Origin of the sequence: Rhizobacter sp. Root1221, from assembly GCF_001425785.1 — a bacterium.
Lineage (GTDB): Bacteria > Pseudomonadota > Gammaproteobacteria > Burkholderiales > Burkholderiaceae_C > Rhizobacter.
On the sequence record NZ_LMDI01000015.1, the window covers coordinates 56,753 to 111,187 of the forward strand.

The 54,435-nt window shown below is 66.5% G+C and carries 45 protein-coding genes, 3 tRNA genes and 1 pseudogene; 23 read left to right on the forward strand and 26 right to left on the reverse strand.

Going from position 1 to position 54,435, the window contains the following annotated elements; translation table 11 throughout:
• Nucleotides 1–220: 220 nt before the first annotated feature.
• The 7 genes from ASC87_RS13225 to pbpG all read left to right on the forward strand — a co-directional run bounded on the left by ASC87_RS13225 (nt 221) and on the right by pbpG (nt 9,472).
• The gene (locus tag ASC87_RS13225; protein ID WP_056662245.1) at nt 221–2,011 is read left to right on the forward strand and encodes an acetolactate synthase 3 catalytic subunit; all 1,791 of its coding nucleotides are present in this window, start codon (nt 221–223) and stop codon (nt 2,009–2,011) included.
• A gap of 168 nt (nt 2,012–2,179) precedes the next feature.
• A complete protein-coding gene (ilvN, locus tag ASC87_RS13230; RefSeq protein ID WP_056662248.1) occupies nt 2,180–2,671 on the forward strand; it encodes an acetolactate synthase small subunit in 492 nt (163 codons plus the stop codon).
• Between the two features lie 48 nt (nt 2,672–2,719).
• Nucleotides 2,720–3,736 carry a ketol-acid reductoisomerase gene (gene ilvC, locus ASC87_RS13235; protein ID WP_056662251.1) on the forward strand — a complete coding sequence of 339 codons (1,017 nt, stop codon included), beginning with the start codon at nt 2,720–2,722 and terminating at the stop codon, nt 3,734–3,736.
• 121 nt (nt 3,737–3,857) lie between these two features.
• Nucleotides 3,858–4,697, forward strand: coding sequence for a CDP-diacylglycerol--serine O-phosphatidyltransferase (pssA, locus tag ASC87_RS13240; protein ID WP_056662256.1), 840 nt, complete (start codon nt 3,858–3,860; stop codon nt 4,695–4,697).
• 228 nt (nt 4,698–4,925) lie between these two features.
• Nucleotides 4,926–6,611, forward strand: a complete 1,686-nt coding sequence (gene leuA / locus ASC87_RS13245; protein WP_056662259.1) for a 2-isopropylmalate synthase — start codon at nt 4,926–4,928, stop codon at nt 6,609–6,611.
• Between the two features lie 52 nt (nt 6,612–6,663).
• Nucleotides 6,664–8,205 carry a 2-isopropylmalate synthase gene (locus ASC87_RS13250; RefSeq protein ID WP_056662261.1) on the forward strand — a complete coding sequence of 514 codons (1,542 nt, stop codon included), beginning with the start codon at nt 6,664–6,666 and terminating at the stop codon, nt 8,203–8,205.
• 169 nt (nt 8,206–8,374) lie between these two features.
• A complete protein-coding gene (gene pbpG, locus ASC87_RS13255; RefSeq protein ID WP_056662263.1) occupies nt 8,375–9,472 on the forward strand; it encodes a D-alanyl-D-alanine endopeptidase in 1,098 nt (365 codons plus the stop codon).
• Between the two features lie 145 nt (nt 9,473–9,617).
• Here the strand turns inward: pbpG and ASC87_RS13260 are convergent, their stop codons facing one another.
• The 4 genes from ASC87_RS13260 to hpnC are packed head-to-tail and all read right to left on the reverse strand — an operon-like array spanning nt 9,618 to nt 13,384.
• A complete protein-coding gene (locus ASC87_RS13260) occupies nt 9,618–10,382 on the reverse strand; it encodes an IclR family transcriptional regulator (protein WP_082568611.1) in 765 nt (254 codons plus the stop codon).
• A gap of 46 nt (nt 10,383–10,428) precedes the next feature.
• Nucleotides 10,429–11,694 (reverse strand): hydroxysqualene dehydroxylase HpnE, encoded by a 1,266-nt coding sequence (gene hpnE / locus ASC87_RS13265; RefSeq protein ID WP_056662269.1) that lies wholly within the window; start codon nt 11,692–11,694, stop codon nt 10,429–10,431.
• Complete coding sequence (gene hpnD, locus ASC87_RS13270; protein WP_056662272.1) at nt 11,694–12,530, reverse strand: presqualene diphosphate synthase HpnD; 837 nt, start codon at nt 12,528–12,530, stop codon at nt 11,694–11,696. The genes hpnE and hpnD overlap by 1 nt, the downstream gene beginning before the upstream one ends.
• Nucleotides 12,527–13,384: a squalene synthase HpnC gene (gene hpnC, locus ASC87_RS13275; protein ID WP_056662275.1), complete on the reverse strand. Its 858-nt coding sequence runs from the start codon at nt 13,382–13,384 to the stop codon at nt 12,527–12,529. Before hpnC ends, hpnD begins: the two co-directional genes overlap by 4 nt.
• A gap of 159 nt (nt 13,385–13,543) precedes the next feature.
• Between hpnC and ASC87_RS13280 the strand changes: the two genes are divergently transcribed.
• The 11 genes from ASC87_RS13280 to ASC87_RS13330 all read left to right on the forward strand — a co-directional run bounded on the left by ASC87_RS13280 (nt 13,544) and on the right by ASC87_RS13330 (nt 28,179).
• Nucleotides 13,544–14,677, forward strand: a complete 1,134-nt coding sequence (locus ASC87_RS13280; RefSeq protein ID WP_056662280.1) for an efflux RND transporter periplasmic adaptor subunit — start codon at nt 13,544–13,546, stop codon at nt 14,675–14,677.
• Nucleotides 14,674–17,844 (forward strand): efflux RND transporter permease subunit, encoded by a 3,171-nt coding sequence (locus ASC87_RS13285; protein ID WP_056662283.1) that lies wholly within the window; start codon nt 14,674–14,676, stop codon nt 17,842–17,844. Before ASC87_RS13280 ends, ASC87_RS13285 begins: the two co-directional genes overlap by 4 nt.
• Before the next feature lie 67 nt (nt 17,845–17,911).
• Nucleotides 17,912–17,998: transfer RNA gene (locus ASC87_RS13290), tRNA-Leu, on the forward strand.
• 29 nt (nt 17,999–18,027) lie between these two features.
• Nucleotides 18,028–19,335 (forward strand): trigger factor, encoded by a 1,308-nt coding sequence (tig, locus tag ASC87_RS13295; protein ID WP_056662286.1) that lies wholly within the window; start codon nt 18,028–18,030, stop codon nt 19,333–19,335.
• Nucleotides 19,336–19,472: 137 nt separating this feature from the next.
• Entirely contained in the window at nt 19,473–20,096 is a 624-nt protein-coding gene (clpP, locus tag ASC87_RS13300) for an ATP-dependent Clp endopeptidase proteolytic subunit ClpP (protein WP_056662289.1), read from the forward strand.
• A gap of 147 nt (nt 20,097–20,243) precedes the next feature.
• Nucleotides 20,244–21,509, forward strand: a complete 1,266-nt coding sequence (gene clpX, locus ASC87_RS13305) for an ATP-dependent Clp protease ATP-binding subunit ClpX (RefSeq protein WP_056662292.1) — start codon at nt 20,244–20,246, stop codon at nt 21,507–21,509.
• A 136-nt stretch (nt 21,510–21,645) separates the two neighbouring features.
• Nucleotides 21,646–24,060: an endopeptidase La gene (gene lon, locus ASC87_RS13310; RefSeq protein WP_056662296.1), complete on the forward strand. Its 2,415-nt coding sequence runs from the start codon at nt 21,646–21,648 to the stop codon at nt 24,058–24,060.
• 207 nt (nt 24,061–24,267) lie between these two features.
• Nucleotides 24,268–24,343, forward strand: a tRNA-Gly gene (locus ASC87_RS13315).
• Nucleotides 24,344–24,433: 90 nt separating this feature from the next.
• A tRNA-Cys gene (locus ASC87_RS13320) sits at nt 24,434–24,507 on the forward strand.
• 389 nt (nt 24,508–24,896) lie between these two features.
• Nucleotides 24,897–26,855 (forward strand): acyltransferase family protein, encoded by a 1,959-nt coding sequence (locus ASC87_RS13325; RefSeq protein ID WP_056662299.1) that lies wholly within the window; start codon nt 24,897–24,899, stop codon nt 26,853–26,855.
• A gap of 124 nt (nt 26,856–26,979) precedes the next feature.
• Nucleotides 26,980–28,179, forward strand: coding sequence for a hypothetical protein (locus ASC87_RS13330; RefSeq protein WP_056662302.1), 1,200 nt, complete (start codon nt 26,980–26,982; stop codon nt 28,177–28,179).
• Here the strand turns inward: ASC87_RS13330 and ASC87_RS13335 are convergent, their stop codons facing one another.
• From ASC87_RS13335 to ASC87_RS13375, 9 genes are all read right to left on the reverse strand, one after another.
• Nucleotides 28,180–29,232, reverse strand: coding sequence for an NAD(P)/FAD-dependent oxidoreductase (locus tag ASC87_RS13335; RefSeq protein WP_056662306.1), 1,053 nt, complete (start codon nt 29,230–29,232; stop codon nt 28,180–28,182).
• 70 nt (nt 29,233–29,302) lie between these two features.
• On the reverse strand, nt 29,303–29,626 hold the full coding sequence (fdxA, locus tag ASC87_RS13340; protein WP_056662309.1) for a ferredoxin FdxA: 324 nt from the start codon (nt 29,624–29,626) through the stop codon (nt 29,303–29,305).
• 59 nt (nt 29,627–29,685) lie between these two features.
• Nucleotides 29,686–30,429 carry a uroporphyrinogen-III C-methyltransferase gene (gene cobA / locus ASC87_RS13345; RefSeq protein ID WP_056662312.1) on the reverse strand — a complete coding sequence of 248 codons (744 nt, stop codon included), beginning with the start codon at nt 30,427–30,429 and terminating at the stop codon, nt 29,686–29,688.
• A 12-nt stretch (nt 30,430–30,441) separates the two neighbouring features.
• Complete coding sequence (locus ASC87_RS13350) at nt 30,442–31,737, reverse strand: sulfate adenylyltransferase subunit 1 (RefSeq protein WP_056662315.1); 1,296 nt, start codon at nt 31,735–31,737, stop codon at nt 30,442–30,444.
• The gene (gene cysD / locus ASC87_RS13355; RefSeq protein ID WP_056662318.1) at nt 31,737–32,696 is read right to left on the reverse strand and encodes a sulfate adenylyltransferase subunit CysD; all 960 of its coding nucleotides are present in this window, start codon (nt 32,694–32,696) and stop codon (nt 31,737–31,739) included. The genes ASC87_RS13350 and cysD overlap by 1 nt, the downstream gene beginning before the upstream one ends.
• Nucleotides 32,693–33,454, reverse strand: coding sequence for a phosphoadenylyl-sulfate reductase (locus ASC87_RS13360; protein WP_056662400.1), 762 nt, complete (start codon nt 33,452–33,454; stop codon nt 32,693–32,695). Before ASC87_RS13360 ends, cysD begins: the two co-directional genes overlap by 4 nt.
• Nucleotides 33,455–33,462: 8 nt before the next feature.
• Complete coding sequence (locus ASC87_RS13365; RefSeq protein ID WP_056662321.1) at nt 33,463–33,948, reverse strand: DUF934 domain-containing protein; 486 nt, start codon at nt 33,946–33,948, stop codon at nt 33,463–33,465.
• Nucleotides 33,949–33,950: 2 nt separating this feature from the next.
• A complete protein-coding gene (locus tag ASC87_RS13370; protein ID WP_056662323.1) occupies nt 33,951–35,645 on the reverse strand; it encodes a nitrite/sulfite reductase in 1,695 nt (564 codons plus the stop codon).
• Nucleotides 35,646–35,665: 20 nt separating this feature from the next.
• Nucleotides 35,666–36,433, reverse strand: coding sequence for a sulfite exporter TauE/SafE family protein (locus ASC87_RS13375; RefSeq protein WP_056662325.1), 768 nt, complete (start codon nt 36,431–36,433; stop codon nt 35,666–35,668).
• A 159-nt stretch (nt 36,434–36,592) separates the two neighbouring features.
• Between ASC87_RS13375 and ASC87_RS13380 the strand changes: the two genes are divergently transcribed.
• Nucleotides 36,593–37,540, forward strand: coding sequence for a patatin-like phospholipase family protein (locus ASC87_RS13380; protein ID WP_056662328.1), 948 nt, complete (start codon nt 36,593–36,595; stop codon nt 37,538–37,540).
• Nucleotides 37,541–37,701: 161 nt separating this feature from the next.
• Here ASC87_RS13380 and phaP read toward each other — a convergent pair whose 3' ends face one another.
• Nucleotides 37,702–38,256, reverse strand: coding sequence for a TIGR01841 family phasin (gene phaP, locus ASC87_RS13385; RefSeq protein WP_056662331.1), 555 nt, complete (start codon nt 38,254–38,256; stop codon nt 37,702–37,704).
• 170 nt (nt 38,257–38,426) lie between these two features.
• Here phaP and ASC87_RS13390 point away from each other — a divergent pair, with 170 nt between their 5' ends.
• Both ASC87_RS13390 and ASC87_RS13395 read left to right on the forward strand, forming a co-directional pair.
• Entirely contained in the window at nt 38,427–38,867 is a 441-nt protein-coding gene (locus tag ASC87_RS13390; RefSeq protein ID WP_056662334.1) for a thioesterase family protein, read from the forward strand.
• Nucleotides 38,864–39,868 (forward strand): D-glycerate dehydrogenase, encoded by a 1,005-nt coding sequence (locus ASC87_RS13395; protein ID WP_056662338.1) that lies wholly within the window; start codon nt 38,864–38,866, stop codon nt 39,866–39,868. The genes ASC87_RS13390 and ASC87_RS13395 overlap by 4 nt, the downstream gene beginning before the upstream one ends.
• A gap of 4 nt (nt 39,869–39,872) precedes the next feature.
• Here ASC87_RS13395 and ASC87_RS13400 read toward each other — a convergent pair whose 3' ends face one another.
• Nucleotides 39,873–40,754: a ZIP family metal transporter gene (locus ASC87_RS13400; protein ID WP_157604025.1), complete on the reverse strand. Its 882-nt coding sequence runs from the start codon at nt 40,752–40,754 to the stop codon at nt 39,873–39,875.
• A gap of 149 nt (nt 40,755–40,903) precedes the next feature.
• Here ASC87_RS13400 and ASC87_RS13405 point away from each other — a divergent pair, with 149 nt between their 5' ends.
• On the forward strand, nt 40,904–41,146 hold the full coding sequence (locus ASC87_RS13405) for a hypothetical protein (protein WP_056662343.1): 243 nt from the start codon (nt 40,904–40,906) through the stop codon (nt 41,144–41,146).
• Nucleotides 41,147–41,149: 3 nt separating this feature from the next.
• Here ASC87_RS13405 and yjfF read toward each other — a convergent pair whose 3' ends face one another.
• The 10 genes and pseudogenes from yjfF to araD1 form a co-directional block, all read right to left on the reverse strand.
• Nucleotides 41,150–42,172: a galactofuranose ABC transporter, permease protein YjfF gene (yjfF, locus tag ASC87_RS13410; protein WP_056662346.1), complete on the reverse strand. Its 1,023-nt coding sequence runs from the start codon at nt 42,170–42,172 to the stop codon at nt 41,150–41,152.
• Nucleotides 42,173–42,180: 8 nt separating this feature from the next.
• On the reverse strand, nt 42,181–43,224 hold the full coding sequence (locus ASC87_RS13415) for an ABC transporter permease (protein ID WP_157604026.1): 1,044 nt from the start codon (nt 43,222–43,224) through the stop codon (nt 42,181–42,183).
• Nucleotides 43,221–44,744, reverse strand: a complete 1,524-nt coding sequence (locus ASC87_RS13420) for a sugar ABC transporter ATP-binding protein (protein ID WP_056662348.1) — start codon at nt 44,742–44,744, stop codon at nt 43,221–43,223. The genes ASC87_RS13415 and ASC87_RS13420 overlap by 4 nt, the downstream gene beginning before the upstream one ends.
• Nucleotides 44,741–45,949, reverse strand: a complete 1,209-nt coding sequence (gene mmsB / locus ASC87_RS13425) for a multiple monosaccharide ABC transporter permease (protein ID WP_056662351.1) — start codon at nt 45,947–45,949, stop codon at nt 44,741–44,743. The genes ASC87_RS13420 and mmsB overlap by 4 nt, the downstream gene beginning before the upstream one ends.
• Nucleotides 45,950–45,953: 4 nt before the next feature.
• Nucleotides 45,954–47,483, reverse strand: a complete 1,530-nt coding sequence (gene mmsA / locus ASC87_RS13430) for a multiple monosaccharide ABC transporter ATP-binding protein (RefSeq protein WP_056662354.1) — start codon at nt 47,481–47,483, stop codon at nt 45,954–45,956.
• 69 nt (nt 47,484–47,552) lie between these two features.
• Nucleotides 47,553–48,575: a multiple monosaccharide ABC transporter substrate-binding protein gene (gene chvE, locus ASC87_RS13435; RefSeq protein ID WP_235582164.1), complete on the reverse strand. Its 1,023-nt coding sequence runs from the start codon at nt 48,573–48,575 to the stop codon at nt 47,553–47,555.
• Nucleotides 48,576–48,650: 75 nt separating this feature from the next.
• A partial coding sequence (locus ASC87_RS31845) for a substrate-binding domain-containing protein (protein ID WP_235582163.1) occupies nt 48,651–49,056 on the reverse strand: 406 nt, incomplete at its 5' end.
• A gap of 1 nt (nt 49,057) precedes the next feature.
• A pseudogene (locus ASC87_RS31850) lies at nt 49,058–49,716 on the reverse strand (ABC transporter substrate-binding protein); the annotation flags it as partial.
• Nucleotides 49,717–49,817: 101 nt separating this feature from the next.
• Nucleotides 49,818–51,257, reverse strand: coding sequence for an aldehyde dehydrogenase family protein (locus ASC87_RS13445; protein WP_056662360.1), 1,440 nt, complete (start codon nt 51,255–51,257; stop codon nt 49,818–49,820).
• 8 nt (nt 51,258–51,265) lie between these two features.
• On the reverse strand, nt 51,266–52,261 hold the full coding sequence (gene araD1, locus ASC87_RS13450) for an AraD1 family protein (RefSeq protein ID WP_056662363.1): 996 nt from the start codon (nt 52,259–52,261) through the stop codon (nt 51,266–51,268).
• 112 nt (nt 52,262–52,373) lie between these two features.
• Here araD1 and ASC87_RS13455 point away from each other — a divergent pair, with 112 nt between their 5' ends.
• Nucleotides 52,374–53,342 (forward strand): LysR substrate-binding domain-containing protein, encoded by a 969-nt coding sequence (locus ASC87_RS13455; protein WP_056662365.1) that lies wholly within the window; start codon nt 52,374–52,376, stop codon nt 53,340–53,342.
• Here ASC87_RS13455 and ASC87_RS13460 read toward each other — a convergent pair whose 3' ends face one another.
• The gene (locus tag ASC87_RS13460; protein WP_056662369.1) at nt 53,343–54,128 is read right to left on the reverse strand and encodes an SDR family NAD(P)-dependent oxidoreductase; all 786 of its coding nucleotides are present in this window, start codon (nt 54,126–54,128) and stop codon (nt 53,343–53,345) included.
• Nucleotides 54,129–54,435 lie beyond the last annotated feature (307 nt).

Consider the following 54,435-nt stretch of genomic DNA (forward strand, 5'->3'; position numbering starts at 1 on the left):
TGGGGCGGATTATCGCACCCTGGGTCGCCAATGCCCGACCGTGGCGCTTCGGATCCCCAAACCGATGCCATAATCCCATCCTTGCACAACAGCTAGATCTCGAATGAGCGACCCGACCCGGGCGCTCGGTTTTGGATTCCGCAGGCACCACACCCGCTCCACAAGAGCGAGGAGAGGTGCACCGATGGTTTTTCGTCAGAGAAAATCACAAAGGTTCGAAATGGACATGTCTGCCACAGAAAACAAGCGCGCGCCCCAAGCGCAGGCACCGGCCTCCACCGCCAACGCCACCCCCCCCACCGACCCGAACGGGTCCGAGATCCTCGTCAAGTGCCTCCAGGCCGAAGGTGTCAAGTACCTCTGGGGCTACCCCGGCGGTGCGGTCCTGTACATCTACGACGCCCTCTACAAGCAAGACACCATCCACCACGTGCTCGTGCGCCACGAGCAGGCGGCCGTCCACGCGGCCGACGGCTACGCCCGCGCCACGGGTGACGTCGGTGTGGCCCTGGTCACGTCCGGCCCCGGTGTCACCAATGCCATCACCGGCATCGCCACCGCGTACATGGACTCCATCCCGATGGTGATCATCACCGGGCAGGTTCCCACGCCGGCGATCGGCCTCGACGCCTTCCAGGAGTGCGACACCGTCGGCATCACGCGCCCGATCGTCAAGCACAACTTCCTCGTGAAGGACGTGCGTGACCTGGCCACCACGCTGAAAAAAGCCTTCCACATCGCCCGCACCGGCCGCCCCGGCCCTGTCGTGGTCGACATCCCGAAGGACGTCTCCCTCCACACCACGCCGTTCCATTACCCGGCCACGGTGGAAATGCGCTCGTACAACCCGGTGCGCAAGGGCCACGGCGGCCAGATCCGCAAGGCCGTCCAGCTGCTGCTCGCCGCGAAGCGCCCCTACATCTACACCGGCGGCGGTGTGGTGCTCGGCAACGCCTCGGCCGAACTGCGCGAGCTGGTGAACCTGCTGGGCTACCCCGTCACCAACACGCTGATGGGCCTCGGCGCCTTCCCGTCGTCCGACCCCAAGTTCCTCGGCATGCTGGGCATGCACGGCACGTACGAAGCCAACATGACGATGCAGAACTGCGACGTCCTGCTGGCCGTGGGCGCCCGGTTCGACGACCGCGTCATCGGCAATCCGAAGCACTTCGCCTCGGTCGAACGCAAGATCGTCCACATCGACATCGACCCGTCGTCCATCTCGAAGCGCGTCAAGGTCGACATCCCGATCGTCGGCGACGTGAAGGACGTGCTGCAGGAGCTGATCGCCCAGGTCAAGGAAGCCCAGGCCAAGCCCGATGCCAACGCGCTCAACGCCTGGTGGAACCAGATCACCGAATGGCGCAAGCGCGAGTGCCTGGTCTTCAAGAACAGCACCGAGGTCATCAAGCCGCAGAGCGTCATCGAAACGCTGTGGCGCCTCACGAAGGACGGCGACACCTACATCACGTCCGACGTGGGGCAGCACCAGATGTGGGCCGCCCAGTACTATCGCTTCGACGAGCCGCGCCGCTGGATCAACTCCGGTGGCCTGGGCACGATGGGCGTGGGCCTGCCGTACGCGATGGGCATCAAGATGGCCAAGCCCGATGCGGACGTGTTCTGCATCACCGGCGAAGGCTCCATCCAGATGTGCATCCAGGAGCTGTCCACCTGCTTCCAGTACAAGACGCCGGTCAAGATCATCTCGCTGAACAACCGCTACCTGGGCATGGTGCGGCAGTGGCAGGAGCTCGACTACGGCAAGCGCTACTCGCACAGCTACATGGAAGCGCTCCCCGACTTCGTCAAGCTCGCCGAGGCCTATGGCCACGTGGGCCTGAAGATCGAGAAGCCTTCCGACGTGGAGCCGGCACTCAAGGAGGCCATCCGCCTGAAGGACCGTACCGTGTTCCTCGACGTCCGCACCGACCCGACCGAAAACGTCTGGCCCATGGTGCAGGCGGGCAAGGGCATCTCCGAAATGCTGCTGGGGTCCGAAGACCTGTGAACCGTTGAACGCGCGCCAGGGGCGGGGTGGCACAACCCCCCGTCCGAACGCACGCGGAATGCGCCGAACCTCTTCCCATCCCTTTCCACACGACATCCTCTGGAGCGCCGTGCCCCAAGGGCCCCTGGCCACCGCCAGCGGTCCGAAGTGCCCGGTGACAAGACACCCATGAAACACATCATTGCCCTGCTGCTCGAGAACGAGCCCGGCGCGCTGTCGCGCGTCGTGGCACTCTTTTCCGCCCGCGGCTACAACATCGAGAGCCTGACCGTCGCGCCCACCGAGGACGCGTCGCTCTCGCGCATGACCATCGTGACCACCGGGTCCGACGACGTCATCGAACAGATCACCAAGCACCTGAACCGCCTCATCGAGGTGGTCAAGGTGGTGGACCTCACCGAAGGCAGCTTCACCGAGCGCGAACTGATGCTCATCAAGGTGCGTGCGGTGGGGAAAGAGCGCGAGGAGATGAAGCGCATGGCCGACATCTTCCGCGGCCGCATCATCGATGTGACCGAGAAGAGCTACACCATTGAACTCACCGGCGATTCCAGCAAGCTCGATGCCTTCCTCGAGGCCATCGACCGCACCGCCATTCTTGAAACCGTGCGTACCGGCGCCAGCGGGATCGGTCGCGGCGAGCGCATCCTGCGCGTTTGATCCAACCCCCGACCCGCTATTTACTGAACTGATCTGAAGGAGAGAAGCATGAAGGTTTACTACGACAAGGACGCCGACCTGAGCCTGATCAAGGGCAAGAACGTCACGATCATCGGCTACGGCTCGCAAGGCCACGCCCACGCCCAGAACCTGAACGACAGCGGCGTGAAGGTCACCGTTGGCGTTCGCAAGTCGGGCGCCTCGTGGGGCAAGGCCGAGAAGGCCGGCCTGAAGGTCGCCGAGATCGCCGACGCGGTGAAGTCCGCCGACGTGGTCATGATCCTGCTGCCCGACGAGCAGATTGCCGCCGTGTACAAGGAAGAAGTCGAGCCGAACATCAAGCAAGGCGCCTCGCTCGCCTTCGCCCACGGCTTCAACGTGCACTACGGTCAAGTCACCCCCCGCGCCGACCTGGACGTGTGGATGGTGGCGCCGAAGGCCCCGGGCCACACCGTGCGTGGCACCTACTCGCAAGGTGGCGGCGTGCCTCACCTGATCGCCGTCTACGCCGACAAGACCGGCAAGGCGCGTGACCTGGCCCTGAGCTACGCGGCTGCCAACGGCGGCGGCAAGGCCGGCATCATCGAAACCAACTTCCGCGAAGAAACCGAAACCGACCTGTTCGGCGAACAAGCCGTGCTGTGCGGCGGCGCTGTCGAGCTGATCAAGGCCGGTTTCGAAACGCTGACCGAAGCCGGTTACGCGCCCGAAATGGCGTACTTCGAGTGCCTGCACGAGCTCAAGCTCATCGTCGACCTGATCTACGAAGGCGGCATCGCGAACATGAACTACTCGATCTCGAACAACGCCGAATACGGCGAGTACGTGACGGGTCCGCGTATCGTGACCGAAGCCACCAAGGACGCGATGCGCCAGTGCCTGAAGGACATCCAGACCGGCGAATACGCGAAGAGCTTCATCCTCGAGAACAAGGCCGGTGCCCCGACGCTGCTGTCGCGCCGCCGCCTGACCGCCGAGCACCCGATCGAACAGGTCGGTGAGCAACTGCGCGCCATGATGCCCTGGATCAAGAAGAACCGCCTCGTCGATCAAAGCAAGAACTGATCGGCACGCCCGCCGCGTTCGCGCGGCTGGCGGGCACGGGCCGCAAGGGAAACCTTGCGGCCTTTTTTTGCGACCCTGCGTTATCCTTCCCGCGATGAATTTTTCCACCCGAGACACCCCGATGCACGATGGCGACAACCCGACACTGGAAGTCGACGATGCGCCCGCGCGCCCTCGTCGCAAGGGCATCTACATCCTGCCGAACCTGTTCACGGTGGCGGCGCTGTTTGGTGGGTTCTATGCCATCGTGATGGCCATGAACGGGCGCTTCGAGCAGGCGGCCATCGGCGTCTTCTGCGCGATGGTGCTCGACAGCCTGGACGGCCGCGTGGCCCGCATGACCAACACGCAGAGCACGTTCGGCGAGCAGATGGACAGCCTCTCGGACATGGTCTCCTTCGGCGCAGCCCCCGCGCTCATCGTCTACGAATGGGCGCTTACCGACCTGGGCAAGCCCGGGTGGATCGCCGCGTTCGTGTACTGCGCGTGCGCCGCGCTGCGCCTCGCACGGTTCAACACGAACCTCGCCGTGGTCGACAAGCGCTTCTTCCAGGGCCTGCCCAGCCCGGCCGCTGCCGCACTGGTCATGGGTTTCATCTGGGTCATGGATACCTTCGGCTACGTGGGCGGCCGTGAGGCGCGCGCGGGCTTCCCGGTGTGGCTCGCGTGGACCTCCTTCGGCTTCACGCTGTATGCCGGCCTCACCATGGTGACCAACGTGCCGTTCTACAGCTTCAAGGACGTGAGCTTCAAGCGCTCGGTGCCGTTCATCGTGATCGTGGCCATCGCGCTGTCGATTGCCCTGATCACGCTGCACCCGCCGCTCGTGCTGTTTGCACTGTTCTGCGTGTACGGCACATCGGGCTACGGCGTGTACGTCTGGAAGCGGGCGAAAGGCCGGCCGGTGAGCATGATCGCCACGTCCACCGACGAACCCGACGAAGAAGGGCTCCACCGCTGACGGCCCGGTGTGTGAACTCGCACACCACAAACCCGCGCGGGATGCTATATTCGAATCCATGACGTCGTTCAACGCACTTTCCCTGCTAGGTCTAGGAGTTCCTCGGGCTCGCTGACCAGTCACGTCTTTTCGATTCGTCTCAACGGCCCGTATGCAACCAGCATTGGGCCGTTTTGCTTTTCCCCGAAGCTTTCCGCTGGTTGCGCTCATGACTCACAGGAGCATTCCATGTTGAAGCAACCCCAGCAGAAATACCGTCCCTTCGCCCCCGTCAAGCTCGCCGACCGCCGGTGGCCCGACGCCGTGCTGACCGCCGCGCCCCAGTGGCTCAGCACCGACTTGCGCGATGGCAACCAGGCGCTCATCGAGCCCATGGACATCGCCCGCAAGCTGCGCATGTTCGACATGCTCGTGAAGGTGGGTTTCAAGGAAATCGAGGTCGGGTTTCCGTCCGCATCGCAGACCGAGTTCGATTTCCTCCGGATGCTGATCGAGGGCAACCGCATCCCCGATGACGTGACCATCCAGGTGCTCACACAGGCCCGCGAGCCGCTGATCCGCCGCACCTTCGAGGCGTTGCAGGGCGCGCCGCGCGCCATCGTGCACCTCTACAACGCCACCGCGCCGGTGATGCGCAACGTGGTGCTGGGCCTCGACGAGGACGGCGTGGTGGACCTCGCCGTGACCCACGCGAAGCTCTTCAAGGATCTGGCCGATGCCCAACCCGGCACCGACTGGCGTTTCGAGTATTCGCCTGAAACGTTCTCGGACACCGAGTTGCCCTTTGCGCTGCGGGTGGTCGACGCGGTGACCGCCGTCTGGGCACCCACGCCCGAGCGCAAGTGCATCGTCAACCTCCCCACCACCATCGAGCGCTGCACGCCCAACGTGTTCGCCGACATGATCGAGTGGATGCACCGGCACATGGCCCGCCGCGACAGCATCGTGCTGTCCGTGCACCCGCACAACGACCGCGGTACCGGCACGGCCACCGGTGAACTTGCGTTGCTCGCCGGTGCCGACCGTCTCGAGGGCTGCCTCTTCGGCAACGGTGAGCGCACCGGCAACCTCGACCTCGTCAACGTGGCGCTGAACCTCTACACGCAGGGCATCGCGCCGAACCTCGATTTCTCGGACATCGACGAGGTGCGCCGCTGCGTCGAGCACTGCAACCAGCTGCCCGTGCACCCGCGCCACCCGTACGTGGGCGACCTCGTCTACACCTCGTTCTCCGGCTCGCACCAGGACGCGATCAAGAAGGCGTTCGCGCTGGCCCGGCCCGACGACATGTGGGACATCCCGTACCTCCCGATCGACCCCAAGGACCTCGGCCGCAGCTACGACGCGGTGATCCGCGTGAACAGCCAGTCGGGCAAGGGGGGCATCGCCTACCTGCTCGAGGCCGAGTACGGCATCGAGTTGCCGCGCCGCCTGCAGATCGAGTTCAGCCAGGTGGTGCAGGGCGTGATGGACGACACCGGCAAGGAACAGAGCGCTGCCGACATCTGGGGCATCTTCGAGCGTGAGTTCGCCCTTGGCGACGTGGCCGTGGCCCAACCGGTGATCGTCACGCGCGAGCAGGGCGTGGTGGAACTCGCAGCGGAAGTCACTGCCGGTGGCCGCCACATGGCCGTGAAGGGCGCAGGCAGCGGCCCCATCGATGCCTTCGTGGCCGCACTCCATGCCCATGGCCATGCGGTGCGCGTGCTGGACTACCACGAGCACGCCATCGGCAGCGGGGCCGACGCCCGTGCGGTGGCCTACCTCGAGCTGCGCATCGACGACACCACCAGCCTCTTCGGCGTGGGCATCGACGCGGACATCGTGTCGGCGTCACTGAAGGCGATCCTGTCCGGGGTGGTCCGGGCGAAACGCCAATCCGCACCGCGGACGCCGGCTGCGGCGGTGGCCTAAGATCCGGTCCCTGCCGCCGCAACACGCATTCCAGAACAACAGGAGCATCACCATGGCCGACAAGCTGATCATTTTCGACACGACGCTGCGCGACGGCGAGCAATCGCCTGGCGCCTCGATGACCAAGGACGAGAAGCTGCGCATCGCGCGCCAGCTCGAGCGGCTGAAGGTCGATGTGATCGAGGCCGGGTTTGCCGCGTCCTCGAACGGCGACTTCGAGGCCGTGCGGGCCATCGCGAACGCCATCAAGGACAGCACCGTCTGTTCGCTGGCGCGTGCGAACGACCGCGACATCTCGCGGGCCGCCGAGGCGTTGCAGGGCGGGGCGTCCACCCGCATCCACCTGTTCCTGGCAACGAGTGCGTTGCACATGGAAAAGAAGCTGCGCATGACACCCGACCAGGTGTTTGAGCAGGCCCGGCTGTCGGTCAAGTTCGCCCGCAACCTCACGGGCGACGTGGAGTTCTCGCCCGAGGACGGCTACCGCTCCGACCCCGACTTCCTGTGCCGCGTGCTCGAAGCCGTGATCGATGCCGGCGCCACCACGCTGAACATCCCGGACACGGTGGGTTATGCCGTGCCCGAGCTGTACGGCCAGTTCATCCTCGACCTGCGCACGCGCATCCCGAACTCCGACAAGGCCATCTGGTCCGTGCACTGCCACAACGACCTGGGCATGGCCGTGGCCAACTCGCTCGCGGGCGTGAAGATCGGTGGTGCACGCCAGATCGAATGCACGATCAACGGTCTCGGTGAACGGGCAGGCAACTGCTCCCTCGAAGAGGTGGTGATGGCCGTGAAGACGCGCCGCGACTACTTCGGCCTCGACATCGGCATCGACGCGTCGCAGATCGTGCCGGCGTCGCGCCTCGTGTCGCAGACCACGGGTTTCGTGGTGCAGCCGAACAAGGCGGTGGTGGGCGCCAACGCGTTCGCCCACGCGTCGGGCATCCACCAGGACGGCGTGCTCAAGGCCCGCGACACCTACGAGATCATGCGCGCGGAAGACGTGGGCTGGTCGGCCAACAAGATCGTGCTGGGCAAGCTGTCGGGGCGCAACGCGTTCAAGCAGCGCCTGCAGGAGCTCGGTGTGTCGCTGGAGTCCGAGGCCGAGGTCAACGCGGCGTTTGCCAAGTTCAAGGAACTGGCCGACCGCAAGAGCGACATCTTCGACGAGGACATCGTGGCCCTCGTGATGGACGAGTCGGTGACTGCGGAGCAGGAGCACTACCGCCTTTTGTCGCTGTCGCAGCGCTCGGAAACCGGTGAACGCCCGTTCGCCAAGGTGGCGTTTGCCGCGGGCACCTCGGAATTCCACACCGAAAGCGATGGCAACGGCCCGGTCGATGCCAGCCTGAAGGCCATCGAGTCCCAAGTGAAATCTGGGGCGGAAATGCTGCTCTATTCGGTGAATGCCATCACCTCAGGAAGCACAGAATCGCAGGGCGAAGTGACTGTCCGTCTTCAACATGGCGGCAGGGTGGTCAACGGTGTGGGCTCCGATCCCGACATCGTGGTGGCATCTGCCAAGGCCTACCTCGCAGCGTTGAACAAGTTGCATAGCAAAAACGAACGAGTCGCTGCCCAAGGCTGAACATTCAGTCACAGTCCCTGACACAATCAGGGCTGGCTTGAGGAAGAGCGCGTAAGTTTCTGATCTTGCGTGCTTTTTTTCTTTCGCCTACACTCGTCGTAACGAGCGTGAAGGGGTAGTTGTGTTTCGATTTGCGCCAAATTCTGTAACTGGTCTTCTGCGTGCCCTGATGGTGCTGGTTGTGGCTGTCTCGGTTCCGCTTGCGGCCGGGGCAGCGGCGTCCAAGTCGCGCGCCGTCAAGAAAAAGCCCGCCGTGGTCGCGAAGGCTGCGCCCGCCAAGGGCAAGGGCCGTGCCGTCGTCGCCAGAACCGCGTCGTCGCCCAAGCACTCGGCCACCCTGGTCCGCAAGGGCCGCCTCGTGGCCGTTCGGTCCCGCCAGGTGGCGATGCGTGCCGAGCCCATCCGGGCATCGTTCGGCCAGTTGTCCGGCCTGCATGGCACGGCCGACCCGCTCGACCTCAAGTCGAGCGTCGCCCTCGTGCTCGACCAGGACACCAACGAAGTCCTTTTCAGCAAGAATTCCCAGGCTGTCCTGCCCATCGCGTCCATCACGAAGCTGATGACGGCCGTGGTGGTCACCGAGGCCCACCTCCCGCTCGACGAAGTGCTCACCGTCACGCAAGACGACGTGGACACCGAAAAGGGCAGCCGGTCCCGCCTGAGCGTGGGCACGCAGCTCACCCGCGAGGAAATGCTGCACCTGGCCCTCATGTCGTCAGAGAACCGTGCCGCGCATGCGCTGGGCCGCTCCTACCCTGGTGGCATGTCGGCGTTTGTCACCGCAATGAACCGCAAGGCTGGCGAACTGGGCATGAGCGACACCCGCTACGTCGAGCCCACCGGCCTGTCCAGCCGCAACCAGTCCAGCGCCCGTGACCTGGCCACGCTGGTCAAGCACGCACACGGCCACCAGATCATCCGTGACCTGTCCACGTCGCTCGAGTACCAGGTGGCCGTGGGCCAGCGCCAGCTGCAGTTCCACAACACCAACGGCCTGGTGAAGAACCCCGAATGGGAAATCGGTCTGCAAAAGACCGGCTACATCTCCGAAGCCGGGCGCTGCCTCGTGATGCAGGCCAAGCTGGCCGGCCGCCAGGTCATCATGGTGTTCCTCGATTCCGCGGGCCGCTACTCCCGCATCGGTGACGCCGAGCGCGTTCGCAAGTGGATCAACGAAACACTGCCCATGGCCCACCCGGCCACGGCGCAACCGCACGTGCCCACCTTGCCAGTCACCTCCGTGGCAGTGCCGAAGATCACGTCCTGAGCGCCCCCAGGTCCGGGCTGCGCCCAGCCCGCCCCCCAAGGGGGGTCAAGCAAAGTGGCAAAGCCACATTTGCTTGAGAACGAATACCTCCGCCACGCAAAACGGCCCCTCGGGGCCGTTTTGCTTTTGGGGCGAAGCGCCCGATTCAGCGGTGGCCCAGCGCGGCGGAGATCTGCGCGGCCGTGGCCTTGAGCCGTTCGAGCCAGCCTTCTTCAAGGCGATCGGCAGGGGCCGAGATGGAAAGCCCTGCCACCAGCTTGCCCTGGTCGTCCAGGATGGCCGCGGCCATGCAGCGCACGCCCAGCTCCAGTTCCTCGTCGTCCCGGGCGGTGCCGTACTGCAGCACCTTCGAGAGTTCGCGCTCCAGGGATGGCACGTCGGTGATGCTGTTCTTGGTGTGGCCTGCGAGGCCCGTGCGGGTGGCGTAGGCGCGCACGCGCTGCGGGTCGTCATGGGCCAGGAACAGCTTGCCCACGGACGTGAGGTGCAGCGGGGCGCGGCCGCCCACGGCACGCACCACCTGCATGCCCGAGCGCTCGCTGTACGTGCGCTCGATGTAGACGATCTCGTCGCCTTGGCGCATCGACAGGTTCACCGGCTGGTGAGTGAGCTTGTGCAGCTCGCGCATGGGGCCGAGGGCGGCGTCGCGCACGTCGAGCCGCGCCTTCACGAGGTTGCCCAATTCCAGCAGGCGCATGCCGAGGCGGTAGCTGCCGGCTTCAGGGCGGTCCACGTAGCGGCCCACCGTCAGGTCATTCAGGATGCGGTGGGCGGTGGACGGGTGCAGGCCCGTCTGCTCGCTGATCAGCTTCAGCGAGACCGGATCCTGGTGCGATGCCAGCAGGTCCAGCAGCGAGAACATGCGCTCGAGCACCTGGATCGCGGGCTTCTGATCCTCTTTGCTTTTCATGCGCATCATTGTGAACCAGTTTGCGGCTGTTTTTGCATGGCGAAATTCACGCCGTGGTGTTTGCCGCATCCCGGCCTGACCGGATCGCCCCTTCGAGCGTGGCCGGGTAGGGCCCGTCAATGTAGTCGCCCGCCGCCGACAGCCCGGGCAGGACGGTCTTGCCGGGCCGCGCGAGCCCGGGCGTGCACAGGAACGTGGCCCGTTTTTCCGTGACCGCGCGCAGCCCCACCAGCGGGCTGCGCAGGAACGGGGCCAGGGCCTTCTGCCCTTGGCGCAGCGTGGCGGCGAGCGTGGCGTCGCCCCCGCGTGCCACCCACGGTGCCGCGCCGCTGATCACGAAGGCCAGCACGCCTTCCATGCCACTCAAGGCCCCGAGGTCGAACACGAACTGGGCCGGGGCCTGATCGCCGTTGCGCAACGCCAGCATCGGCTGTGGCAGCTGCGTGTCCGGGCTGTGGGCGTAGACGGTGACGATGGGTTCGTACTGCAGGCTGCGGGCCGCCGTGGCCCAGTCGGGTGCATGCGGTTCAGCGAGCCGCGCGGCCTCGGTGGCCGTGCACGCGAGCACCACGTGCTCGAACGGTTCACCGTCCACCAGCCATCCGGGGCCGGACGGGGCGATGGCGTCGACACGGCGCGACAGGTGCACGGCCGCGCCGGCCTGGGCCAACCATCGGCCGGCAGGGTCGGGCCACAGTGCGCTGAGTTTCCAGCGTGGCAGCAGCAGGTCGGCCGAGCCGGGGCCGCTGAACAGCGCGTCTTTCAGCACGCGCAGGAATACCTGGGCGCTCGCCTGCGGCGCGGGGGTGTTGAGCGCGGCCACGCACAGCGGGTCGAGCAGGGCATCGCGCACGGAGGCGGGGAGGTGGCGGGTGAGGCGGGCCACGGTCCAGGAAGGCGGGCAGCGGAAGCCCTGAAGGGCCCAGCGGGTGGCGGTGGACAGCAGCGCCCACTTGTCGCCGCGGGTCCAGCCCGGGTAGGCCCACACCCCCCGGGCGAACGCCAGCAGCGGCGAGCCGGCTGGCATTTGCAGGCCGGTGCCGTCGGGGTACGCGATGCGAAGCGGAGTGCGCTTGAGCGCGCGCTGCAGGTCCACGCCCACCAGCTGCATCAGCGCGAGGGTTTCGGTGTACGCGCCGATCAGGATGTGCTGGCCGTTGTCGAGCGCGAGCCCGTGGCTGTCGATCTGGCGCGCGCGGCCGCCGAGCCTCGGCGCCATCTCGAAGACGGTGACGTGCTGGCCAGCGCGGGTGGCGTGCACGGCGGCGGCAAGGCCCGCCCAGCCGCCCCCGATCACCGCGACCTTCGCCATCAGCGCACGGTCCAGTTCGTGCGGGCCGCGATCCAGAGCTTGCGCAGCGGCGTGAGCGAGGTGCGCTGGTGCAGCACCTGGAAGTTCTGCGCCTCGATCTCGCGCAGCAGCGTGCGGTAGATGTGGGCCATCATCAGGCCGGGTTTCTGGGCCTTGCGGTCCTCGGCGGGCAACAGCGCGATGGCCTCGTCGTAGCAGCGGTGCGCGCGTTCGGCCTGGAACTTCATCAGCGCGGTGAAGCGCTCGCTGTAGCCGCGGTTGAGCACCTCGTGCGCCTTCACGTCGAACTGCTGCAGCTCGGACACCGGCAGGTAGATGCGCCCGCGCCGCGCGTCGTCGCCCACGTCCCGGATGATGTTGGTGAGTTGCATCGCGAGGCCCAGGCGGTGCGCGTACTGCACCGTCTGCGGGTTCGTGCGCCCGAAGATGGACGAGGCCACTTCGCCCACGATGCCCGCCACCAGGTGGCAGTAGCGCGCGAGGCCGGGAAAGTCGAGGTAGCGCGACTGGTCCAGGTCCATCTGGCAACCGTCGATCACGGCCTGCAGGTGGTCCTCGCGGATGTCGAACGGGGCGCTGTGGGGCATCAGCGCCTTCGTCACCGGGTGGGACGGCTGGCCGGCGAAGGCCGCATGGGCTTCCTTGCGCCACCACGCGAGTTTGGTGGCTGCCACGCCGGGGTCCTGTACCTCGTCGACCACGTCGTCCACCTCGCGGCAGAACGCATAGAAAGCCGTGATGGCCGCGCGGCGCGGCGGCGGCAGGAAGAGGAACGCGTAGTAGAAGCTGGACCCGCTCTTCGCGGCCTTGTCCTGCACATACTGCTCGGGGGTCATGGGCGGGCTTTCTGCAAACGGTGGGCCGGCGCCGGGCGCATGCGCAGCGCGCGCCAGGCCATGGTGACGACGTCGGTCCAGCCGAGGGTGGGGCGGGTGTCGAGGGTCGCGTGGCCGAGCAACGCGACCCGGTCGAGGATGCGCAGGCCACCCTGCACCACAAGGCGCAGTTCCCAGCCGGCGCGCCCCGGCACGGTGTGCACGAGCGGGCTGCCGGCGTGCATGAGTGTGCGGGTCCAGCCCACCATGTCGGCCACGAGCGCGCGCGCGGCGGGGGAATCCTGCCGCGCGAGCAGGGCCTCCGGCGCCACGCCGAACCGTTCGCAGTCCGCGAGCGGGATGTAGAGGCGGTTGCGACCGGTGTCCACGCTCAGGTCCTGCCAGAAGTTGGCGAGTTGCAGTGCGGTGCAGATCTGGTCGGACCGTTGCAGGCTCGTGGTGTCGTCGATGCCGTACAGGTGCAGCAGCAGGCGGCCCACCGGGTTGGCCGAGCGCTGGCAGTAGCCCATCAGGTCCTGGCGGTCGGTGTAGCGCTGCTGGACGAGGTCCTGCTCGAAGGCGCCCAGCAAGTCGTGCAGCAGCGGCAAAGGCAGGGCATGATCGGCGATCTGCCGCTGCAGCGGCGCAAACACCGCAGCCCAGCGGGGGCCGGGCGTGGCGCCGCCGGCCGTGGCTTGCAATTCGCCACGGAACGCACGCAAGTCGTCCAGGCGTTGCGCAGCGGGCGCATCACCTTCGTCGGCCAGGTCGTCGGCGGTGCGGGCGAACCGGTAGATCGCGGTCACCGCCGGGCGCAGTGCGGGGGGGCACAACACCGAGGCCACGGGGAAGTTTTCGTAGTGTTCGATGCTCATGGGGCAGGGGGAATCCGCCCGCATTGTCGCTGTTCCGTGAGGGGTTCCCGTGACGCCCCTCAGACGTGCAACAGGGTTTGACACCGCCCGGGGCACACGAATACATTACTGACCAGTCAGTCATTTAACTGCAGCACCGTCTCTCCGCCGAGGAACCCCATGCGCTTGTCCCTGTCACTCCTTTTGCTCGGCGTGATGTCGATCGCCGCCTGCTCCAAACCCGAGCCAGCGCCAGAACCCGTTCGCGCGGTGCGCACACTGACGGTAGCCCGTGCCGCCACCAGTGGCGCGCACGAATACGCCGCAGAAGTCCGCGCCCGCACGGAGTCGCGTCTCGGGTTCCGCGTGGGCGGCAAGATCGTGCGCCGTGCCGTCAACCTGGGGGATTCGGTCAAGCCCGGCCAACTGCTCGCGCAACTCGATCCGCAGGACCTGAAGCTCGGCCAGGACGCGGCACGCGCCGGCCTGGTCGCCGCGCAGGCCAACATGGACCAGACCGAGGCCGATTTCAAGCGTTTCAAGGAACTGCGTGACCAGGGGTTCATCAGCTCGGCCGAACTCGAGCGGCGTGACACCGCATTGAAGGCGGCCCGAGCCCAGCTCGACCAGGCCCGCGCGCAGTCGAGCGTGCAGGGCAACCAGGCGGCCTACTCGGCGCTCGTGGCCGACGTGGCCGGTGTGGTGACCGCGGTGGAAGCCGAGCCCGGCATGGTGGTGGCCGCCGGTGCGCCGGTGATCCGCCTGGCGGTCGACGGCCCGCGCGACGTGGTGTTCGCGGTGCCGGAAGACAAGGTCAGCACGCTCAAGGCGCTGGCCGCCAAGCCCGGCTACCTGAAGGTGCGGCTGTGGGGCGCTGACGCCGAGCCGGTGGCGGTCACGCTGCGCGAGATCGCCGCATCGGCCGATCCCGTGACCCGCACGTTCCTCGTCAAGGCCGACCTGGGCTCGGGCTCGGCGGCGAAGGCCATGCGCCTCGGCCAGACTGCCACGGTCATTGCCGAGTCGCCCAGGATGGAGGGCATCACGAAGCTGCCGCTGTCGGCATTGCGCGAGGATCGCGGCCAGTCGTCGGTGTGGGTGGTCGACGCCTCCTCGATGACCGTCAAGAGCCAGCCGGTACAGGTGGCCGGCGCCGACGGCAACGAGGCCGTCATCACCGCCGGCCTGGCCCCGGGTGCCGTCGTGGTCACGGCGGGTGTGCACGTGCTGAACCCCGGCCAGAAGGTGAAGCTGTTCGTCGAGCCGGGCAGTGCGGTGCAAGGCTCCACCCCGACGCCGGTGGCCGCCAAATGAGCGGCGCAGCGAACGTGGAGGACCGCGAGAAGTTCAACATCTCCCGGTGGGCGCTGGAGCACTCGGCGCTGACGCGCTACCTGCTGGTGGTGATGATGGTGCTCGGCCTGGCCGCGTACTTCCAGCTGGGCCAGGACGAAGACCCGCCGTTCACCTTCCGCGCCATGGTCGTGCGGGCCTACTGGCCCGGGGCCACCGCGCAGCAGGTGGCCGAGCAGGTGACCGACAAGCTCGAGAAGACGCTTCAGGAGGTGCCCAACGCCGACAAGATCCGCAGCTACTCGAAGCCCGGCGAGACGCTGATCATCTTCCAGGTCAAGGACTCGTCCGAGGCCAAGGACATGGCGCAGATCTGGTACACGGTGCGCAAGAAGATCGGTGACATGCGCGGCACGCTGCCCGGCGGTGTGCTGGGTCCGTTCTTCAACGACGAGTTCGGCGACGTCTACGGCAGCATCTATGCGCTGTCGGCCGACGGTTTCAACGCGGTCGAACTGAAGGACCAGGCCGACCTGGTCCGCCAGCGCCTGCTGAAGGTCAAGGACGTCAACAAGGTCGAGGTGTTCGGCGCGCAGGACGAGAAGATCTTCATCGACATGTCGCAGAAGCGCCTGGCCCAGCTCGGGCTCGACTTCAACGCGGTGCTCGGGCAACTGGGGCAGCAGAACGCGGTCGAATCCGCCGGCACGTTCGACGCGCCCACCGACATGGTGCAGGTGCGGGTGGCGGGGCAGTTCAACTCGGTCGAGGAACTGCAGAATTTCTCCATTCGCGCGGGCGGCGCCACCATCAAGCTCGGTGACATCGCCACCGTGCGCCGCGGCACCATCGACCCGCCGCAGGTGAGGGTGCGCCACCAGGGCAAGGAAGTGATCGCGCTCGGCATCTCGATGGCCAAGGGCGGCGACATCATCGGCCTCGGCAAGTCGCTCGACGTGGCGGTGCAGGCCATCCGCGCCGACCTGCCGGTGGGCATCGAGATGACGCAGTTCCAGAACCAGTCCACCGTGGTGGCCGGCTCGGTGAACGAGTTCGTGGGCACGCTGATCGAGGCCGTCGTGATCGTGCTCGCCGTCAGTTTCGTGAGCCTCGGGCTGCACTTCAAGCCGAAGTCGTGGCGCTTCTCGCTCGACTGGCGGCCGGGCCTGGTGGTGGGCATCACCATCCCGCTCGTGCTGGCCATCACGTTCGTGGCCATGTACTACTGGGGCGTGGGGCTCCACAAGATCTCGCTCGGCTCGCTGATCATCGCCCTCGGCCTGCTGGTGGACGACGCGATCATCGCGGTCGAGATGATGGTGCGCAAGCTGGAGGAGGGCTACGACAAGGTGCGTGCCGCCACCTTCGCGTACGAGGCCACCGCGATGCCCATGCTGACCGGCACGCTGATCACGGCCGTCGGGTTCCTGCCCATCGGCATGGCCAAGTCGGCCGTGGGTGAGTACACCTTCGCCATCTTCGCGGTCACCACCGTGGCGCTGCTGATCTCGTGGATCGTGTCGGTGTATTTCGTGCCGTACCTCGGTACCGTGCTGCTGAAGCCGCCGCCGCATGCCGCCACCGCGGGCGAACCGCATGAGCTGTTCGACACACCGTTCTACGAACGTTTCCGCCGCCTCGTGAACTGGTGCGTGGCCCACCGCTGGATCGCCATCGGCGCCACCGTGGCTGCCATGGGGTTGGGCCTGTTCGGCATGACCAAGGTGCAGAACCAGTTCTTCCCCGATTCGAGCCGGCTCGATGTGTTCGTGGACCTCTGGTATCCCGAGGGCACGTCGTTCGCCGCGAACGAGGAAACCACGCGCCGCGTCGAGGCCCGCCTGCTGAAGATGGAAGGCGTGAACCACGTGGCCACCTGGGTGGGCAGCGGCGTGCCTCGCTTCGCGCTCGTGCTCGACCAGATCTTCCCGCAGACCAACGTCAGCCAGATCGTCGTGCTGCCGAAGGACCTCGCCACGCGACAGCGCCTGATGAAGACGCTGCCCGAGCTGCTCGCCACGGAATTCCCGGAGGTGCGGGGCCGCCCGAAGCTGCTGCCGAACGGGCCGCCGGTGCCTTACCCGGTGCAGTTCCGCGTGGTGGGGCCCGACGCCACCCTGGTGCGCGGCTACGCCGACCAGGTCAAGGACCTGATGCGCTCCAACGAACTGCTGCGCGGCCTCAACGACAACTGGAACGAATCGGTCAAGGTGTTGCGCCTGGACGTCGACCAGGACAAGGCGCGCGCGCTCGGCGTGTCGAGCCAGGCCATCTCGCAGGCCGCCCGGGTCACCAACACCGGCAGCACCGTAGGCCAGTACCGTGACGGCGACAAGCTGATCGACATCGTGCTGCGCACGCCGCAGGCCGAGCGCAACGCGCTGACGGACCTCGCGAACGCCTACGTGCCGTCCACGTCCGGCCGCAGCATCCCGCTGAGCCAGATCGTCAAGGCGTCGTTCGTGTGGGAGCCGGGGGTGATGTGGCGCGAGGGCCGCGACTACGCCGTCACCGTGCAGGCCGACATCGTCGACGGCATCCAGGGAGCCACCGTGACCGCGCAGCTCAACCCGCTGTTCGAACCCCTCCGCGCCAAGATGCCGCCGGGCTACCGCGTGGACATCGCCGGTGCCGTCGAGGAAAGCAGCAAGGGGCAGGGCTCCATCGCCGTGGGCGCGCCGCTGATGCTGTTCATCATGTTCACGCTGCTGATGCTGCAACTGCACAGCTTCAGCCGCGCCTTGCTCGTGTTCCTGACCGCGCCCCTCGGCCTGCCGGGCATCGCCGCGGCGCTGCTGATCCTCGACCGCCCGTTCGGGTTCGTGGCGCTGCTGGGCGTGATCGCGCTGATGGGCATGATCATGCGCAACTCGGTGATCCTGATCGACCAGATCGAGCAGGACCGCGCGCACGGTGCCGCCACCTGGGACGCGATCGTCGAGGCGGCGGTGCGCCGTTGCCGCCCCATCATCCTGACGGCCGCGGCGGCCGTGCTCGCGATGATCCCGCTGTCGCGCAGCGTGTTCTGGGGCCCGATGGCCGTGGCCATCATGGGCGGCCTGATCGTCGCCACGGCCCTGACGCTGCTGGCGTTGCCGGCCATGTACGCGGCCTGGTTCCGGGTCAAACGGCCCGAGGAAGAGGCCCGGGCATCTGCTGATGGACTGGTACCCGCGACAACCGGCTAAAATATCCGGCTGACCGAATCGCGATAGGGGAAGTCCAGGCTTCCCCTTGTTATTTTCCAGGTGCTTGGCGCGGGTGGCGAAATTGGTAGACGCACCAGGTTTAGGTCCTGACGCCAGCAATGGTGTGGGGGTTCGAGTCCCCCCCCGCGCACCAGCAACGTTTGAAACCAGAGAGTCGAAAAAATGGCTGTGACTGTAGAAACCCTTGAGAAGCTCGAACGCCGCATCACGCTGACGCTCGCCGCCGACGTCATCAACAATGAGGTGACGAACCGCCTCAAGCGGTTGTCGCGCACGGTGAAGGCCGACGGCTTCCGCCCGGGCAAGGTGCCGATGAGCGTCGTCTCCCAGCGTTATGGCTACTCGGTGCAATACGAGGTGATGAACGACAAGGTGGGCCAGGCGTTTGCCGAAGCCACCGCCGAGGCGAAGCTCCGCGTCGCCGGCGCCCCGCGCATCACCGAAAAGGAAAACGCGCCCGAAGGCCAGATGGCGTTCGATGCCACCTTCGAGGTGTACCCCGAAGTCAAGCTCGGTGACCTGTCCTCCGCCGAAGTGGAGCGCGTGACCACCGACGTGACCGACGCCGCCATCGACAAGACCGTCGACATCCTGCGCAAGCAGCGCCGCACGTTCGCGCAGCGCCCGCAGGCCGAAGCCGCGAGCGAAGGCGACCGTGTCACGATCGACTTCGAAGGCAAGATCGACGGCGTGCCGTTCGACGGCGGCAAGGCCGAAGGCTTCCAGTTCCTGATCGGTGAAGGCCAGATGCTCGAGGCCTTCGAAAAGGCCGTCCGCGGCATGAAGACCGGTGAATCGAAGACCTTCCCGCTGCAGTTCCCGGCCGACTACCAAGGCAAGGACGTGGCCGGCAAGGAAGCCGACTTCCTGGTCACGGTCAACAAGATCGAAGCCCAGAACCTGCCGGTGGTGGACGAAGCCTTCGCGAAGTCGCTCGGCATTGCCGACGGCACCGTGGACGCGCTGCGCGCCGACATCAAGAAGAACCTCGAGCGCGAAGTGAAGTTCCGCGTGCTGGCCCGCAACAAGGGTGCCGTGATGGACGCCCTCGTGAAGACGGCCGAACTCGACCTGCCGGCCGCCCTGGTCAACGGCGAGATCGAACGCATGATCGAAGCCGCCCGTGCCGACCTGAAGAAGCGCGGCGTCAAGGACGCCGACTCCGCCCCGATCCCGGGTGAAGTCTTCAAGGAACAAGCCGAGCGCCGCGTGCGCCTGGGCCTGGTCGTGGGTGAACTGGTGCGTGCCAACAACCTGTCGGCCAAGCCGGAGCAGCTGCAGGCCCACATCGAGGAAATCTCGCAGAGCTACGAGAAGCCCGCCGACGTCGTCCGCTGGTACCTGAGCGACCGCCAGCGCATGGCCGAAGTGGAAGGTGTCGTGATCGAGAACAACGTCGCCGAATTCGTGCTCGGCAAGGCCAAGGTCACCGACAAGGCCCTGCCGTTCGACGAGCTGATGGCCGGCTGATCGCCGCGCCGACCCGCTTGACCAGGGTGCCGGGCCGCAGGGGTCGGCACCCTTTTTCGCTTCGTCGTACGGTGGTTCTCTTGTCGTTCCATAATTGAACCCAACCTGTCGCACACTAACCTATCTCAAGGACACTCATGAGCGCGCTGGAAACTCAAGGTTTGGGCTTGGTGCCCATGGTCATCGAACAGTCGGGCCGCGGCGAACGGGCGTACGACATCTACAGCCGCTTGTTGCGCGAGCGGGTGATTTTCCTGGTGGGCCCGGTGAACGACCAGTCGGCCAACCTGGTGGTGGCGCAGTTGCTGTTCCTGGAGAGTGAAAACCCCGACAAGGACATCTCGCTGTACATCAACTCCCCGGGCGGTTCGGTGAGCGCCGGCATGTCGATCTTCGACACGATGCAGTTCATCAAGCCCGACGTCTCTACGCTGTGCATGGGCATTGCCGCCAGCATGGGCTCGTTCCTGCTGATGGCCGGCGCCAAGGGCAAGCGGTTCGCGCTGCCGAACTCGCGCGTGATGATCCACCAGCCGTCGGGCGGCGCCCAGGGCCAAGCCACCGACATCGAGATCCACGCCCGCGAGATCCTGAAGACCCGCGAGCAGCTGAACCGCATCTATGCCGATCGCACCGGCCAGCCCATCGAGAAGATCCGCAACGACATGGAGCGCGACTTCTTCATGGACCCGGAGGAATCGAAGGCGTACGGCCTGATCGACCTGGTGATCAGCAAGCGCAATCCGCCGCTCAACCCGTGATCCTGGGCAACCCGGCCGAAAATGTTCCCAAAAGGGTATTTCAGCCCGGTAACTGCGACTGAAACGGGGCCTTATTTGCTGCCAAGGCCCCGTTTTCTTTTGCTCTATCATTGACCCAGCCTTTCCCACCCTCTAGCGCGTAGATCCATGGCCGACAAAAAAGGCTCCTCGAGCGAAAAAGTCCTTTATTGCTCCTTCTGCGGCAAGAGCCAGCACGAGGTCAAGAAGCTCATCGCCGGGCCCTCCGTTTTCATCTGCGACGAATGCATCGAGCTGTGCAACGACATCATCCGTGATGAAGTGCCCACCGAGACGGCCGAGACCCGTTCGGCGAAATCCGACCTGCCGGTGCCCGCCGAGATCAAGGGCAGCCTCGACAACTACGTCATCGGGCAGGACACCGCCAAGCGCACGCTGTCGGTGGCCGTGTACAACCACTACAAGCGGTTGAAGCACATGTCCACGTCGAAGGACGAGGTGGAGCTCTCCAAGAGCAACATCCTGCTGATCGGCCCCACGGGCTCCGGCAAGACGCTGCTCGCGCAGACGCTCGCCCGCCTGCTCAACGTGCCGTTCGTGATTGCCGATGCCACCACGCTCACCGAAGCCGGCTACGTCGGCGAGGACGTGGAAAACATCATCCAGAAGTTGCTGCAGAACTGCAACTACGACGTCGAGAAGGCGCAGCGCGGCATCGTCTACATCGACGAGATCGACAAGATCTCCCGCAAGGCCGACAACCCGTCCATCACGCGCGACGTGTCGGGCGAGGGCGTGCAGCAGGCGTTGCTCAAGCTCGTCGAAGGCACGATGGCGTCGGTGCCCCCGCAAGGCGGCCGCAAGCACCCGAACCAGGACTTCCTGCAGATCGACACCACGAACATCCTGTTCATCTGCGGCGGTGCGTTCGACGGCCTCGAGAAGGTCATCCAGAACCGCTCGGAGAAGTCCGGCATCGGTTTCGGCGCCACGGTGCACACCAAGAGCGAGAAGCGTGTCTCCGAGGTGTTCCGCGAAGTCGAACCCGAAGACCTGATCAAGTTCGGCCTCATCCCCGAACTGGTGGGCCGCCTGCCCGTGGTCGCCACGCTGGGCGAGCTGACCGAGGACGCGCTGGTGCAGATCCTCACCGAACCCAAGAACGCGCTGCTCAAGCAGTACCAGAAGCTCTTCGCCATGGATGGTGTCGAACTCGAGGTGCGGCCGTCGGCGCTGGCTGCCATTGCCCGCAAGGCGCTCGCCCGCAAGACAGGGGCGCGAGGCCTTCGGTCCATCATGGAACTGTCGCTGAACGACACCATGTTCGATCTGCCCACGCTCGACAGCGTGGCCAAGGTGGTGCTGGACGAACACACCATCGAGGAAAACGCGAAGCCGCTGTTGGTCTATCACGAGTCCAAGGCGAGCGCGTGAGCAACCCGTGTTCCACGTTCTACCGCTAGAGCTGTACCCGAGACAGGGATCCTGAGCGCCCGAGCGGGTTCGCCCGCGACGGCTTCTTGCAATTCACCCCTCGAGCCCTACATGGGCTGGAGAAAGAGAGGTTCCAATGTCTGGACATCCTGTTTTGCCCGCTGAGCCGATCACGCTGCCGCTGCTGCCGCTGCGCGACGTGGTGGTCTTCCCCCACATGGTGATCCCGCTGTTCGTGGGACGCCCCAAGTCCATCAAGGCGCTCGAAGCGGCCATGGAAGCCGGCCGGCAGATCATGCTGGTGGCCCAGCGTGCCGCCGGCAAGGACGAACCCAAACCCGACGACATGTTCGAGGTGGGTTGTGTCTCGAGCATCCTGCAGATGCTGAAGCTGCCCGACGGCACCGTGAAGGTCCTCGTCGAAGGCATCCAGCGCGCCAACACCCACAGCATCAGCGACAACGGCGAACACTTCGTCGCCGAAGTCACGCCGGTGCCGCCCGAGGCCGACACCAAGCCCGAGATCGAGGCCCTGCGCCGCGCGGTCACGCAGCAGTTCGACCAGTACGTCAAGCTGAACAAGAAGATCCCGCCGGAGATCCTCACGTCCATCGCCGGCATCGACGACGCCGGCCGCCTGGCCGACACCATCGCGGCACACCTGCCGCTCAAGCTCGAGAACAAGCAGTCCGTGCTGGACCTGTTCGCGGTCGACAAGCGCCTCGAGAAGCTGCTCGAGCAACTCGAGCATGAGGTCGACATCCTGCAGGTGGAAAAGCGCATCCGTGGCCGCGTGAAGCGCCAGATGGAAAAGAGCCAGCGCGAGTACTACCTCAACGAGCAGGTCAAGGCCATCCAGAAGGAACTCGGTGACGGCGAAGAAGGCGCCGACATGGAGGAGCTCGAGAAGAAGATCATTGCCGCGAAGATGCCCAAGGACGCGCGCAAGAAGGTCGACGCCGAGCTCAAGAAGCTGAAGTTGATGTCGCCCATGTCGGCCGAGGCCACCGTGGTGCGCAACTACATCGACACGCTGGTCAACCTGCCGTGGACCAAGAAGACCAAGATCAAGCACGACCTCCAGTACGCGGAGCAGGTGCTGAGCGAGGACCACTACGGCCTCGAGAAGGTCAAGGACCGCATCCTCGAGTACCTCGCGGTGCAACAGCGTGTCGACAAGGTCAAGGCGCCCATCCTGTGCCTGGTGGGCCCTCCGGGCGTGGGCAAGACCTCGCTCGGCCAGAGCGTGGCGCGCGCCACCGGGCGCAAGTTCGTCCGCATGGCCCTTGGGGGCATGCGCGACGAGGCCGAGATCCGCGGCCACCGCCGCACCTACATCGGCTCCATGCCGGGCAAGGTGCTGCAGAGCCTGTCGAAGGTGGGCACGCGCAACCCGCTGTTCCTGCTCGACGAGATCGACAAGCTCGGCATGGACTTCCGGGGTGATCCGTCGAGCGCGCTGCTCGAGGTGCTCGACCCGGAGCAGAACCACACGTTCAGCGACCACTATGTCGAGGTCGACTTCGACCTGTCGGACACCATGTTCATCGCCACGTCGAACTCGATGAACATTCCGCCGGCGCTGCTGGACCGGATGGAAGTCATTCGCCTGTCGGGCTACACCGAGGACGAGAAGTTCCACATCGTCCAGAAGTACCTGCTGCCCAAGCAGGCGAAGAACAACGGCGTCAAGGACGACGAGATGGAAGTCGCCGAGTCCGCGATCCGGGGCATCATCCGCTACTACACGCGTGAAGCCGGCGTGCGTTCGCTCGAGCGCGAAGTCTCCAAGATCTGCCGCAAGGTGGTCAAGGGCATCCAGCTCAAGCAATACACCGAGAAGGTCGTTGTCACCGACGACAACCTCAACGACTTCCTGGGTGTGCGCAAGTACAGCTACGGCCAGGCGGAAAAGCGCAACCAGATCGGCCAGGTCGTGGGCCTCGCGTGGACCGAGGTGGGCGGCGACTTGCTGACCATCGAATCCACCGTGATGCCGGGCAAGGGCGTCATCATCCGCACCGGCTCGCTCGGTGACGTGATGAAGGAATCGGTCGAAGCTGCACGCACCGTGGTGCGCAGCCGCGCCGCGCGCCTGGGCATCAAGGACGAGCTCTTCGAGAAGCGCGACATCCACATCCACGTGCCCGACGGCGCCACGCCGAAGGACGGCCCCAGCGCGGGTGCTGCGATGACGACGGCCTTCGTGTCGGCGTTGACGGGCATCCCGGTGCGGGCCGACGTGGCGATGACGGGTGAAATCACGCTGCGTGGGGAAGTCACGGCCATCGGTGGCCTGAAGGAAAAGCTGCTCGCGGCCCACCGTGGTGGGATCAAGACCGTGCTCATTCCCGAGGAAAACGCGAAGGACCTGCAGGACATTCCCGCGAACGTGAAGAACCAGCTCGAGATCGTGCCGGTGAAGTGGATCGACCAGGTGCTGGAAGTGGCACTCGAATCGAAACCGCAGCCGTTGGCCGAAGAAGAGCCGCCGAAGGTGGAGCCCAAGGCCGAGCCGGCCGCGGGCACAGCCGATTCACTGAAGCACTGAGCTTGCGCGAGTCGCCGGGGTCGGCCGTGCCCGACCCCGGCGCTCGGCACATTCGAGTGGGTCCGCCGCGGTCTTGCGAGAGTGCCGAAAGAAGTCGGAAAGAAAGTTCAACGAAACACTTGCACTGCATTCGACTTCCATCATATAATCGTGTTCTCGGTTGATGACGCAAACAAAGCGCTGAAGCAATCGAGAAGCTAGGAGTATGCGGGTGTAGCTCAGTTGGTAGAGCGCAACCTTGCCAAGGTTGAGGTCACGAGTTCGAGCCTCGTTACCCGCTCCAAACAGTAAAAGGGAAGCTTCTCACGAAGCTTCCCTTTTTGCTAAGCTCTCACGATTCCGGTCGTGAGACTGCTGAAACAAAGCCAAACACGGCGCGATAGCAAATCGGTTATGCAACGGATTGCAAATCCGTCTAGCCCGGTTCGACTCCGGGTCGCGCCTCCATACAAAACGCCTCGGTCTTGCCGGGGCGTTTTTGTTTTTGCGCCGAGCATCAACCGCTTCCGCCGGCCGACACCCGCGCTCCGAACTCCCGATAAGCCGCCGCTAGTCCGTGTGGACTTCGGTTTGATGAACCGGCAATTTCACGACGTGTCGGGGAAGCACTTTTACCTGTTCACGACGCTGTCGGTGGCGGTGCGGCGCACGCGCTGGTTCGAAGGGGCCTGGCGGCAGCTGGGAAATTCCCTCGCCTCGGTGAACACGCGTGGATTTGCATCATCACGCTCCAGAATCCCCGTTCAAACCTGTTGTGCTGCCCCTGCGCAGGGCAGATTGTTTGAAATTGTCTGCGGTACAGCAAGCGGGCGAGCGACTTGCTTGCGACCTGCGCCATGCAGACCTCTTCCCCGACAGATTTTCGTCCCGACATCAACGGCCTCCGGGCGCTGGCCGTGCTGGTCGTGGTGCTCTACGACTTCGGCGTGCCAGGATTTGCTGGTGGTTTTGTCGGCGTGGACGTGTTTTTCGTGATCTCCGGCTTCTTGATGACCAAGATCATCGCCAGGGGGCTGCTGGGCGGGCGCTTTTCACTGTGGGGCTTCTATGCCGCCCGCGCGCGGCGCATCGTGCCGGCGCTGGCAGTGGTCTGCGTCGTCCTGCTCGTGTACGGCGCCGCCCGGATGACCCCGCCCGATTTCGAGCGGCTCGGGCGCCACGCGGCCAGCAGCATCGGCTTCTTCTCGAATGTCGTGTACTGGAAGGACGTCGACTACTTCGGCGCCCAGAAGTACGACCAGTGGTTGCTCCACACTTGGTCGCTGTCGGTCGAATGGCAGTTCTACCTGCTGTTTCCCATCGTGCTGATGGGGGTGACACGGCTGACCCGCAAGCCGGTGGCCCTCACCGCGACCATCCTCGCGATGCTCGCCGTGTCGCTGGCGTTGTCCGCGACGCTGTCGTTCACGAACCGCATCCCCGCGTTCTACCTGCTGCCCACCCGCGCGTGGGAAATGCTGGCGGGCGGGGTTGTCTTCCTGTTCGCGTCGTCGGGGCCGGCCTGGGTGCGGCGGCTGGCGGGGCCAGTGGGGCTGGCGCTGATCGTGCTGTCGATCGCGTTGTTGCGGGCCGACGGCCCGTGGCCGGGTTACCTGGCGTTGCTGCCCGTGTCCGGTGCGGCGCTCCTGCTGTGGGGTGATTACGCGCGCTCATGGCTGCTGCGCAACCCGGTGGCCCAGTTCCTCGGCGACAGCTCGTATTCCATCTACCTGTGGCACTGGCCCATCGTCGCGTTGCTGCACCAATACGTGCTGGAAGATTCGGTCGGCTGGACGGTGGCAGCCATCGCGGTGTCGGTCGCGCTGGGGCACGCGTCGTTGCGGTGGATCGAAACGCCATCACGCGTGGCGCTCGGACAGTGGGGCCTGCGCGCGAACGGTGTGGCGTTCGGCGCGTCGTCGGTGGTGGTGGCATCGCTGGCCGGGGCGGTCTGGGTGGGGCAGGGGCTGCCCGCGCGTCCGAACGTCGAGCGGTTTGCCGCGGCTGAAGCGCGCATCCGCTTTGCCAACCTCGGCAACGGCTGGTGTTTCGTCGACAACGTCGATGGCCAGGGCCATGGCAGCAAAGGCATCAGGTACCAGCCGCGGTTTTCGCAATGCCATGTGGGCGACCTGAGCAGCTCTACCGAGGCCGTGCTGTGGGGCGATTCGCATGCGGCCCACTTTTCACCGTTTGTGGCGGCCTACGCCCGAGACAACCACATCAAGGTGCACGAACTGTCGTCCGCCGCGTGCCCGCCGCTGATTGGCACGCCCGACACCGGCGTGCACCCCGACGTGTGTGCGCAGTTCCAGAAGGACGTGCTGGCCGAACTGGAACCCGGCAAGACGGTGATCATTGCGGGCCGCTGGGATTGGTACATGCGCCATCCCACCTTCGCGCAGTCGGTGGCGTCCACGCTGCACACGCTGACGGCGCGCGGCGCCGAGGTGGTGGTGCTGGGGCAGTCGCCGCTGTTCCTGACGGGCGTGGGCAAGCAGTACGTCTATGCGGCGGTGTTCGACCGCACCTACCCGGCGCAGTTTCGCGGAGCCGACGGTCCGGCGGCCGCCAACCGCATCCTGCGCTCGGTGGTGGCCAAGGTGCCCGGCGTGCGCTACGTCGAACCCACGGCGGGCCTGTGCAACGCACAGGGCTGCAACGTGCAGATCGACGGCGTGCCGGCCTTTTTCGATGCGAACCACATGAACATCGCCGGTGCCGAGGCGCTGGCCCGCAGCGCGAAGGCCCGCGGGCTTCGCCTGTTCGACACCTCGCCCCATCACGTGGCCTCGGCCAACGCCGCGCCCAGATAGGCCTTTGCCAGGACGCATTCCGGCCCTTGGGGGCGGCCCGAGGCCCGACAGGACGTTGGTCATTTGAACGGCCCGCCCTGCGCGGGTACCCTGCTGGGGCCTCAACTCAGCAGGAAGTGCAGCGATGGGAACGAAGAAGTGGACCGCGGTGGAATACGACGCCGTGAAGTACCTCAAGTCCTCGATCGGCAGCAAGCTCCAGCGGGTGGAGCTGCCGAAGACGATGCACATCCAGGTGGTCATCGAACTCGATGATGCGCTGTACCTGCCGCTGTCGAAGAACCCCAGCTGGCTGCAGAAGATCCAGACCGCCGCCGCCGCGAAGGCGCGCGCGGCCATGGGCGACGTCGAGAAGAAGATCCTCGACGCCGATGCCAAGGCGCAGAAGTTCGACCCCAAGACCGCGGCCCTCTTCACCCGCGATGTGCAGGCCGTGCTCGACAAGGGCGCCAAGGCCGTCAGCGAGGAGATGGCCGACGCCTGCGAGAAGGTCATCAAGGACTACCAGAAGGGCCAGAAGGAACTGCTGAAGTTCCGCGTCAAGTGCGGCAGCAAGATCGTGCTGACGGCGGTGCTCGTGACCGGCGGTGCCGTGGTTTCCGTCGCCACGGCGGGTGCGCTGTCACCGATCGGCATCCTCGGGGTGGTCAAGGGGGGCGTGGCCATCGGCCAGGAAGTCGTGAAACTCGCGCTGAAGGCCGACCAGGTGGGCAAGCTGATCCAGGTCGAACTGCTGGTGCTGAAGAAGCTGATGAACGAGGAAAACGCGAAGGCCAAGAAGTCGGGCAAGGTGGCGCAGGGGGCCAAGGAAATCGGGCTCAACGTGTTCAGCAAGGCGCTGGGGGTGGAGACGCCGAGCCTCAAGAACTGCGAAGCCCACATCGGCATCCACAAGGTCGACATTGCCAAGATCGAGAAGCAGTCGAAGAAGCTCTCCGAGACCATCTACGATGCGATGGACGAGCAGGCCAAGGTGAACAAGGCCTTGCAGGTGGCCAAGAAGACACTGACGGCCACGAAGGTGGGCAAGATCTCGATGTCGCTCGACAAGGTCGAGAAGGCACTCGACAACGTGCTGAAGGCCACCATCAAGGTGAACGAATCCATCGCCGCTGCCGAGGAACGCCAGGTGCAGTTCGAGAAGGCCCTGAAGGGCATGCAGGAAGGCATCCCCGGCTGGGTCAAGTGGGTGGACGTTGCCGCGGGTCTGACGTTGGACCTGGGCCTCGGGGTGTCCGACGCCGGGTCGGCGCTGGAGAAGGCCCTGGCTGTGGTGTTTGCGGTGGAACAGACCGTCGGCAACGAACTGGCCGACGCCTTCTGATCAGGTGTGGGGCACGCCCAGCAGCTCGTGCAAGCGGGTGCTGGTGGTGGTGTACTGCAGCTGGATGCGCTGGTCGGGGTACACGAGCGCTGCGATGCCAAACGAGGCCAGCGCGGCCTCGTGGAACGCCGACAGGATCAACCGCTTCTTGCCCGGGTAGGTGACGATGTCGCCGATGGCGAACACCCCCGGCACGTTGGTCTGGAAGGTGCCGGTGTCCACCACCACCTGCTTGCGCTCCAGCACCACGCCCCAGTCGGCCAGCGGACCGAGTTTCGGACTCAGGCCGAGGCCCACCACCAAGGTGTCGAGCGGCAGGCGCAAGGTCTGGGCATCGCCGTGGGTGACCTGCAGCGCGGCGAGGCGGCCGTCCGCGGTTTCTTCGAGGCCCGTGGGCTGGCCTGCCACGAAGCGGAGGGCACCGGAGGCGATGCGCTCGCGCACGCGCTCGATGGTGCCGGCCTCGGCCTGGAACACGTCGCGGCGGTGCAGCAGCGTGACGCTGGCGGGGCGGAGGCCGCCGGGTTCGGTGAGGGCCAGCGCTGCGTCGAGGGCGGCGTCCACACCACCGGCCACCACCACGTTCTGGCCGGCCAGCGCGTGCGGGTTGTGCAGGCCGTGGAACACCTGGGTGTCGAAGTGGCGTTCGAGGCCGGCGACGGCGAGGCGGCGGGGCTGGAACGCCCCCACGCCGCCCGCGATCACCACGGCCTTCGCGAGGAACCGGGTGCCTGCCGAGGTCTCGATCGCCAGGCGGCCGTCGTCCTGGACGGCGAGGGCCGACACCTCCTGGCCCAGGTGCAACTGCGGCTTGAATGGCGCGGCCTGCTTCAGCAGGCTGTCGACCAGTTCACGGGCCGTGCACGCCGGGATGCCGGGGATGTCGTAGATGGGTTTGTCGGCGTACAGCTCGATCAGCTGACCGCCGGGGACGGGCAGCGAATCGACGACATGGGCGCCGATCTCGACGAGGCCCAGCTCGAACACCTGGAACAGGCCTGCGGGGCCGGCGCCGATCACGACGGTGTCGGTTTCGATGGCTTGGGACATCATGTCTTGCTGCTTGCGGCGGTCGGGACCCCGGCCTTCGCCGGGGTGATCCGCGGGCCTTGGGCCCGGCGGATCACTTGATCAGTTCTGACAGCTTGCCGGTGCGGTCTTTCCACTCGTCCGCATCGGGCAGGGCCGGTTTGCGTTTCGTGATGCTGGGCCAGTTCTTGGCCAGGTCGGCGTTGAGCTGGATCATGTGCTGCTGGTCGCCCGGCACGTCTTCCTCCGGCATGATCGCGTTGACCGGGCACTCGGGAATGCACACGGCGCAGTCGATGCACTCGTCGGGATCGATCGTGAGGAAGTTCGGGCCTTCGCGGAAACAATCGACGGGGCACACGTCCACACAGTCGGTGTATTTGCAGCGGATGCAGGCTTCGGTGACGACGTGGGTCATGGCTGTGATGCAGGTTTGTATCGTGGGGTGGGGCGTCGCACGGGGCGAAGCCTCGGATTTTAACGGGTGGGCGGCACGTGTGCCGCTTCAGTGACAACGGGCGAGTGGTCCAGGGCCGCGGCGCCCGCGCCCACCACCACCACGGCGGGGCGGTCGGTGTGCACCTGGCTGGCGTCGTCGAGCGTGCCCACGGTGTGTTCGCTCTGCAGGCTGTCGGGCCAACCGGCGCGAGACACCACGCTCACGGGCGTGCCGGCGGGCCAGCCGGCCTCGATGAGGCGGGCCGACAACGCGGCCAGTTGCTTGCCAGCCATGTAGAACACCTCGGTGTCCGCGGTGCGGCTCGACACCATGTCGCCCGTGCGGGTCATCGCGGTGGTGAGGCTCAGGCTGCGGCCTACGCCGCGCCGGGTGAGCGGCCGTTGGGCGGCGGCGGCGGCGGCGAGCGCCGACGTCACGCCCGGCACCACCTCGCACGGAATGCCGGCCTTGGCCAGCGCCTCGAGTTCCTCTTCCAGGCGGCCGAAGATGCTGGGGTCACCGCCCTTCAGGCGCACCACGTTGCCATGCTCGCGCGCGTAGCGCACCAGCAGGTCGTTGATCTCCGTCTGGTCGGTGCTGTCGGGCCGGAACCCCCGCTTGCCCACGTGGTGCCACGTGGCGTTCGGGGCCAGGTCCTGCAGCGCCGGGTCGGTCAGTGCGTCGTACAGCACCACTTCCGCCGCGGCCAGGCGTTGGGCGCCGCGGACCGTGATCAGGTCCGCCGCGCCCGGGCCCGCGCCGATGAAGACGACAGTTCCCATGGTGCGGCCGGCTTACGCCGCGCCCTTCACCAGCAGCGCGCCACTGGTGCGGTTGCTGGCCGGGTCGACGATGATCAGCGAGCCGCCCACGCGGTTCTGGCCGTAGGCCTCGACCGGTAGCGCCTGCTGGGTTTCGATCACGACGTGGCCGATCTCGTTGACGGCCAGTTCGTGGGCGTCGCTGGAGTCGAGCGTGTGGATGTCCAGGCGGCTTTCGATGCTGGCGATGCGGGCCTGCACCCAGCGGTTGCCATGGCGCACCCAGTACTTGCGGCCCACCACGGCGGGTTCCGTGTCGAGCCATGCGAGCGTGGCGGCGAACCGCTGCGTTTCCTTGACGGTGCCGGGTGTGCTGATCCAGTCGCCGCGCGACACGTCGAGCTGGCGGTCGAGCACCACGCCGGCCGACTGGCCTGCGGTCACCACGTCCACCACCGATCCGGCGAGGCGCACCTCGGCCACGACGGCTTGCTGGCCGCTCGGGAACAGCTGCACGTTGTCGCCGGCCTTCACCTGGCCGTGGGCAATGCGGCCCCACAGCGTGCGCGGCTGGTTGCCGGTGCCTTCACCTTCGCGGGCCACGTACTGCACCGGCAACAGCAGGTCGCCGTCCTTGCGTTCCTGCAGCGCGGGCAGGCTTTCCAGCACCTGCAGCAGCGACGGGCCGTCGTACCAGTCGGCGTCGAGCGGCTGGGTGACGTTGTCGCCGCGCAGGGCCGATACCGGGATCACTGCGGCGACGTCGATGCCCGCCTCCTTGGCGAAGCCCAGCAGGGCGTCGCGGGTGGTGTTGAAGGCGAGGGCCGGGTCGGCCACGGCGTCGAGCTTGTTGACCGCAAACACGATGCTCGGCACGCGGAGCAAGTGCGCGAGCAGGGCATGGCGGCGCGTCTGCGGCAGCAGCACCACGGGCTTGGCGGTCACGTCGATCTTCGTGATGTCGACGAGCACCACGGCGGCATCGCTGCCGGCCGCGGCCGTCACCATGTTGCGCGTGTACTGCTCATGGCCCGGGGCGTCGGCGATGATGAACTTGCGCTGTTTCGTGGCGAAGTAGCGGTAGGCCACGTCGATCGTGATGCCTTGTTCGCGTTCGGCTTCCAGGCCGTCGGTGAGCAGCGACAGGTCGATGGGGGCACCGGCGGCGCGCTTCTCGAGCGTGTCGAGCTGGTCGGCCAGGATGGCGCGGCTGTCGAACAGCAGGCGGCCGATCAGCGTGCTCTTGCCGTCGTCGACACTGCCGGCCGTCAGGAAACGCAGCGCGCGGTGGTCTTTCACCGCGGGGGCAGCGGCTTGGGTGGCGGTCATCAGAAATATCCTTCTTTCTTGCGGCGTTCCATCGAGGCGTCGGAGGTGCGGTCGTCCATGCGGGTGGCCCCCCGTTCGCTGACCGTGACCTTCAGCGTCTCGGCGACGATTTCGGTGGCGTTGGCGGCCGGGCTCTCGACGGGGCACGTGCAGGTCATGTCGCCCACGGTGCGGAAGCGCACCTCGGCGGTCTCGACGGTTTCGCCGGCTTCCGGCGGCGTCACGTCGGTGAGCGGCACGAGCAGGCCCTTGCGGCGGATCACCTGGCGCTGGTGCGCGAAGTACAGGCTTGGCAGCGGGATGTTCTCGCGGGCGAGGTAGAGCCACACGTCGAGTTCGGTCCAGTTGCTGATGGGGAACGCGCGCATGTGTTCACCCTGCTTGATGCGGGTGTTGAACAGCGTCCAGAGTTCCGGGCGCTGTTCCTTCGGCTGCCATTGGCCGAAGCTGTCGCGGTGCGAGAAGATGCGTTCCTTCGCGCGGGCCTTTTCTTCGTCGCGGCGGGCACCGCCCAGCAGCACGTCGAAGCGGTGTTCCTCGATGGCTTCCAGCAGGGCCACCGTCTGGTGGCCGTTGCGCGATTCGAGCGGGTGCGACAGGCGCACCGTGCCGCGTTTGATGGAGTCTTCGAGGTGACCCACCACCAGGCGCTCACCCATCTCGGCCACGCGCCGGTCGCGGAACTCGATCACTTCGGGGAAGTTGTGGCCGGTGTCCACGTGAAGCAGCGGGAAGGGCAGGCGGCCCTTGAACTCGCCATCGGCACCGCGCGTCTTGAAGGCCTTCTCGGCCAGGCGCAGCACCACGCACGAATCCTTGCCGCCCGAGAACAGCAGCGCGGGGCGCTCGAACGCGGCGACGGTTTCACGCAGGATGAAGATGGCCTCTTCCTCGAGCCAGTCGAGGTGGGTGTGGTCGAGTTCGGGCAGCAATTGCTCCACGGTCAGCGGGGCGTTCATGAACGGTCTCCAATCAGGGAAGAGACGGCGGGGGCTTGCGCCCCGTCGTCGTGGACGTGCAGGCCGCACTCCTTGGCTTTTTCATCCTCCCACCACCACCGGCCGGCGCGGAAATCTTCTCCGACGGCGATGGCGCGGGTGCAGGGTTCGCAGCCGATGCTCGGCATGAACTCGTCGTGCAGCGGGTTGTACGGCACGTTGTGCAGCGCGATGTAGTGCCAGACGTCGTTCCACGTCCAGTCGGCCAGCGGGCTGTACTTCGAGCGGCCCTTGTCGTCGGTCTCGACGAACGGCACGTCACCGCGGTTGTTCGATTGCTCGCGGCGAAGGCCGGTGACCCACGCCGTGCGGCCGTCGAGCATCCGCGACAGCGGCTCGAGCTTGCGGATGCCGCAGCAGCCCTTGCGCAGGTCGATGCTCTCGTACATCGCCTTCTCGCCGTAGTTCTTGACGAAGTGGATCACCGCGTCGGCCTCGGGCCGGTACACCTCGACGGGCAGCTTGTAGCGTTCCTCGATGCGCGGGATGAGCGCGACGGTTTGCGGGTGCAGCTTGCCGGTTTCCAGCGTGCCGAGCGCGATGGCGATGCCGTGGCGGGCGATCAGGTCGGTCACGACCATGTCCTCCGCGCCGAGGCTCGTGGCCTGCACGACGTGGCCGGCGTGGTCGCGCGCTGCGTCCTGCAACACCGTGATGGCGTGCGCGACGCGTTCGTCGAACCCCTTCGTGGTGCGGTCGTACAGCGAAATGGCCGTCATCGTCATGTTCAGCTCCGTGCGAAAGCGGGGTGGTTGTCCTCGACGTCACCCTGGTAGTGGCCTGCTGCAAAAAACGTCAGCGTGCGTTCGGCGGCGGCGCGGTCCTGGTCGGCGCGCAGCACCACGGCGTCGAAGCCGGTGCGCTTGAGCAGCGGCATCATGTCGACGAGCACTTCGCCGGTGGCGCGCACTTCGCCGGTGAAGCGGTAGCGCGAGCGCAGGATGCGGGCCTGGCTGTACGCGCGGCCGTCCACCCATTTCGGGAAGTGCAGTGCCACGATCGACAGGCGGGGCAGGTCGTCCTTCAGCGTCTCGATCTCGCCGTCATTGCCGAACGAGACCCCGACCGGCATGTGGTCGGGCCAATGGGCACGGATGGCGTGCCATTGCGTGAACGTCAGCAGGCTGTACGGCGCGGGGGTCAGCGTCACCATGGGGCCGTCCTCGCCCGTGATGGTGTGCCATTGGTCGTGGTGGGTGTCGATGAACTTCATGGTCAGGCGGCCTTCGCGGTGGAGCGGCGGGCGGCGTTGGCGGCCGACTTGAAGGCGTCCAGGCCGACACGTTTGACCGTGTCGATGAACAGCTCGTTCGCGGCGCGCTGGTGGCGATAGGTTTCGATGACGGCTTCGATCACGTCGGGCACTTCGTCGGCCGCGAACGACGGGCCGATGACCTTGCCGGCGGCGGCTTCGCCGCTGATGCGCGAACCGTCCGAGCCGCCCAGCGAGACCTGGTACCACTCCTTGCCGTCCTTGTCGACGCCGAGGATGCCGATGTGCCCGCTGTGGTGGTGGCCGCACGAGTTGATGCAGCCGCTCATGTGCAGGTCGATGTCGCCGATGTCGTACAGCTCGTCGAGGTCGGCGAAGCGGTCGGCGATGGCGGCGGCGATGGGGATGGAGCGCGCGTTGGCCAGCGCGCAGAAGTCGCCGCCCGGGCAGTTGATCATGTCGGTCAGCAGGCCGATGTTGGGCGATGCGAACGACGCGGCCTTCGCGGCCTCCCACAGCGCGAACAGTTCGTCCTCGCGCACCCACGGCAGCACGAGGTTCTGGTCGTGCGAGACGCGGATCTCGCCTTCGCTGAAGCGGTCGGCGAGGTCGGCGGCATGGTCGAACTGGGCATCGGTGGCGTCACCGGGCGCCTGGCCCGCGCGCTTGAGCGACAGCGTGACGGCGCGGTAGCCGCTCACCTTGTGCGCGTGGACGTTGCGTTCGACCCAGCGCTTGAAGGCCACGGGCGCGTCGGCCGATACCTGGAAGTTCGAGGCGCGGGGCACCACGCCCTGGGGCACCACGAAGCTCTGCGCCACGCGGTCGAGTTCGGCCTGCGGGATCAGGTGGGCGTTGCCGTCCACGTCGTGTTCGAGGATGTTCTTGAACTCTTCCTCGACGTCGGCGATGAACTTCGGCCCCTCGGCTTTCACCAGGATCTTGATGCGTGCCTTGTACATGTTGTCGCGGCGGCCGTGGCGGTTGTACACGCGCACGATGGCCTCGATGAACACGAGGATCTGCTGCCAGGGCAGGAATTCGCGGATCACGGTGCCCACGACCGGCGTGCGGCCCATGCCACCCCCGACCAGCACCTTGAAGCCCACTTCGCCGGCTTCGTTCTTCAGCAGGTGCAGGCCGATGTCGTGCCAGGCCGTGGCGGCGCGGTCTTCCGTGGCACCGGAGACGGCGATCTTGAACTTGCGCGGCAGGAACGCGAATTCCGGGTGCAGCGTGCTCCACTGGCGCAGCACTTCGCAGTACGGGCGCGGGTCCACGATTTCATCGGGGGCGACGCCGGCGAAGCAGTCGGTGGTGGTGTTGCGGATGCAGTTGCCGCTGGTCTGGATGCCGTGCAGGTCCACCTCGGCCAACGCGTCCATCACGTCCGCGCTGCGGTCGAGCGGGATCCAGTTGTACTGGACGTTCTGGCGGGTGGTCAGGTGGGCGTAGCCCCGGTCGAAATCGCGTGCGATGCGGGCGAAGGCGCGGATCTGGTTCGAGGTCAGGTCGCCGTACGGAACTGCCACACGCAGCATGGGCGCGTGGCGCTGGACGTACCAGCCGTTTTGCAGGCGCAACGGGCGGAACTCGTCGTCGCCGAGCGTGCCGGCGAGGTTGCGCTCCAGCTGGTCCCGGTACTGGGCCGCGCGCTGCTTGACGAACTGGCGGTCGAAGGAGGTGTACTGGTACATCGTGCAGTGGTTCGTTGGTGTCAGGTGATGACCTTGAGGCCGGCGGTCACGAGCGAAATGCAGAGCAGCGCGCGGACCAGGCCATCAGGCATTCTCTTCGTGAGCTGGGCACCGAGCCAGATGCCGGGCAGGGAACCCACCAGCAGCGCGGCCAGCAGGCCCCAGTTCACATGCCCCATTGTCGCGTGTCCGATGCCGGCCACGAGCGTGAGGGGAACGGCGTGCGCAATGTCGGTGCCGACCAGGCGGCGGGCTTCCATGCGCGGGTACAGCAACATGATGAGCGTGGCACCCACGGCACCCGCCCCGATGGAACTCAGCGTGACCAGCACGCCCAGCAGCAGGCCGCTCAGCACCGTGAACACGGGGCGGCGGGATTCCGGGATCCAGCGCTCCAGTTTCAGGCCCACGTTGTGCCACACGCCCTTGAAGGCCACGGTGACCGCGGTGAGCAGCAGCGCGATGCCGAGGGCGAAGGTGAGGGTACTGGCCCAGCCCTTGGTGATGCCGGTGAGGTGCATCAGCGCCAGCGTGCCCAGCGACGCCGGGATGCTGCCGGCCAGCAGCAGCCCGGTGATGCGGTAGTCCACGTGGCCGTGCCGCTGGTGCGCCACGGCGCCGGATGTCTTGGTGATGGCCGCGAACCAGAGGTCGGTGCCGATGGCCACCGCCGGGTTCAGCTTGAATACGGTCAGCAGCAGCGGGGTCATCAGCGACCCGCCCCCCACGCCGGTCATGCCGACGATGGCGCCCACACCGAACCCACTCAAGATTGCTATCGGATCCATCGCTCGCTTTGATCATTGCGGTACCTCGCCCACGGCACAACAAAGCCCATGAACCGAACCGGAGGAGGGAATGTACAAAGCTTCTATATATATGCGAAGTACATTTTGGTTGATTGGTTATGCATCTGGGTGATGAAGGCGAGGCTTCTACAATTTGGCATGTCCCTGACCCGCTTGTTCCCGAATCGCTGGCGCCTCGCCGCCACCCTGTTCCTCACCGCCGCACTCGCGGCCTGCGAGACCGGCCCGACCGTGGTGCCCACGCCGGTGCCCGCCGCCAGTGCCCCGGCGATCCCGCCACCCGACCCGGTGGCGGTGCCTAAAGTACCGAAGCCCCCCCGCATCGGACTGGCACTCGGCGGTGGTGCCGCCCGCGGGTTTGCCCACATCGGCATCATCCAGGTGCTGGAGGAAAACGGCATCAAGCCCGACCTGGTGGTGGGTACGTCCGCCGGCAGCCTGGTGGCGGCGCTCTATGCCTCCGGCAAGAACGGCAATGCGCTTGCGGCCACCGCCCAGGGCATGGATGAATCCATGTTCACCGACTGGGCGTTCCCCGGCCGCGGCATGATCCGCGGCGAGGCCCTCGCCCGGTTCGTGCGCGAGCAGACCGGCGGGCGCTCCATCGAGTCCATGAAGGTGCCGCTCGGCATCGTGGCCACCGACCTGGACAACGGCAACCCCATCCTGTTCCAGCGGGGCGACCCGGGGGTGGCGGTGCGGGCATCGAGCGCCGTGCCGGCGGTGTTCCAGCCGGTGAAGATCGGCACGCGGGAGTACGTGGACGGCGGACTGGTGTCGCCGGTGCCGGTGCGTTTCGCCCGCCAGATGGGCGCCGACCTGGTGATCGCGGTGGACATCTCGGCGGTGCCGGATGGCAACCCCACGAGCGACCCGATGCGCATGCTGCTGCAGACCTTCGCGATCATGGGCCGCAGCATCAACCAGTTCGAGCTGCGCGAGGCCGACCTGGTGCTTCGTCCGAAGCTGGCGGGGGTGTCGGGGGCGGACTTCACGTCGCGCGCCAAGTCGATCCAGGCGGGCCGGGCCGCGGCCACCGAGGCCTTGGCGGACTTGCGCAACCGCATCGCGGCGAAGACGCGCTGAACGCCGACAAACAAAAAGGGCCCCGTGTTGCCACGGGGCCCTGAAGATACCGGTCAGGTACCGAGAAGACAACCTTCAAAACACCCGCGAGGAGTCACTCGCGGCATCTGTCTGACAGGTTGCCCGGAAGGAAGTTCCGGGCTCGGTCCCGATTTATGGGATCAGGCAGCGCGCTTGGCCTTGGCCGTGGCGGTCTGCGTGGCCTTGACGGCGCTGGTGGTCACGGCCTGGAAGTTGGCTTCGGCCACTTCGGCGGCTTGCTTGGCTGCCTTGTGCACGCTTTCGTAGGCGTTGTTCGCGGCGGCAACAGCCGACTTGACCAGCGCGACGGCGTTTTCGGTGCCGGCCGGGGCGTTCTTGACGGCGTTGTCGACCACCGACAGGAACTTCTTCTGGGCTTCCGAAGCCTGGGCTTCAGCGGCCTTGCTCAGGTCGGCGTTGGTGGCGGCAGCGATGTCGTAGACGTGGCGGCTGTAGGCGGCGGCCTTTTCGGCGGCGGGTTGCAGCAGGCCGGCTTGCAGGGCCAGCAGCTCTTGCGCATCCTTGGCGTTCAGGGCAGCTTGCGTGGTTTGGGCGACTTCACCCAGGGCAGCCTTGGCCACTTGCAGGTTCAGTTCGACCAGTTTCTCGACGCCTTCGAATGCCTTGCCAGTCAGGCCGAAGAGGGTTTCGATGTTGGCCTTGTGGGCGGCGACCAGTTGTTCTGCAGTCAGCATGGTGAGATTCTCCAGTGTGTATCGTTCAGGAAGCTGATACAGCCTTTGCTGCGCTGCACCATGGACTGAAGTATTGCGCAGGAGACCGGCCATGACAACCCCTAATTGCTGCGTTGCAGCATATTTAGGGTGCAAGTTCTAAAACCCGCAGGCGATGGAACAATGGTCACATGAGCACCCGACCCGAACCCGAGTCCCGCGCGGCCTACCGGCACTTCACGTCCCTCACCACCCGCTGGATGGACAACGACGCCTACGGCCACCTGAACAACGTGGTCTATTACAGCCTGTTCGACACGGCGGTGAACCAGTACCTCATCGAGGCGGGGGCGCTCGACGTCCGGCACAGCCCGGTCATCGGCCTGGTGGTCGAGACCCACTGCAACTTCTTCGCGTCCGTCGAATTCCCGCAGGCGGTCGAAGCGGGCCTGCGGGTCGCCCACCGGGGCAGTTCGAGCGTGCGCTACGAGATCGGCCTCTTTGCCGAGGGGCAACCGCTCAGCGCGGCGCGGGGGCACTTCGTGCACGTCTACGTGGACCGCACCACCCGCCGGCCGGCGGCGTTGCCCCCGGTGCTGTCCCAGGCCCTCGACGCGCTGGTGCCCGCATGAGCGCCCGTCCTGGCGTGCTCGTGGCACGGGCCGTGTTCGACGACGTCGTCGACCGCCTGCGTGTCCATTTCGACGTCGAGACCAACCCGTCCGACACGCCGTTTTCCAAGGCCGAACTGATCGCGCGACTGCAAGGCAAGCGCGGGGCCCTCACCACCGGGAGCGAACGCATCGATGCCGAGGTGCTGGGCGCCAACCCGCAGCTGCGCGTGGTCAGCAACATCGCGGTGGGTTACAACAACTTCGACGTGGCGGCATGTGACACCCACGGGGTGCTGGCCACGAACACACCCGACGTGCTGACCGAAACCACGGCCGATTTCGGTTTTGCGCTGATGATGGCCACGGCCAGGCGCATCGCCGAGTCCGAGCACTTCCTGCGGCGCGGCGAATGGAACAAGTGGTCGCTGACGATGTTCGCCGGGGCGGACGTGCACGGCGCCACGCTGGGCATCCTGGGCATGGGCCGCATCGGGCAGGCGATCGCGCGGCGCGGAGCACACGGTTTCGGCATGAAGGTGATCTACCACAACCGCTCGCGGCTCGACGCCACCACCGAGTCGGCGCTGAACGCGCGTTACGTGGGCAAGGCCGAATTGCTGCAGCAGGCCGACCACCTCGTGCTGGTGCTGCCGTATTCGGCCGAATCGCACCATGCCGTGGGCGCGGCCGAACTGGCGCTGATGAAACCGACGGCCACGCTCACCAACATCGCCCGCGGGGGCATCGTGGACGACGCGGCGCTGGCACAGGCGCTGGCCGCGGGGCGAATCGCCGCCGCGGGGCTCGACGTGTACGAAGGCGAACCGGCAGTGAACCCGGCGCTGCTGTCCGTGCCCAACGTGGTGCTCACCCCGCACATCGCCAGCGCCACGATCGCCACCCGCCGGGCCATGGCGAACCTGGCGGCCGATAACCTCATCGCCGGCCTGGGCTTCGGCCCCGACGCCGGCCGGCCGCCCACGCCCATCAACCCCGGGGTGCTGCCGCTGCGTCCCTGACGGTTCAGCCGAGGGCGGTGTCCATCACCGTCATCAGGCAGAAACCGATCGCGAGGCCCATCGTCGCGGCCGTCTCGTGGCCGTTGCGGTGCGATTCGGGGATCACCTCGTGGCTCACGGCGAACAACATGGCACCCGCCGCCGCCGCGAGGCCCCACGGCAGCAGCGTGCCGAACGTGCCCACTGCCACCGCGGCCACCAGCGCGAACACCGGTTCCACCAGGCCCGACGCCATGCCGATCAGCGCCGCCTTGCCGCGGCCCATGCCGGCCCCCACGAGGGCCAGCGCCACCACCAGGCCCTCGGGCACGTCCTGGATCGCGATGCCCATCGCCAGGCCGCTGGCGCCGGGCGCCCCGGCCCCGGCGGCCACCCCGACGGCCATGCCCTCGGGGATGTTGTGCAACACGATGGCGATGACAAACAGCAGCACACGCGCCGGCACTTGCGGGCGGGTGGCCTGGCCGTCGCTGTCGAAGTGGGCATGCGGCCAGGCGCGGTCGAGCCACAGCATGGCGAACACGCCGATCAGCACGCCGGCGCTCACCACGGCGCCCGAGCCCCATTTCGAATAGCCGAGGTCGCCCGCTGCGGCCAGCCCCGGCACCACGAGCGAGAACGCCGTGGCCGCGAGCATCACGCCGGCACCGAACCCGAGCATGCCGTCGGCGATGCGCACCGGGATGCTGCGGGTGATCAACACCGGGAACGCGCCCAGCGCGGTGGCCAGCGCACAGAGCAGGCCGCCCTGGAGGGCGCGCATCGCCTCGTCGCTCAGTGACCCCGGCAGGTGTTCGAAGGCCTGCAACCCCAGCAGCACGGCGCCCGTCAGCACGAGGGCGATGCCAGCCAGGCGGCGGGGGGAGGGGAGCGAAAGGGGCGGCATGTCGGGCTTCCTGTGTCGGACTGCCCTCATTCTCAATGAGAATCGTTCCTGTTTGAAGCCGCCTTTGGCTATGACCGGAATAGCCCGCAAGGAGGGCACGCCGAGGCGGTTGCTGGCAAACTCGGTTCATCGCCCGAACGGAGTCCGCGATGCTCAGACCGCCCGCCCGCTACCTCGTGATCATCGACGCCGACGGCGCCCGCACCGCGTTGCTGTTCACCGACCAGTTCCAGGACGCCGGAGAGTTCGATGCGTCGTCCGAGGAGGTGGCTGTGATGGTCAGGGGCTTGCGGCCCGCGCTGACCGCCACGGCCAGCGAGTGGGACCGCGCGCTGGCGGGCAGCAGCCGCCTGGACCGCCAGGCCGCCGAGGTCTACACGCTGGATGTGTGAATCTCAGCCGCCGGGTTTGGCCCGCGACTCGAACATCCGCTGCAGCACGCAGAACACGAACAGCAGCGCGCCGATCACGATCTTGGTCCACCAGGAGCTGAGGGTGCCGTCGAACATGATCAGCGTCTGGATCACGCCGAGGATCAGCACGCCGAACAGCGTGCCCACGAGGTAGCCCACACCCCCGGTCAGCAGCGTGCCGCCGATCACCACGGCCGCGATGGCATCCAGTTCCAGGCCCACGGCGTGCAGGCCGTAGCCCGAGAGCATGTAGAACGTGAGCACCACGCCGGCCAGCGCCGAGCAGAAGCCGCTCAGCGTGTAGACACCCACCACGGTGGCCTTCACCGGCAGCCCCATCAGCACCGCCGAATTCTCGTTGCCACCCACCGCGTAGACGGTGCGCCCGAACTGCGTGCAGTGGGCGATGAACACCCCCACGGCCACCACCACGATCGCGATCACCGCCCCGATGGACACCGACGCGTCGCCCCACACCGGGATGCGCAATTGCGCGAGTTCCGAGTAACCGGCTTCGGTGATGCTGATGGAGTCGATGCTGATCAGGTAGCACAGGCCGCGGGCGAGGAACATGCCGGCCAGTGTCACGATGAAGGGCTGCAGCCGGAACCGCTGGATCAGCACCCCCATCAGCGCCCCGAAACCGGTGCCCATCGCCAGCACCAGCGGGATGGCCACCCACGGGCTCCACTGGTGGCGCTCGATGGCCCAGGCCAGCACCATCGTGGTGAGGGCGATCACGGAACCCACCGACAGGTCGATGCCGCCGGACAGGATCACGAACGTCATGCCCACCGCGACGATGCAGAGGAACGCGTTGTCGATCAGCAGGTTCAGGAACACCTGCAGCGAAAAGAAGCCGGTGTACGAGACCGACCCCATCGTCATCATCGCGACGAACAGCGAGATGGTGACGGCCAGCGGCAGGTACTTGCGGTCGAACTGCCAGGGGCGGGACCCACCCGGGGCCTGGGGAGTGACGCTGGGCAGCGGGGAAGAGGCCATGGGCGTGCTCATGCGGAGACTCCCCCGACCGGGGCGCGTTGGACCAGCTGGCGCACGCTGGCGCGGAACTCGGCGGACTGCAGCAGCATCACGGCGAACACCACCGCGGCCTTGACGACGAGGTTGATTTCGGGCGGAACGCCCAACGAGTAGATGGCGTACGTCAGCGTCTGGATGATCAGCGCACCGATCACGCTGCCGGCGAGGCTGAAGCGCCCGCCGGTGAGCAGCGTGCCACCCAGCGTGACGGCCAGGATGGCGTCCAGCTCCAGCAGCTGGCCGGCGTTGTTGCCATCGGCACTCTTGACGTTGGAGCTGATCAGCAAACCCGCCACGCCGGCACAGATCCCGCAGAACGCGTACACCCACACCGTGATGCTCTTGGCCTTCACGCCGGCCACGTGGGCCGCCGACGGGTTGATGCCCACGGCCTGGATGAACAGGCCCAGCGCGGTGCGTGACATGGCGAGCGACACGATCGCGTACACGGCCGCCACGATGAACACCGAGAACGGCAGCCCGAGCAGGTAGCCGCTGCCGATGAAGAAGTAGGGTGCGTAGTAGATGGTGATGATCTGGCCATTGGTGACCAGCTGCGCAATGCCGCGGCCGGCCACCATCAGGATCAGCGTGGCGATGATGGGCTGCATGCCCACGCGGGCCACCAGCAAGCCGTTCCACACGCCGCACGCCAGCGCCACCCCGAGTGCGGCCACGATGGCCACCGGCATCGGCACGCGGCTCACGTGCGTGGCCACGCCGTCGTTGACGACCAACGTGCCGCCGATCATCCACGCAGCCAGCGCGGCCGAGATGGCCACCACGGCACCCACCGAGATGTCGATGCCGCGGGTGGCGATCACGAGGGTCATGCCGAGCGACACCAGCACGAGCGGCGCGGCGCGGTTCAGGATGTCGACCAGGCTGCCGTACAAGTGGCCGTCGCGCACCGACAGGTGCAGGAACTGTGGGTTGAACGCTGCATTGACGGCCAGCAGCAGCACGAGCGTGACAACCGGCCACACGAGGCGGTGTTTCATCAGCGTGTTCATGTCGTTTCTTCGGCGATGAGGTGGTAGACGGCTTGTTCACCACTGCCGGCGGGCAGTTCGCCCACCTTGTTGCGGTCGCGGAGCACGACGATGCGGTGCGAGACACGCACCACCTCGCTCATCTCCGACGAGATGAACAGCACGGCCATGCCGCCCTGGGCCAGCCGCAGGATCTCGTCCATGATCTCCTGCTTGGCGGCCACGTCGATGCCCCGCGTGGGTTCGTCGAGGATCAGCAGCGACGGGTCGGTGGCGAGCCAGCGGGCGAGCAGTGCCTTTTGCTGGTTGCCACCCGACAGCAGCCCGATGGGGGTTTCCACATCGTTGGTCTTGATGCCGAGGGCCTTGACGTATTTCTCGGCCAGGGCCTTCTGCTGCGCGTCCGACAGGCAGCGGCGCAGCCCGGCACGGGCCTGCAGCGCCAGGATGATGTTCTCGCGCACCGACAGCTCGGCCACGATGCCGTCGGTCTTGCGGTCCTCGGGGCACAGCGCGAGGCCGTGGCGCACCGCCTCGGCCGGGTTGGTGATCCGCGCGGCCTGGCCGCGCACGCGCACCTCGCCGCCATCGGGTGAGGCCAGCCCGAACAGCAGCCGCGCGAGTTCGGTGCGGCCGGACCCGAGCAGTCCACCGAGCCCCACCACCTCGCCGGCGCAAAGTTCGATGTCGATGGGCTGCAGCTGGCCGCGCTGTGAAAGCGCCGTGGTGGACACCACGGGCACGCGCTCTCGTTGGTCGTCGGGCACCGGGTTGACGGACTGGCCCTCGGCCAACTCGCGGCCCACCATGGCCGCGATCAGCGCCTTCGGCCCGAGCTGGGCCACCGGGTACTCGCCCACCAGCGTGCCGTTGCGCAACACGGTGATGCGGTCGGAGATGGCGTACACCTGCTCGAGGAAGTGCGTGACGAACAGGATGGCGAGACCTTCGTCCCGCAGCCGGCGCAACACGTCGAAGAGGCGCTGCACCTCGCCGGTGTCCAGGCTCGACGTGGGTTCGTCGAGGATCAACACCTTCGCCTCCACGCTGAGCGCGCGGGCGATGGCCACCATCTGCTGCACCGCCACCGAGTACGACGACAGCGTGCGGGTCACGTTGATGTCGAGGTTGAGCCGCGCGAGCAGCTCGCGGGCCTGGCGGTTCATGCCCGCCCAGTCGATGCGCCATGCCCCCAGGGCGCCAAGCCGCGGGTAGCGGCCCGCGAAGATGTTCTCGGCCACCGACAGGTTGGGGCAGAGGTTGACCTCCTGGTACACGGTGCTGATCCCGAGCGCCTGGGCCTGCTGCGGCGACCCGGGCCGAACGGGCTGCCCGTCGAGGGACATGGCACCGCCATCGGCCGCGTGCACACCGGTCAGCACCTTGATCAGCGTGGACTTGCCCGCACCGTTCTGGCCCATCAGCGCATGCACTTCGCCGGGGTACAGGCGAAGGCCCACCTGCTGCAGCACGGACACGCCGAAGAACCGCTTGTCGATGCCGGACAGCTCGAGCACGGGGCGGGGGGCCGGGTTGGTCATTTGTTCTTGTTGTAGACGTCGACGAACACGGCCGCCAGGAGGACCAGCCCCTTGATCACCTGCTGGTAGTCGATGCCGATGCCGAGGATGGACATGCCGTTGTTCATCACGCCCATCACGAAGGCGCCGATGACTGCACCCATCACCTTGCCGACCCCGCCGGAGGCGGATGCGCCGCCGATGAAACACGCGGCGATCACGTCGAGTTCGAAGCCCACGCCGGCCTTCGGCGTGGCGGTGTTCAGCCGTGCGGCGAACACAAGGCCCGCCAGCGCGGCCAGCACCCCCATGTTGACGAAGGTGTAGAACGACAGCCGCTGCGTCTTGATGCCCGACAGGCGCGCGGCCTTCTCGTTGCCGCCGAGCGCGTAGATGCGCCGGCCGATCGTGGTGCGGCTCGTGACGAAGTCATAGCCGAGCATCAGGACCGCCATCACCACCAGCACGTTGGGCAGGCCCCGGTACGACGACAGGATGTAGCTGATCAGCACCAGGATGCCGGCGAACAGCAGCGTGCGGCCGAGGAAGAAGAAGTAGGGTTCCTCTTCCATGCCGTGCTGGTTCTGCCGGGCGCGGCTGCGCAACTTGAAGGCCACCCACGCCACCGCAGCCAGCACGCCGATCAGCAGCGAGAAGAGGCGGATCGAGTCACCCTGGAACGGGTCGGGCAGGAAGCCGGAGCTGATGCGCTGGAACCCCTCGGGGAATGGCCCCACGGACTGACCCTGCAGCAGCGCGAGGGTCAGGCCCTTGAACACCAGCATGCCCGCGAGCGTGACGATGAACGACGGGATGCGGAAGAAGGCCACGAAAAAGCCCTGGCTGGCACCGATCAACGCACCCGCCAGCAGGCACAGCACGATGGTGATGAGGAAGTGCACCTGGTAGTCGACCATCAGCACCGCGGCCAGCGCGCCCACGAAGCCCACCACCGACCCCACGGAGAGGTCGATGTGGCCGGCCACGATCACGAGCAGCATGCCCAGCGCCATGATGACGATGTAGCTGTTCTGCAGGATCAGGTTCGTCAGGTTCAGCGGGCGCATCAGCGTGCCGTCCGTCATGAACTGGAAGAACCCCATGATGAGGATCAGCGACGCGAGCATGCCGTACTCGCGGAAGTTGTTTTTCAGGAATCCGGCGTAGGAGCGCGCGGGTTCCGCATCGGGGGCGCCAGGGGCGCCGGAGGAGAGAACTTTGTCCATGGTGTCAGTAGCTCGAGGTGACGATCGCTCGCATGATCTTTTCCTGTGACGCTTCGGCCGCGGTGAATTCACCGACGAACCGCCCTTCATTCATGACGCAGATCCGGTCGCACATGCCCAGCAGTTCGGGCATCTCCGACGAGATCATCACGATGCATTTGCCTTCCGCGGCCAGCTTGGCCACGAGCGTGTAGATCTCGAACTTGGCCCCCACGTCGATGCCGCGGGTGGGTTCGTCGAGGATCAGCACCTCGGGGTTCGTGAACAGCCATTTGCCGAGCACCACCTTCTGCTGGTTGCCGCCCGACAGGTTCACGACCTTCTGCATCACGCTGCTGCACCGGATGCGCAGGCTGCGGCGAAACTCCTGCGCCACGTTGTGTTCGCGCGCGTGGTCGATGACGCCGCGGTTGGCCACGCCGGGCAGGTTCGCGAGGCTGATGTTCTCGCGGATGGGGTCTTCCAGCACGAGGCCGAGGCCCTTGCGGTCTTCGGTCACGTACGCGATGCCGTGGGCGATGGCCTTCTGCACCGTGCTCACGTCCACCGGGGTGCCGTTCAAGCGCACCTCGCCGGTGATGCGCTGGCCGTACGACCGGCCGAACACGCTCATGGCGAGTTCGGTGCGCCCCGCGCCCATCAGGCCGGCGATGCCGACGATCTCGCCGCGCCGGGCGTGGAAGGCCACGTTCTTGATGACCTGGCGATCGGCGTGCACCTCGTGGTAGACGCTCCAGTCCCGCACCTCGAACACGGTCTCCCCGATGTCGGGCGTGCGTTTCGGGTAGCGGTCGGCCATCTCGCGGCCCACCATGCTGCGGATCACGTGGTCCTCGCTGACGGGGCCCTTGCGGCAGTCGAGTGTTTCCACCGTGCGGCCGTCGCGCAATACGGTGATGGCGTCGGCCACCTTCGAGATCTCGTTGAGTTTGTGCGAGATCAGGATGCAGGCGATGCCATGCGACTTGAGTTCGAGCAGCAGCGACAGCAACGCATCACTGTCGCTCTCGTTCAGGCTCGCGGTGGGTTCGTCGAGGATCAGCAGCCGCACGTCCTTCGACAGCGCCTTGGCGATCTCGACGAGCTGCTGCTTGCCCACGCCCAGCTGCGTGACGGGGGTGGCCGGCGATTCGTCCAGGCCCACCTTCTTCAGCAGCGCGCGGGTTTTCGCGAACGTGGTGCCGGCGTCGATGACACCGTACCGGTGTTGTTCGTTGCCGAGGAACATGTTCTCGGCGATGGACAGGAGCGGCACGAGGGCGAGCTCCTGGTGGATGATGATGATGCCGAGGGCTTCGCTGTCGGCGATGTCCTCGAACGCGCAGGACTGGCCTGCAAAACGGATCTCGCCGCCGTAGCTGCCGCTCGGGTACACCCCGCTCAGCACCTTCATCAGCGTTGATTTACCGGCGCCGTTTTCACCGACAACGGCATGGATTTCACCAGGGCGCACCCGCAGGTCGACGCCGTCCAGCGCTTTCACGCCTGGGAATTCCTTGCGGATGTCGTGCATCTCGAGGAGGGCTTCGGTCATGGCTACTTCAAGTCTTGGAACAAGCCCGCCTTGTGCCGGGGCACAAGGCGGGCGATCAGGAGAACACGCTTAACGCAGCTGGCTTTCCGTGTAGTAGCCGCTGCCCACCAGCACCTGCTTGTAGTTCGCGGCGTCGACGCTCACGGGCTTGAGCAGGTAGGACGGAACGACCTTGACACCGTTGTTGTAGGTCTTGGTGTCGTTGATGGGCACGGTCTTGTTGGTCAGCACCGCGTCCACCATGTTGGCGGCCACCTTGGCCAGCTCGCGGGTGTCCTTGAACACCGTGGAACGCTGTTCACCGCGCAGCATCGACTTGACCGACGCGATCTCCGCGTCCTGGCCGGTCACGACCGGGAAGGGTTGTTGTGCCGAGCCGTAGCCCACGCCCTTGAGCGACGACAGGATGCCGATGCTCAGGCCGTCGTACGGCGACAGCACGGCGTCCACGCGGCCCTTGGTGTAGTAGGCGCTCAGGATGTTGTCCATGCGTGCCTGGGCCACCGCACCGTCCCAGCGCAGCGTGGAAACCTTCTGCATCCCGACCTGCTTGCTGCCCACGACGAGCTTGCCGCTGTCGATGTAGGGCTTGAGCACCGACATCGCGCCGTCGTAGAAGAAGAAGGCGTTGTTGTCGTCCGGCGAACCGCCGAAGAGCTCGATGTTGAACGGACCCTTCTTGTTCTTCAGGTCGAGCGCCTGCTCGATGTAGCCGGCCTGCAGCACCCCCACCTGGAAGTTGTCGAACGTGGCGTAGTAGTCGACGTTCTTCGAGCCGCGGATCAGGCGGTCGTACGAAATGACCTTGATGCCGCGGTCGGCGGCCTTCTGCAACGCATCCGACAGCGTGGTGCCGTCGATCGCGGCGATCACGAGGACCTTCACGCCCTTGGTGATCATGTTCTCGATCTGGGCGAGCTGGTTCGGGATGTCGTCGTCGGCGTACTGCAGGTCGGCCTTGTAGCCCTTTTCCTTCAGGGACTTGACCATGCTGTCGCCGTCGGCGATCCAGCGGGCGGAGGACTTGGTCGGCATCGAGACGCCGATCGTGCCCTTGTCCTGGGCCATCGACGGCAGGGCCACGGCGGTCATTGCAAACAGCAGGCTGGCCAGGGCGGTACGGCGTTGAAACTTCTTCATGATGATCTCTCTCTCTTCGTGGTCAGGTCAGTACTTCCGTTTCGGGAACTCGCGCGCGGCGGTTTCCATCGGGAAGATCGATTCTTCGGTAACGATGCGCTTCGGCAGGGGCTTGCCGGCCACCAGGTCCTTCGTGGCGGCCATCAGTTGCGGGCCCAGCAGCGGGCTGCATTCGACGGTGACGTCGAGCTTGCCGGCCATCATGGCTTCGAAGGCACCCTTGACGGCGTCGATCGAGATGATGGTGATGTCCTTCGACGGCTTCAGGCCGGCTTCCTCGATGGCCTGGATGGCGCCGATGGCCATGTCGTCGTTGTGTGCGTACAGCACGTTGATCTTCTTGCCCTCGGCCTTGAGGAAGGCTTCCATGACTTCCTTGCCCTTGGCGCGGGTGAAGTCACCGGTCTGCGAGCGGATGATCTTGATGCGCGGTNATCTTCTTGCCCTCGGCCTTGAGGAAGGCTTCCATGACTTCCTTGCCCTTGGCGCGGGTGAAGTCACCGGTCTGCGAGCGGATGATCTTGATGCGCGGTTCGGCCTTGATGGCTTCCTCGAAGCCCTTCTTGCGGTCGATCGCCGGGGCGGAACCCACGGTGCCCTGGAGCTCGACGACGTTGACGTCGCCAGTCTTGCCCTTGACCTTGTCGACGAGCCAACGGCCGGCCTTGCGGCCTTCCTCGGTGAAGTCCGAGCCCATGAACGTCACATAGAGCGACGTGTCCTTGCTGTCGACGGCGCGGTCGGTGAGGATCACCGGGATCTTCGCTGCCTTCGCCTCGCGCAGCACGGTGTCCCAACCCGACTCCACCACCGGCGAGAACGCGATCACGTCCACCTTCTGGGCGATGAACGAGCGGATGGCCTTGATCTGGTTTTCCTGCTTCTGCTGGGCGTCGGAGAACTTCAGCTCGATGCCGGCCTCCTTCGCCGCCGCCTTCACCGATTCGGTGTTCGCAGTTCGCCATTCGCTCTCGGCGCCGATCTGACTGAAACCAAGCACGATCTTTTTCTGCGCGTAGCCAGTCAGGGGCCACGCGGTGGTCAACGAGGCAGCGGCCAGCGCTGCGAAGAGTGTGCGTCTCTGGAATTTCATGGATGTCCTCGCAAGGTTCATGGATTGGCCTGCGGTCTTGTGCCGCAGTGTCGAAATCGGATGGGTGTGGCGTTCTCCTAGGTCGGGTGAAAGGGGGCGGATCAGGCCAGGGTGTAGGCCGTCTTCACGGTGGTGTAGAACTCGGCCGCATAACGGCCTTGCTCGCGCGACCCGTGGCTGGACTCCTTGCGTCCGCCGAAGGGCACGTGATGGTCGACCCCCGCGGTCGGGAGATTGACCATGGTCATCCCCACTTGCGCATTGCGCTTGAAATGAGTTGCGTACTTGAGCGACGTGGTGCAAATGCCGGCACACAGGCCGAACGGCGTGTCGTTCGCGAGAGACAGGGCGTGTTCGTAGCCATCGGCGCGGATCACGCAGGCCACCGGCCCGAAGATCTCCTCACGCGCCACGCGGTGATGCGACTGTGCGAGGAACAGGGCGGGGCTCATGAAGTGGCCGCGGGTCTGGCGCTGCAGCGTGTCGCCGCCCACCAGGTGCTCGGCGCCTTCGTCGCGGGCGATCTCGAGGTAGCTCAGGTTCTGCTGCAGCTGGTGGTCGTCCACCACCGGGCCGATCTGGGTGTCGCGTTGCAGGGCGTGACCCACCTTCAGGGCGGCGGTGCGTTCGCGCAGGCGGGCCACGAACCGGTCATGGATGCCGGCGTCCACGATGATCCGGCTCGACGCCGTGCAGCGCTGGCCCGTCGAGTAGAAGGCGCCGTTCAGCGTACATTCGACCGCCAGTTCCAGGTCGGCGTCGGCCAGCACCACGAGGGGGTTCTTGCCCCCCATCTCGAGCTGGACCTTGGCGCCGCGTTCGGCGGTGGCCTTCAGGATCTGCCGCCCGGTACCCACCGACCCGGTGAAGCTGATGGCATTGACGAGCGGGCTGTCGACCAGGGCCTGGCCCACCTGGCGGCCGCTGCCCATCACCAGGTTGAACACCCCCGCGGGCAGCGTGGCCCGGCTGATGATCTCGGCCAGCGCCCAGCCGCAGGCCGGCACCAGCTCGGCCGGCTTGAACACCACGCTGTTGCCGAAGGCGAGTGCGGGGGCGATTTTCCAGGCGGGGATGGCCAGCGGGAAGTTCCACGGCGCGATGATGCCCACCACGCCTACCGGCTCGCGGGTGATCTCCACGTCCACGCCGGCACGCACCGACGCCAGCCGCTCGCCACCCTGGCGCAGCGCCTCGCCGGCAAAGAACTTGAAGATGTTCCCGGCGCGCACGGTTTCACCCACCGCCTCGGCCAGGGTCTTGCCTTCCTCGCGGGCCAGCAGCTCGCCGAGTTCGTCCTTGCGGGCGATCAGCTCGCTGCCAATCTGGTCCAGCGCGTCGAAGCGCCGCTGCGGCGTGCTCTGGGCCCAGGTGCTGCTGGCGTCGGCCGCGGCACGGATCGCGTTGTCGGTCTGGTTCTTGTCGGCGCGGGCGTACTCGGCCACCACGTCGTCGAGGTCCGACGGGTTGGTGCTGATGCCGGTGGTGACACCGGTTTCCCAGCGGCCGTTGAAGTAGTTCTTGCAGGTGAGGGTTGCCATTGCAGGCCTCACAGCGGTTGGACACCGCCGATCGCGAACCCCGCGGCGGCCACGGCCAGCGGGTTCACGAGCGGGGCGCCCAGGTCAGGCAGGTCGATCTCGAAGCGGTCACCCGGTTCGACCTTGATGCCGTCGGCGAAGCTCAAGGTCGAGGTGCCGAAGAAGTGCAGGTGCACGTCGCCCGGGCGGCGGTGGGCCGCGTACTTGAAGTGATGGTATTCCAGGTTGGCGATCGAATGGCACATGTTCGCGTCGCCGGTCAGGAACGGCTTCTCCCACACCACGTTGTCGCCGCGGCGCACGCGGCTCGTGCCGGCCAGGTGGTCGGGGAGGGCGCCGGTGCGCAGTTCCGGCCCCACGGCGCAGGCGCGCAGCTTGGAGTGGGCGAGGTACAGGTAGTTCTGGCGTTCAGTCACGTGGTCCGAGAACTCGTTGCCGATCGCAAAACCCAGGCGGTGCGGGGTGCCGTCGTCGCCGATCAGGTAGAGGCCCACGAGTTCGGGCTCCTCGCCGCCGTCGAGCGCGAAGTCGGGCATCACGAGGGCTGCGCCCGGGGCGGCCACGATCTGGCCATCGCCCTTGAAGAACCACTCGGGCTGCGCGCCGGGCTGGCCGCCGGTGGGCCGGCCGCCGTCCACGCCCCACTTGAACATGCGCATGGAGTCCGACAGCGCGTTGTCGTCGCCGGAGAGCTTCTGGTGCATGGCGTCGCGGGTGGCGGCACTGCCCAGGTGGGTGAGCCCGGTGCCGGTGACGAGGCAGTGGGCCGGGTCGGGGTGGGTCAGCGGCGGCAGCACGCGGCCGTCGGCCAGCAGGCGGGCGTAGGGAATGGTGTCGCCGGTGGGTTCAGCCACGGCGTCGAGCGTGGTGCGGCGGGCAAGGGCGGTCCGGGCCACCTCGTACGTGCTGCGGTGGCCGGCAAGCCGGCGCACCCCAAGGCCGGCGTCGTCGACCTGGCCTACGTTCGGGGTGCCGTCGTCATCGAGGAACTGGATCAGTCGCATGGTTCGAGGAGTGCTTGGGGACAAGGTGCCGCATCCTACGAATCGCTGAGATATCTTTCTAATAGATATTTGGTCAGTTCCGATATACGATCTTGAATCGACGTAAACCCTTATGACGAACTACACCCATTGGTTCATCCGCGCGCGCCTCAAGACGCGCCAACTGCTTCTCCTCGTGGCGCTGGCCGAGGAGGGCAACATCCACCGTGCGGCCCAGGTGCTGAACATGACCCAGCCGGCGGCCTCCAAGCTGCTCAAGGACCTGGAGGACGTGCTCGAGGTCTCGCTGTTCGACCGGCTGCCGCGTGGCATGCGGCCCACCTGGTACGGGGAAACCATGATTCGCCACGCCCGCGTGGCGCTCGCGAGCCTGAACCAGGCGCACGACGAGGTCGAGGCGTTGAAGGCCGGGCGGTTCGGCCAGGTGAGCGTGGGGTCCATCACGGCGCCCGGGCTCGTGCTGTTGCCGCCGGCGGTGGCGCTGGTCAAGCAGGAGCACCCGAGCCTGCGCGTGTCGCTGCAGATCGAAACGAGTGACGTGCTGATGGAGCGCCTGGTGCACGGCAAGCTCGACATGCTGGTGTCGCGCCTCTTTGCACAGCACGACAAGAGCGACCTCCGCTACGAGGTGCTCACGGAGGAGCCGGTGTGTGCCATCACCCGGCCAGGCCATCCGCTGCTCGGGGTGGCCAACCTCACGCTCCGGGACGCCCTGAGTTCGGGCTGGATCGTGCCGCCGGCGGGCAGCATCCTGCGCCACCGGTTCGACCTGATGTTCCAGGAGGTGGGGCTCGAAGCCCCCATCAACGTCATCGAGACGTCGGCGCTGCTGTTCACCACGAAGATGCTGCAGCAGAGCGACATGATCGGCGTGGTGGCCACCGACGTGGCCAAGTACTACCAGGCGCACGGCATCGTCTCCATCCTGCCGATGGAGCTGCCGTGCCACATGGACGCCTTCGGCATCATCACCCGCACCGACAAGCTGCTGTCGCCAGCGGCCAAGGTGATGCTCAAGGCCCTGAAGGCGGCCGCCGTCAGCGTGTACGGCAGCCGCTTCGACCCGCTGGCCCCCGACTGATCAGCTCCAGCCGGCGTCCACCTTGAATTCCTGCGCGGTGCACATGGCCCCGTCGTCGGACGCCAGGAACAGCACCATGCGGGCCACGTCCGACGGCTGGAGCTTGTCGGGCAGGCACTGGTTGCGCTTCAGTTCTGCCTCGCCTTCGGCGTCGAGCCAGAGCTTCACCTGCCGATCGGTCATGACCCAGCCCGGCGACACGGTGTTGACGCGGATGCGGTCCGCGCCGAGGCTGTCGGCCAGCCCGCGCGTGAGCCCGTTGACCGACGACTTCGCGATCGCGTAGCAGGGGTAGGCCCCGGCCTTCGTCTGCCAGCCGGTGGAGCCGAGGTTGACGACCGACCCGCCGCCGAGCCGGCGCATGCCGGGCGCCACCGCCTGGATGGCAAAAAACGCCGGCCGCTCGTTGATGCTCATGCGGCTGTCGTAGTACGCTGGCGTGACCGACTCGAGGGTGTGCCGGTCGTCGCTCGCAACGTTGTTCACCAGTGCGGCGAAGTCGCCGCCGAGCGCCGTTGCGGCATCGGTCACGGCCTGCTGAAGCGCCGCGATGTCGCGCACGTCGCAGGGGCGCCACCAGGGCGCCGGGTGGCCGGCCGCGGCGAGGTCTTCGGCCAGTGCGCGGCTCTCGGGTTCGGCGATGTCGATGAACGCCACCAGGGCGCCTTGTTCGGCAAACGCCTGGACGATCGCGGCGCCGATGCCGGAGCCGCCCCCGGTGACGAAGACGCGCCGGCCGCGCAGGCTGGGGTAGGTGGCGAGGGTGGAAAGGGGTGTGGAGGCCATGGAATCCTGTCGATATTGCAAAATCGGTATGTCAGGTAATTAATTTGTTATTTTTCTATTATCAATGTGCCTTGCTAGGATGCGGCGCGTCAAGGGGCTTGTGTTTGTGAGCCGCCGCCTACCCTCCGAAGGATTGCACGATGGATTCCCAGAAGCCCAAGCCCAAGTACCCGTTCCGCCGCAGCCAAGCCTGGTTCGGCAAGTCGGACCGCGATGGGTTCATGCACCGCAGCTGGATCAAGAACCAGGGGTACCCGCACGACGAGTTCGACGGCCGCCCGGTGATCGGCATCTGCAACACGTGGAG

Coding starts and splice junctions, on each gene's coding strand:
- ASC87_RS13225 (WP_056662245.1), top strand. CDS start 221: ATGGACATGTCTGCCACAGAAAACAAGCGCGCGCCCCAAGCGCAGGCA.
- ilvN (WP_056662248.1), top strand. CDS start 2,180: ATGAAACACATCATTGCCCTGCTGCTCGAGAACGAGCCCGGCGCGCTG.
- ilvC (WP_056662251.1), top strand. CDS start 2,720: ATGAAGGTTTACTACGACAAGGACGCCGACCTGAGCCTGATCAAGGGC.
- pssA (WP_056662256.1), top strand. CDS start 3,858: ATGCACGATGGCGACAACCCGACACTGGAAGTCGACGATGCGCCCGCG.
- leuA (WP_056662259.1), top strand. CDS start 4,926: ATGTTGAAGCAACCCCAGCAGAAATACCGTCCCTTCGCCCCCGTCAAG.
- ASC87_RS13250 (WP_056662261.1), top strand. CDS start 6,664: ATGGCCGACAAGCTGATCATTTTCGACACGACGCTGCGCGACGGCGAG.
- pbpG (WP_056662263.1), top strand. CDS start 8,375: ATGGTGCTGGTTGTGGCTGTCTCGGTTCCGCTTGCGGCCGGGGCAGCG.
- ASC87_RS13260 (WP_082568611.1), bottom strand. CDS start 10,382: ATGAAAAGCAAAGAGGATCAGAAGCCCGCGATCCAGGTGCTCGAGCGC.
- hpnE (WP_056662269.1), bottom strand. CDS start 11,694: ATGGCGAAGGTCGCGGTGATCGGGGGCGGCTGGGCGGGCCTTGCCGCC.
- hpnD (WP_056662272.1), bottom strand. CDS start 12,530: ATGACCCCCGAGCAGTATGTGCAGGACAAGGCCGCGAAGAGCGGGTCC.
- hpnC (WP_056662275.1), bottom strand. CDS start 13,384: ATGAGCATCGAACACTACGAAAACTTCCCCGTGGCCTCGGTGTTGTGC.
- ASC87_RS13280 (WP_056662280.1), top strand. CDS start 13,544: ATGCGCTTGTCCCTGTCACTCCTTTTGCTCGGCGTGATGTCGATCGCC.
- ASC87_RS13285 (WP_056662283.1), top strand. CDS start 14,674: ATGAGCGGCGCAGCGAACGTGGAGGACCGCGAGAAGTTCAACATCTCC.
- tig (WP_056662286.1), top strand. CDS start 18,028: ATGGCTGTGACTGTAGAAACCCTTGAGAAGCTCGAACGCCGCATCACG.
- clpP (WP_056662289.1), top strand. CDS start 19,473: ATGAGCGCGCTGGAAACTCAAGGTTTGGGCTTGGTGCCCATGGTCATC.
- clpX (WP_056662292.1), top strand. CDS start 20,244: ATGGCCGACAAAAAAGGCTCCTCGAGCGAAAAAGTCCTTTATTGCTCC.
- lon (WP_056662296.1), top strand. CDS start 21,646: ATGTCTGGACATCCTGTTTTGCCCGCTGAGCCGATCACGCTGCCGCTG.
- ASC87_RS13325 (WP_056662299.1), top strand. CDS start 24,897: ATGCAGACCTCTTCCCCGACAGATTTTCGTCCCGACATCAACGGCCTC.
- ASC87_RS13330 (WP_056662302.1), top strand. CDS start 26,980: ATGGGAACGAAGAAGTGGACCGCGGTGGAATACGACGCCGTGAAGTAC.
- ASC87_RS13335 (WP_056662306.1), bottom strand. CDS start 29,232: ATGATGTCCCAAGCCATCGAAACCGACACCGTCGTGATCGGCGCCGGC.
- fdxA (WP_056662309.1), bottom strand. CDS start 29,626: ATGACCCACGTCGTCACCGAAGCCTGCATCCGCTGCAAATACACCGAC.
- cobA (WP_056662312.1), bottom strand. CDS start 30,429: ATGGGAACTGTCGTCTTCATCGGCGCGGGCCCGGGCGCGGCGGACCTG.
- ASC87_RS13350 (WP_056662315.1), bottom strand. CDS start 31,737: ATGACCGCCACCCAAGCCGCTGCCCCCGCGGTGAAAGACCACCGCGCG.
- cysD (WP_056662318.1), bottom strand. CDS start 32,696: ATGAACGCCCCGCTGACCGTGGAGCAATTGCTGCCCGAACTCGACCAC.
- ASC87_RS13360 (WP_056662400.1), bottom strand. CDS start 33,454: ATGACGGCCATTTCGCTGTACGACCGCACCACGAAGGGGTTCGACGAA.
- ASC87_RS13365 (WP_056662321.1), bottom strand. CDS start 33,948: ATGAAGTTCATCGACACCCACCACGACCAATGGCACACCATCACGGGC.
- ASC87_RS13370 (WP_056662323.1), bottom strand. CDS start 35,645: ATGTACCAGTACACCTCCTTCGACCGCCAGTTCGTCAAGCAGCGCGCG.
- ASC87_RS13375 (WP_056662325.1), bottom strand. CDS start 36,433: ATGGATCCGATAGCAATCTTGAGTGGGTTCGGTGTGGGCGCCATCGTC.
- ASC87_RS13380 (WP_056662328.1), top strand. CDS start 36,593: ATGTCCCTGACCCGCTTGTTCCCGAATCGCTGGCGCCTCGCCGCCACC.
- phaP (WP_056662331.1), bottom strand. CDS start 38,256: ATGCTGACTGCAGAACAACTGGTCGCCGCCCACAAGGCCAACATCGAA.
- ASC87_RS13390 (WP_056662334.1), top strand. CDS start 38,427: ATGAGCACCCGACCCGAACCCGAGTCCCGCGCGGCCTACCGGCACTTC.
- ASC87_RS13395 (WP_056662338.1), top strand. CDS start 38,864: ATGAGCGCCCGTCCTGGCGTGCTCGTGGCACGGGCCGTGTTCGACGAC.
- ASC87_RS13400 (WP_157604025.1), bottom strand. CDS start 40,754: ATGCCGCCCCTTTCGCTCCCCTCCCCCCGCCGCCTGGCTGGCATCGCC.
- ASC87_RS13405 (WP_056662343.1), top strand. CDS start 40,904: ATGCTCAGACCGCCCGCCCGCTACCTCGTGATCATCGACGCCGACGGC.
- yjfF (WP_056662346.1), bottom strand. CDS start 42,172: ATGGCCTCTTCCCCGCTGCCCAGCGTCACTCCCCAGGCCCCGGGTGGG.
- ASC87_RS13415 (WP_157604026.1), bottom strand. CDS start 43,224: ATGAACACGCTGATGAAACACCGCCTCGTGTGGCCGGTTGTCACGCTC.
- ASC87_RS13420 (WP_056662348.1), bottom strand. CDS start 44,744: ATGACCAACCCGGCCCCCCGCCCCGTGCTCGAGCTGTCCGGCATCGAC.
- mmsB (WP_056662351.1), bottom strand. CDS start 45,949: ATGGACAAAGTTCTCTCCTCCGGCGCCCCTGGCGCCCCCGATGCGGAA.
- mmsA (WP_056662354.1), bottom strand. CDS start 47,483: ATGACCGAAGCCCTCCTCGAGATGCACGACATCCGCAAGGAATTCCCA.
- chvE (WP_235582164.1), bottom strand. CDS start 48,575: ATGACCGCCGTGGCCCTGCCGTCGATGGCCCAGGACAAGGGCACGATC.
- ASC87_RS13445 (WP_056662360.1), bottom strand. CDS start 51,257: ATGGCAACCCTCACCTGCAAGAACTACTTCAACGGCCGCTGGGAAACC.
- araD1 (WP_056662363.1), bottom strand. CDS start 52,261: ATGCGACTGATCCAGTTCCTCGATGACGACGGCACCCCGAACGTAGGC.
- ASC87_RS13455 (WP_056662365.1), top strand. CDS start 52,374: ATGACGAACTACACCCATTGGTTCATCCGCGCGCGCCTCAAGACGCGC.
- ASC87_RS13460 (WP_056662369.1), bottom strand. CDS start 54,128: ATGGCCTCCACACCCCTTTCCACCCTCGCCACCTACCCCAGCCTGCGC.